Raw genomic sequence first — 57,671 nt, 5'->3', positions numbered from 1 at the left:
TTGAAGGCCTTTAGCGTATCGACCATCTTCCATGGCTCGCCAGAGCCCAGAATTGTGGCCGGGAAGCTGACCGTATGGAAGGCGACATTGTCCTTGCCCATGAATTCGACATAGCGAACATCATCGGCGCCCTGATCCAGACGCCACCATTTCTGCCAGCCGTCGGGGTTGCCTTGCGAGGTGAAATATTCCTTGGTCGAGCCGATATATTCAATCGGCGCATCGAACCAGACATAGAACACCTTATCCTCGAAACCGGGACGCGGCTTGCCATCTTTCGTAACCGGCACGCCCCATTTCAGATCGCGCGTGATACCGCGGTCGATCAGGCCTTCTTCAAGGTGCTTATTAGCGATGGAGAGCGCCAGTTGCGGCCACTCAGATTTACCGGCGATCCAGGCGCGCAATTGCGGCTCGACCTTGGTCTGCAACAGGTAAAGGTGGCGGGTATCACGCACTTCAAGATTACGCGAACCGGAAACCGCCGAATAGGGATTGATCAGGTCGGTCGGGTCAAGCAGACGACCGCAGTTGTCGCACTGGTCACCACGCGCCTTGTCGTAGCCGCAATGGGGACAGGTGCCTTCGACATAGCGATCCGGCAGAAAACGGCCGTCGTCGATCGAGTAGACCATCTTGTCGACGCGTTCTTCGATCAGGCCATTCTTATCCAGCGCCTCGCAAAAAGCTTGCGTAAGCTGGCGATTCTCCGGTGAGGACGAGCGGCCGAACCAGTCATAGCTGAGCCCGAAGGCGTCACCAGCGTTCTTCTGGATCAGGTGCTGCTCATCGCAATAGGTGCGGACATCCTGACCGGCCTTGGCGGCGGCCAGCTCGGCCGGCGTGCCGTGCTCGTCTGTGGCGCAGATGTACAAGACCTCATGCCCCCGTGCCCGCTGGAACCGGGCGAACACATCAGCCGGCAACATGGAACCGGCCAGATTGCCGAGGTGCTTGATGCCATTGATATAGGGAAGCGCGGACGTGATCAGGATGCGGGACATAAGGCTCTTTCAACTCTCTAATGATGAGAAGCCCGTGGTCATAAACCATTTTGGCGGCTGAAATATAGGGATGATCGCTATTTCTGCAAAAAAATCCACTCACAGGATATGGACAAGCCGCTCCGCCATCGGCATAAGGGCGATCCGCTAGTGCCGGCTTAGCTCAGATGGTAGAGCAGTTGTTTTGTAAACATCAGGTCACGAGTTCGATTCTTGTAGCCGGCACCAGCGCCTCTTCCGATAACGTCCGGAATTGATTGATTTTTTCAACAAAATCTGATACTTTGGCGGAATGGCGTCCGAGGAAATCCGACCGCGTCCGACCGCTTCCGGACAGTTTTTGGGTCAATTTGGGGGTCTTTTGACAAACTCCAAATTGGACGAGACCCCAAGAAAAATGAGCCTGACGGATTCAACGATTCGAAACGCCCAGCATCAGTCGAAGCCGAAAAAGCCGTACGACGCTGACGGTCTGTTCATGATTCTGACGCCGGCTGGCGGGAAATTGTGGCGCCTAAAATATCGCTACCTGGGTTGCACCAAGGTCCTCATGTTGGGCTCGTACCCAGAAATCAGCCTCAAAGATGCCCGAGCGAAACGTGATGATGCTCGTAAACTTATAGCCAACAGCGTTGACCCCGGCGCTGAGAAGAAGCGATTGGCCCGGCTGGCGACCTTGACGGCGGCCTGCACGTTCGGGGTCATATGCGAGGAGTTTCTTGAGCTTCAGAAGAGCAATGGCCGCTCGACGACGACCATGGTCAAAAACCGCTGGCTAGCAAAACAGCTCATGCCTGAACTCGGTAAGCGGCCAGTTACAGAGATTGAACCCTTTGAGGTGCTGTCAATCCTGAAGCGGGTTGAGCGTCGCGGTGCCCGCGAGACCGCCAAGAGGCTGTGCGAATTTGCCTGCCGGGTCTTCAATTTAGCTATTATCACCAGTCGAGCGAGGAACAATCCGGCTGCCAATTTGTCCGGCGCGCTCGCCTCACCGAAGGTCAAGCATCACGCGGCGATCACAGAGCCTCTTGCATTTGGTAAGCTGCTTCGCGATATCGAGGCGACCGAGGGCTTCATGACCTCCCGCCTAGCCCTGAAGATCGCCCCACACCTGTTTGTGCGACCTGGCGAGTTGAGAAAGGCGGAGTGGTCTGAATTCGATTTCGAGGCGTGTGTCTGGAAGATACCTGCACCGAAGATGAAGCAACGGGTCGAGCACCACGTTCCCCTCTCCCGCCAGGCCATCGAAATCCTGGCCGAGGTCAGCCAACTGACTGGGACCAGTCGATACGTTTTCCCGTCGATCCGCTCTACGATGTCGGAATACACCATAAACGCCATGCTCCGTCGCATGGGGTATGGCCATGACGTGATGACGGCCTACGGCTTCCGAAGCTCCGCTAGCACCCTTCTCAACGAATCGGGCCTTTGGTCCGCCGACGCCATCGAACATGCCCTGGCGCACAAGGAGACCAACAAGGTGCGTGCCGCCTATTACCGGGGCAAGCACTGGGATGAGCGGGTGAAGATGGCGCAGCGGTGGTCGGACCATCTTGATAAGCTGCGCCATGGGGCCACGGTTATTTCGATAAATGCCGCACTCGCCAAGCCACGAAATCTCGGTGGAATGCGGGCACCAGCAGTGATGGCGCCCAAAAAGCGGCGTATCCGAACCGTTTAGACAACCTATCTACAAGGGCGTCGCCTACACGCTTTTATCGTCACAACGATTGGTGCGCGAAAAGACATTGGCGCCTAGGCACTTCTTAGATAATCAAGTTTTGTCAGCCTTCCTTTCCTCGATTGCCGCCTTTGATCAGCATCCGGCGGGCGGCAGAACGCAGAAGCGCGTAAGAGTACAGTTTGTGGAACGGCAAAAGCATATGAAACCCGACACCTAGATACACCTCGCCGTTGGAATGGATGCGCTCGGGCACGACGGCACTCCCAAAATACAGCCTTGTCACGCCAGTGCAATGTGGCTCGCACATTAGCCAGGACCGCGTCTTTCTCTGGTAGTCGCACATCAATATCTGATTTTCCGTCCGGCCCTCCACCGTCCATGCGGCAAATGCGTCTGTGTCCCCCGCAGCTAGTACTCTCGCCTGTTCATCTGTAGACGGCTTTGCCACAAGCATCGTCAACACCAGACGCTCTGCTTTGAACAACGGCGTCGTGTAGAATGCCAGGATGTATTCCGTTAGGGAGACCACGCGAGGCAAGTCGAGACTGAAGCCATCTGTATACGCGCGCGCGTCCCGATAGGCCTGTAGCAAGCAGTCCGGTGGCAATTGCGATAGAGATGTCACTTTCATGGTAAGCGTCCGGTGGCTGTAAAAAATATCAAAAAGTGGCGAATGATTAGCTCAAACGCATTTGCTCGACTAGGCAATTTATGCTACCTTAACGCGTGAATTTTTAAGGGCGAGAATTATGGACAAGCTCATCCGAGCTTTAGCTGTCGTGTCAGGGGCTGCGTTTATAGCTTACACCGTCATCAGATATCTCGCACCTGAGAAGGCTCCTTTGGATCTCTCGTTCCTGGCATTTCCTATGGTAGTACTGAGTGTTATCTTCAGTCTTCAGAATATCAAGAGGCGTACAAAGGTGAAATGAAGCGGCTATCTAATTGTTCTTTTTAACAGCAGCTCGACAGCGCCGACTCCGTCTTCCAAGTTAATAGGTCGCGCAACTTGCTGCAATGGGCGCTGGCGAGCGCGCCAACGGTTTTCGCCAAATACTGCTTCGGTTCCAAACCACTGAACTTGGCCGTTTCGATTAGCGTCAGGACGTTGGCCGCGCGCTCCCCGCCGGCATCCCGCCCCTAAAAGCGGCCAGTTATTTCGGGAAAGTTCGTATCCCTCCGTAAGAGGCCACATTCCAATTGATCTTTGAATCTGTGATGCTGCGCTGTTAGTGACGTCCTTACGAGTGCAGGCTGCAAATTATGACGCGTGGAATTCTATTAAATGGACCGGAACGGCGGCGGAAATGGCATGATAGTCAGCGTCGCGAGATTGTTTCGCTGGCGTTTTCGCCTGGTTCGAGCGTGACAGCAGTTGCCCGGCAGTTCGACGTCGCGACAAGCCTGATTTACAGATGGCGGGATCAGTTTCTGGCGGCGAGCAGCGGCGTTTCTTTCAGTCCCGCTATACTTGCGGACGGGCCAGCCTGCCCTGGGTTGGAATCAGGTACGGTTTTGATAACAATCGACTTCAAAATCAACTCTCGTTCGCCATCTTAATCGCCTCATCGAACCGTCGGCGTGCGAGGTTCGCTTTGATGACCGGGATATCCTAGCGCTTGATGCTGCGGGACTGCGTGATTTCCGCCGTCATAAGATCAGCATGGTTTTTCAGGGTTTTGGTTTATAGTCGCACCTGAGCGTGCTCGATAATGTCGCCTTTGGCCTGGTCGCACGCGGCGAACCTAAAGCCGAGGCCGCCAAGGCGAGGGACTGGATCAAAACCGTTTCCCTCGACGGCTATGAAATCGCAACTCCCGACACCCTGTCCGGCGGTATGAAGCAGCGCGTCGGCCTTGCGCGGGCCCTGGCCACCGATACGGAGGTCATCCTGATGGACGAGGCCTTCAGTGCGCTCGATCCGCTGATCGGCGCAGATATGCAGGACCTGCTGCTCGACCTGCAAAAACGCATGAGCAAGACCATCGTTTTCGTGACGCACGATCTGGCCGAGGCCAGCCGGCGTGGCGACACCATCGCCATCATGAAAAATGGCGAAATCGTTCAGGTCGGCGCGCCGGCTGACATTCTGGCGCATCCGGCCGATGACTATGTCGCCCGCCTTGTGCAGGTCCAGACGCGTTAATCGGGCTTGTTTAGACCGTCGAGGTCTATTTCGGAAGCGTTGAACCTAGCAGGAAGACCGCAAATTCCGGCGCTTTGCTGATCCAATGCCGTTCAATCCGCAGGCCAGCTTCGGCGGTCAAGGCAGCGAAGCTGGATGGAGTGAACTTGTGGGAGTTCTCCGTGTGGAGGCGCTCACCGGCCTTGAAGGCGAAAGTATGGCCGGCGGCATGGACGATCTGGTCAATGCGGCTGACCAAATGCATTTCCATGCGCGCAAAGTCCAGGTTCCAAACCGCCTGATGGTCGAAGGCGTTGAGATCGAAGGTGCCCGACAGTTCGCGATTGATCCGGCGCAGCAGATTCTTGTTGAACTCAGCCGTCACGCCCGCCGCATCGTCATAGGCGGCGACCAGGGTGGCTGGGTCCTTGACCATGTCGGCGCCGATGATCAGGCGTGCATCAGGCCCAAGCATAGCGCGCATGGTCTTCAGCAACTGTCGTGCTTCAGGTGGGGTGAAATTGCCAATGGTCGAGCCAGGGAAGAAGCCGACCACTGGACGTCCGGCAAGCGCATGCGGTAGATCCACGGCCGTGGTGAAGTCGCCGACAACTGGCGTCACCACCAGCGACGGGTAATCGCGGTTGAGGCGCAGAGTGGCATGACGCAAGGCATCGTCGCTGATATCGATCGGCACATAGGCAGTGATTTGCGCTGCGGCATCGAGGAGCAGACGCGTCTTGACGCTGGCGCCGCTACCGAACTCGACGAGCACGGCATCGGCCGGAATATCGGCAACCAGTTCCGGCGCGATGGCCCTCAGCAGGGCTGTCTCGGTCCGAGTTGGATAATATTCCGGTGTGCGGCAAATGGCTTCGAAGAGGTCTGAGCCGGTGGCATCATAAAAGTATTTCGGCGACAAGGTCTTTTGCCGTGCCGACAGCCCGGCCACGACATCGGCGGCAAAGCCTGAGTCTTCCACAGTCTCGGGAGCCGTCTCCGCGGTGAGGTCTCGCGCCAGCCGGACGCCCGAACGCATCCAGCGCTGTTCCGGCTTGAAGAAGTTGCGATAGGTTGGCCGCGCATGCCCCGCCGGCGTAAAGCTGGCGCCACCGCGCAACACCATCTGGCCACTCATGAACTTGCCATTGTATTCGCCGACGGCGCCAGCGCTCGCATGAAAGCCGGGATACGGTAGATAGGCGCTGGATGTCCATTGCCAGCCGACCGTGTCGGTCTGTTCTAAAGCGCCGTCACTGGCAGCCGCTTCCCATTCGAATTCGGTTGGCAGACGGGCACCGGTCCAGCGCGCAAAGGCATCGGCCTCATAAAAGCTGATATGGGTTACCGGCGCAGCTGTGATGACGGGATCAAGCCCGCGCAAGCTCAGCTCGCTCCAGCCATCCGTTGTCTTGCGCCAGTAAAAAGGTGCCGTCCAATCGTGCGCCTTAACCTGTGCCCAGCCGTCGGACAGCCACAGGTCGGCGCGGGCATAGCCGCCATCCGTCATGAAGCCGAGCCATTCGCCATTGGTCACCAGCCGGTCGCTGATCTCGAACGGTTGCAGCCAGACCTTGTGGCGCGGCCCTTCGTTATCGAAGGCAAAACCGGCACCGGCATGACCGATCTCGACCAGACCGCCCGGCCGCAGCTGGAAATGACCGGGACGGCCCGTCTCGTCGGTCTGCCAACCCGGATCATAGGTCAGGGCCATCGGCGACTGGCTAAACAGGTGCTGGATGTCCATCAGCAGCAGCTCCTGATGCTGTTCTTCATGCGCCAGCCCCAACCGGACCAGATCTGATGTCGCGTCATCGAGGTCATCCTTGAGCAGGGCCTGCATATGGGTGTCGACATGGCGACGATAGGCCAGGATATCGTCAAGCGGCGGCCGGGTCAGAAGGCCCCTTTGCGCACGCGGTTGGCGGGCTCCGAGCGCTTCATAGTAGGAGTTGAACAAGAAGGCATAGTCCGCATCAAAGATGGTATAGTTTGTCCGCCCCGTCAGCAGAAAGGTCTCGAAAAACCACGTGGTATGGGCCAGGTGCCACTTGGCCGGGCTGGCGTCTGGCATGGACTGGACCACCATGTCCTCGGGTGTCAGCGGTCCGATCAGGTCGAGCGTGTGACGGCGCATAGAGGCGTAGCGATCAAGCCATGTCTCGCAGGACGCGTAGCGCAACTGGCAGGTGGCGGTATTCATGGCGAATGGCCTTTCGTGATCTGGCGCTGTGTGGCCTGGACTATAAAGGAGTACGCGGGAGATCGGGTGAGCGTTACTGCTGAGCGATGGAATCGACGCGGTCGGGATAGAAGGCGAGATGTCCGGCGATCTGGCGGACGCTGTCGAAAGGATGTGCGTAGGACCACACGGCGTTGACAGTCTTGTCGCCGCCGGCAGGGATGGTGAAATAGGTACAGTCGCCCTTATACGGGCAATAGGTGGTGTGGTTGGTCGCTTCCAGCAAGGACATGTCGGCGTCTTCGCGCGGAATATAGATCATCGCCGGATAGCTGGCTTCTTTCAAATTAAGGGCGCGATCGCTTTCGACGATCACCTTGCCGGCGACTGTGACGACAACATGGTGGCGGTTCGGCGTGATGGTGATTGGATGATCGGGGCCGGGAATTCTGACGGGCTTGTCGTTCATTGGCTTTGTCTCCTTTGCCAGGCCGTATAACGACAGGCGGGAAATAAAAATTCCAGCCGGGATGTTCATCCCGCATTGTGCCGCTTCTATGAACCTGTAGAGTTCGGTCCGGGCAGGGCGATTTATAGCCGCACAAGCGGCTTTATAGCCGCACAAGCGGTCAGTTTCTGGCAGCGGTGACGCCACCGTCGCTGGCCAGCCTTCTCACAGGGAGTTGCGCACATGAAAACTTTTGATGCCATCATCATTGGCGCAGGCCAGGCCGGCCCGCCCCTGGCCGGTCGGCTCACCGCAACCGGGGAATCGGTCTGCCTGATCGAGCGTAAATATTTCGGAGGCACCTGCGTCAATACCGGATGTATGCCGACCAAGGCCCTCGTCGCCAGCGCCTATGCAGCCCATCTGGCGCGCCGGACAGGCGATTACGGCGTCACCATCGAGGGCAACATCTTCATCAACATGGAAAAGGTCATGGCCCGTTCGCATCAGGTGACGCTCAACGCCCGCAGCGGCGTCGAAGAATGGCTGAAGGGCATGGAAACCTGCACGGTCGTCGAAGGGCATGCCCGTTTTGAGAGCCCGACCACCATCCGAGTCGGTGACGACCGGCTGACCGCGCCAAAGATCTTCCTCAATGTTGGGGCCCGCGCCATCGTGCCGGGGATTCCCGGCCTGAAGGACGTGCCCTATCTGACCAACAGCTCAATCGTGACCCTTGATCGCGTGCCGGAGCACCTGATCATCCTGGGCGGCAGCTATATCGGGCTGGAATTCGCCCAGATGTACCGCCGCTTCGGTGCACAGGTCACCATTATCGAAAAAGGCGAGCGCCTGATCGTACGCGAAGATGCCGATATCTCCGATGCCATCCGTAAAATACTGGAAGAGGAAGACATCGCCATTCATACGGGCGCGGATATACTGAATGTTTCGCAAGAGGCTGGCGGTATCACAGTGCAGACGACCGGCGGCGAGATCACCGGCTCTGATGTGCTGGTGGCTACGGGGCGCACGCCCAACACCGGCGATCTTGGGCTGGAGGACGCGGGCATCGAACTGGACGAGCGCGGCTACGTCAAGGTCGGTGACGATCTCCAGACCAATGTCCCCGGCATATGGGCGATGGGCGATTGCAACGGCAAGGGCGCCTTCACTCATACGGCCTATAACGATTTCGAAATCATCGCCGCCAATTTGCTCGATGGTCAATCACGTAAGGTCAGCGACCGTATTCTCGGCTACGCACTTTATATTGACCCGCCGCTTGGCCGAGTTGGGCTCACTCAAGCGCAGGCGGAGAAAACCGGCCGGCCATTACTTGTCGGTCATCGTCCGATGACGCGCGTGGGGCGGGCCACGGAGAAAGGCGAGACCAAGGGCTTCATGAAGATTGTGGCCGATGCCGAAACGAAAAAAATTCTCGGCGCCGCGATCCTTGGCACCAGTGGCGACGAAGCTATTCACGGTATTCTCGACATCATGAATGCGGACGTGGCGTTTTCCGAACTGCAATGGGCGGTCCCTATCCACCCCACCGTATCCGAACTCCTGCCGACGCTGCTTAACGAGATGACGCCACTCAACCGCTAGGTTTTTAATTGTAACTATCCTGCCGCCAGACGGATTGAGGCCCGCCTTGGCTTCTCAAGCTCGACGCGCGTTCCGGTCGATCGCGTCTATAATCAACGGAAGCAGAGACGCTGGGAGATCGTGCCCCATACCATCGATAAGCATGAACTCAGCTTTTGGGATTACCTTGGCCGTATCCTGACCACACGCCGGGAGAAACAGTGGGGCGTCTGCGCCGTGGATCACGAGGGTCCTAACGGAGATAGTGGCAAGTCTAGAACGCCGATCTCCGGTTACAGCAATGGCCGTAATCTGGCGGGCGGTGCCTGCCGGATCGAAGGCTCGCTTCGCTTCTTCCAGCGCCAGTGCGCGGCTGGCGTCTTCATCGAACGGATAGCCTGTTCCGGCAATGCGTCGGGCGAACGCCAGTCGGTGCATCAAGAACCCAGGCTGATCAGAAACGGGATCGGGCGTGGGCCGGGTCATTAGCGCCATGGCGTCAGACTCAGGTGGCGGCAGCGCGGGATTGCCCGTACTGGACATAATTGAAGTCAGCGACAAGACGCGTGCCGGGTATTCGCTGGCCATGATCTGCGATCATGCCCCCCATCGACCGGCCGACAAGGTGGGCGCTTTGGATACCAAGCGCATCAAGCAACCCAATAGCGTCCGCTGCCATGTCGTAAAGCGTGTAGGGCACATGAGGACGCTGCCCAGTCGTCAGGGCCTGAGCCAGAACGGGCGAAATCAGGCGCCCCGTATTCGCTCAGATGGATAGAGCCTCCGGCGTCCCGATTGTCGAACCGGATACCGTAAAAGCCCTTAACGGCCAGGCCCTCGCAGAACGTTGGCGTCCAGCGTATCATCTGTGTGCCAAGCCCGGCTATCAGAAGCATCGGCGCGTCAGCCGGATTGCCGAAGCTGTCGTACGCCAGGGAAATGCCGTTTAAGTCTATTATGTTCATATTGCGTGGGTCCGAATTCTGGGCAGGTGGGCACTCCTGCCCGTCAAAATATTTGGAGCGGCGACATCACCCATTCGCCAGGCGTAAAACATAGGCTTGAATGTCGGCCGGCCACGTTTCTGTCTTTTGCGCAAGTGCGGTAACGTCACCGGCAAACAGGGCCCTAAGAGCCTCTTCATAACCGGGAAGATCGCCAGCCATATCCGACGAGGGGCGGGACTGGATCATCATCAATCAATGGAAATGGACATGTCCGTCGCATGCGCCAAGCGTCGTTCACCGTGCGCTGTGATACATTGTGTGATACAAATTTAGCAAAAGTGTGATACATGCGAATTTTCCAAAATCATAACTAACTGATTTTATAGGAAAAATTCCCCGAAGTGGGAGGTGGTGCCGCTTAGGTGACTCGAACACCTGACCCCCGCATTACGAATGCGGTGCTCTACCGGCTGAGCTAAAGCGGCCCGGAACTTCCGCGAGGCAGAAACCTCTCGCGATAACAAATGCGCAAGGCTGCGCAAACGTGACCGTTCATTACACACACCTGTTTCAGATGCCAAGCGCAGAATTCTAAAAATACGCGCTTTTTGAGATTTAATCGTGGAAGAGTGTCAGGCGTCGTTCGCCGCCTTCGCCACCCCATCGAGATAACGCTTGGTCTGATCGAGCAGATTATTGTTCAGGCCAGTGCGGCGACCAAGCAGGTCAGGACTGCCGGCGTTATAGTCGCTCATAAGCTGGCGGACGAAAGCGCCGGACTGCACATCTTTCAACACATCCTGCATGGCCAGGCGGCTCGCGCCGTTGATAATACGCGGGCCTGTGAGATAGGCGCCATACTCGGCGGTGTTGCTGATCTTCTCGAAGCCACCGGACATGCCGAGTTCCCAAAGAAGATCGACCACCAGCTTCAATTCATAACAGGTTTCGAACCACGCCACCTCCGGCGGATAACCGGCGTCGACCAGCGTCTGGAAACCGTCGCTCACCAGATTGCGCGCCCCCCCGCAGAGCACGACCTGCTCTCCAAAAAGATCACTTTCGCATTCGTCTTTCATGGTGGTTTCAAGGATCCCCTTGCGCCCGCAACCAAGCGCTGCGGCAAAGGAGAGGCCCAGCGCTTTTGCGTTACCGGTGGCGTCCTGCTGGACGGCGAACAGGCAGAAGACGCCCTCCCCCGCCACATAGATGTCGCGGATACGCGGCCCGATTCCCTTGGGAGATACCAACAACACATCGACATCGGCCGGCGGCGTCACCAGGCCAAAATTGCACGATAGGCCGTGGGCGAAAATGAGCGCCTGCCCCGCACGCAGGTGTGGATTGATTTCGCCATGGAACAGCTTCTGATGTGCCTCATCCGAGGTGAGAATGACCAACACATCGGCCCACGCCACACCCTCGGCCACCGTCATCACCTCGAAGCCGTCACCCTCCGCTTTCGTACGGGTCTTGGAGTCCGCCTTTAAAGCCACCCTGATCTGCGTCACGCCGGAATCGCGGGCATTGAGCGCCTGCGTGCGCCCTTGGCTTCCATAGCCGATCACCAGCACCTTACAGCTTTGGATAACTGACAGGTCGCAGTCACGATCGTGATAAACGGGTAAGGACATGGCGGCGCACCTCGGCTATACTAATTCAGAATCGTCATCTGTATAAAGTAAGCGCCATGTTTGATCACCCCGAATATCAGTATCTCAATCTGGTGCGCGACATCATGGATAATGGCGTGGCCCGTTCGGATCGCACCGGCACGGGGACGCTGGGGCTGTTCGGCCGCCAAATCCGTTTCGATCTGTCGAAGGGCTTTCCGCTCCTGACCACCAAGAAGGTGCATTTCAAGTCGATCGCGATCGAGCTTTTGTGGTTCCTGCGCGGCGATACCAATGTCAGATATCTTCACGATCACGGCGTCACCATCTGGGATGAATGGGCCGATGAGAATGGCGACCTGGGGCCGGTCTATGGCAAACAGTGGCGCTCATGGGCCGCGCCCGATGGCCACGTCATCGACCAGATGAAGAACCTGGTCCAGAACCTCAAGACCAATCCCTATTCGCGCCGCCATGTTATCTCGGCGTGGAACCCGGCCGAGGTCGACGACATGGCCCTGCCGCCGTGTCATTGCCTGTTCCAATTCTTTGTCGCGGAGGGAAAACTGAGCTGCCAGCTTTACCAGCGCTCGGCGGATATCTTTCTGGGCGTGCCATTCAATATCGCCTCCTATGCCCTGCTCACCCTCATGGTTGCGCAGGCCCTGGGGCTGGAACCGGGTGACTTCGTCCATAGCTTTGGCGATGTTCACCTCTATACCAACCATATTGAGCAGGCGAAGACCCAGCTTGAGCGCACACCGTTCGACTTCCCTAAACTGGTTATGGCGCCGAAAGCCGATCTGTTTGGCTTCGATTACGCCGATTTTGCTATCGAAAACTATCAGTCGCATGGCGCGCTGAAGGCCAAGGTGGCCGTCTGATGCCGAAGGTAAGACTGGCCCTTGTGGTCGCCATGAGCGACAACGGCGTGATCGGCAAGGATGGCGTCCTGCCGTGGCACTTGCGCTCCGACCTCAAGCGTTTCAAGGAAATCACCCAGTTCAAGCCGATCATCATGGGCTCGACCACATGGGATTCTTTGCCCAAAAAGCCCCTGCCCGGCCGGCTCAACATCGTGTTGACTCGCGATCCGCGCATGGAGGCTGACGGCGGCATTATCTGCAATACCCTGTTCGAGGCTATGGACATCGCTCGCGAACATGCGGCCGACGAAGGCGCCGATGAGATCTGCGTCATTGGTGGGGCCAATGTCTATGAACAGACCCTGCCGAAGGCCGACCGGATCTATGTCAGTCACGTCCATGCCGATGTCGAGGGCGATGCACACTTCCCAAAAATCGATCCCTCAGTTTGGAAGGTGACCTCGGAAGAGGCATTCGGCAAAACGGAAAACGACGATCACGACTTCACCCTCAGGATTTATGAGCGCGTGAAACCTTAAGCCCGCATCGCCACACCTTACGGCTTCACTCACAAAAATATGACCGTCGTAAATTTGCCGTTTACCAAAACCATTTTGAAACTATTTACCGTTTAACGTAAATTCTTCCGTATAGACGGCGGATTCGCCATCTATTTTTTATTTGCAAAAGCGCAGGACGACCGTTCGCGATTTTGGGAAATATTTACTGGTTTTGTAAGCCTATGACCGCAACGCATGAAAATCCGGCACTTCTGACACGCCGCTCCACACTCGGTTTGATGCTGGCTGCGCTGGCCGGAAATGCCGCCGGCCCTTCCCTGATCAAAACCGCTGAAACCGTCGCCGCGATCGCGCCCAGGAAACTGGCGCCCCCCCTCCTGCAATGGCCCACACTCGATACCCTAGCGCAGACCATGGTCGACAAAAAGCTCACCCCAGGCCTGTCGCTAACAGTCATGAGCGCCGGCATTCTGCTCTATTCCAGAGGCTTCGGCATGGCCAATGTGGAAACCAATGCCACCGTCACACCCCAGACCGAATTCCGCGTCGCCTCGATCACCAAGCAATTCACCGCTGCCGCTATCCTTCTGATGGCAGAGGACGGCCTGTTGAGCGTCGATGACAGTCTGGCGAAATTCATGCCGGACTTCCCGCGCGCCACCGATATCACCCTGCGCCAATTGCTCAGCCATACGTCCGGCATGGGCGATTACATCAATGGGCAGGCGCAAAGTATCCTGACCGAAGCGCAGAGCCGTGACTATACCGCCAATGAACTGATGGCGATCATCAGTGCGCGCCAGCCTCTCTACAAGGCACAACCCGGCGCCACCTGGCTCTATAGCAACAGCGCCTTCACCATTCTGGGCCTGATCGTGGAAAAGCTTTCAGGTCTGGCACTGGCTGATTTCTTTCAGCAGCGTTTGTTCGTCCCGGCCGGTCTGGCGCAAACGAAGATCGACAAGACCTGCACGGCGGCCGCGGTCTGCAACGGCTATCGCCCCAATTTCCGCGCGCCCACCAAGTACGACCTCGCCATGCCGATTTCGCCAAGCTTCGCCGGCGGTGCGGGCGCCATCCGCTCAACGACCGAAGACCTCTGCCTGTGGCACTGCGCCCTGCTCGAAGGCAAGGTTCTGAAACCGGCCAGCCTGCAGGCCATGTTGACCCCGACCCTGCTGAAAAATGGCACGCCCGCCTATGAACGCCGCGGCGTCGAAGCGCTGGAATATGGCCTGGGCCAGGGCCTTGGCACCTTTGACAGCCTGAAGGTGGCCTCACATGGCGGCCGCATCAACGGCTTCACCGGCCACTTGCGCAGTTTCACCGACAACAAGCTGACCGTAGCCATCCTCTACAACAGCGATGGCGGTGGCGCGCCCGGCTTTTCAGCGGCACAAAAGGGTCTGCGCACCGAGGCCAGCCGTCTCGGCATCGCCTATCTTGGCCTGAACAAGGCCTGACGTCCGGCGGACGTCGTAAAAGCTTCAAGCTCTGATCCTATATCTGAATCTGCGCCGTTCTGACGCACGGGTTCATGCGCTATGATGACCGCCTATTATCATGAAGATGGCGCGCTAAAAACCGCCTTGCTGGCGCGAGCCAAGGACAATCGTGCCGCCATATGCCAGGCTTCCGTGTGGATTGATCTGCAAAACCCGCTGCCTGAAGAAGAGCGTTATCTCAAAGAACATCTGGGCATAGCTATACCCACGCGCGGTGAAATCTGGCGCAATCAGGCGCTCAACCGTCTTTACAAGGAAGACGGCACGACCTTCATGACAGCGGCGATCCTGCACAAGATCAATTCGACCCACCCCAAAACGAGTGCGGTTACCTTTATACTGACCGAACGCTGTCTGGTGACCATACGTCACATTGCCCCCACCTCTTTCAGCCATTTCCAGCAACGTTTACTCAACAATCCCGCCGTCTTCATGAATGGACCGGATGTGCTGGAAGGCCTGCTGCAGGAAATGTTCATGCGTGTGGCCTGGCATATGGAACTGCTGGTCGATGGCCTCGATGATTTGTCACGCCGGATTTTCGATGACCATGCTTTCGAAAACAAGCAGGGTAATCCGTCAATCCTGATGCGCCGCGTCCTGCAAAAGCTGGGCTCCCTCGCCGATCTCAATTCCAAGATACATGAAAGCCTGCAAAGCCTTGAGCGTATGCTGATCTTCTCCCGCAAGACGGCGCGGCCGGATCAGATAGAGTTGCAGGAAGATCTCGACATGCTGATCAGCGATGCCGAGGCCTTGCTGTCCCAGACCAACTTCATGGCCGATAAGATCAATTTCCAGCTCGACGCCACGCTTGGCATGATCAATGTCGAGCAAAACCTGATCTCGAAAATCTTCTCGACCGTGGCGGTCTTTTTCCTGCCGCCCACTCTGATTTCCAGCATCTATGGCATGAACTTCGCCCATATGCCCGAACTGCACTGGCAGGTCGGTTATCCTGTGGCGCTTAGTCTCATGGTCGCGGTCTCCACCATAACCTATATCTACTTCAAGCGGCGCGGCTGGCTGTAAATCCGTATCTTCTTTTTATGGCGCGCATGGCAAGTTTAAACCTCACCAAGGAGAAACATCATGACCCCTCGTGCTTATCATCTGATCGACAAGAACACCGGCGAAGAGGTCTTCGCCTCAACGGATTTTCAGTTCGCTGACCGCCCCTTGCCCAATCATCGCATTCAGGATGCCGTACTGCACGAACACTATGGCGCACCGGCCATTGTCGATCGTGTCGAGGATCAGGAAGATGGTTCGGTACATGTGTTTATTGACGGTTCGGAAGAGGTCATGAACGATGATCTCGTTGATCCCGACCAGAGCTATCGTCGCTCCTGATCAACAGACTAAAAATCTAAGGGCGCATCATGGGTTTGATGCGCCCATTTTATATCAACTGGCTGGCGTTACCCGCCAAATGACATTGCCGACATCATCGGCGACCAGCAGCCCGCCCTTACTATCGACGGTCACGCCAACGGGTCGGCCCTGCGCCTTGCCCTCTTTATCGAGGAAGCCCGTAAGGATACTCTCCGGCTTGCCCGACGGCACACCCTTGGCGAAGGGCACGAAAACAACGTCATAACCGCTTGGCGGATTGCGATTCCACGATCCGTGGCGTCCGATAAAGGCGCCACCGGCATAGTGGGCTGGCAAAAGGCTGGCGCTATAGAAGGTCAGACCAAGCGAAGCCGTATGCGGACCCAGCGCATAATCTGGCGCGATCGCGCTGGCGACCTTCGCCGGACTTTGCGGCTTCACACGCACATCGACATGCTGGCCATAATAGCTGTAAGGCCAGCCATAGAAAGCGCCCTCTTTTACAGAGGTCATATAATCAGGCACAAGATCGCTGCCGATTTCATCGCGTTCATTGACCACGGTCCATAGAGCGCCGGTTTGAGGTTGCCAGCTCATCCCGTTTGGATTGCGCAGACCGCCGGCAAAAATGCGTTTCGCGCCGGTCGTCAGATCGATTTCGAGAATATTGGCGCGCTCGGTTTCTGCCACCATGCCGTTTTCGGCCACATTGCTGTTGGAGCCGACCGTTGCATAAAGCTTGGTGCCGTCGGGACTGGCGATGATGTTCTTGGTCCAGTGGTGATTGATCGTGCCCGCCGGCAAATCCGTCACCTTGATACCCGGCGCAATAATGACCGTGTCCCCCGTATAGTAGGGGAAACGCAACACAGCATCGGTATCGGCGACATAGAGTTGATCCCCGATCAGTGCCATGCCGAAGGGCGAATTGAGCCCCTTCAGCAAGACCGTGCGCGTTTCGGCAACACCATCGCCATCGCTGTCACGCAGCAAAGTAATACGGTTAGGGCTTTCGGGGCCGGCACCGGCCTTCTTCATGACCATCTTCATAAAAAAGCCCCTGATCCCCTTCGCGTCGTCGGGCTTGGGCGGCGCATTGGTCTCGGCGACGAGCGTGTCGCCGTTGGGCAGGACATAGAGCCAGCGCGGATGCTCCAGACCACGGGCGTAGGCCACGACCTTGAGCCCGGCCGCCGGCTTTGGCGCTACACCTTCAGGCCAGCCCACAGCATCGGCGATTTTCACCGTTGGGAACAGAGTCTTGTTCGGTTGCGGCAACTTCGGATTGGCGCCCACGCCATCCGTAACCGGTAATTTTGCTGTCTCACCGCAGGCGGTCAGGGCTAGGCTCAAAGCGAGCAGGTGCAAAGGTTTGAGTTTCATTCGGCGGCCAATCCGGGTTTGATGGTTACGGTTGTTGTACGAACCTATTAGCCGTCTTGGACCATGAGGATGCACGGCCTATTGTGTCACCCTTTATAAGGATAGGGTAAGGCGTTTAGGTGATGCGCGTCAAACGCACTGCCTCGCCCGTGTGGGTAAGCCTGAGGGTCGTTAGGGTCGCCAGTATCGTCTTAAGTTGCGTCAATGAGGCCGGCTTGACCATATAGCCGGACGCTCCCAGTTCGCGGGCCCGCGACTGATCCAGATCACAGGTTGAACCGGTACACATGATCACCGCCACCTTGTTCAGGGTTTCATCATCTCGCAGGCAGGCCAGCATCTCGAAACCATCCATGCCCGGCATGTTGATATCCAGCAGCAAAAGATCGACTCTCTCTCCGCGCTCATGCACCTGCTTTAAAGCCTCAAGTGCCTCGCGCGCGCTGTGGGCCACGGACATATTGAACTGTATTTTGTCACGCACCTGCAGAAAAACACGCGTCAGTTCGATATCCGCCCTGCGATCATCGACCAGAAGAACATTGGCCAATATTTCAGGCGCCGCTATTTCCGGAGTCAGGATCTCAGGGGCGGCGCATCGAACAGTCGTATCTGGCAGCATGACTTGATCCATAAGCAGACTAAATTAAACGACTCATATGAACAGATGGCAAGCCAACTCTGGGCGATCATAAACAACCCAAATCGCGGCGACGTCATAAACTCACGCGGTCATTTATTAGCAACATGCCCTCAGGTGGATTACATATTCGCTAAAACACGGGCAAGATTAGCCTTTAAAAGCCCCCCCCCCCTGAGTTCTCCTCCTTCTTCGGAACCTTAAAGCCTGATAAATCCTTATGTTGTAGACTGCCCTCAAGACAGATATGGGCGGGGTTTAGGGCATGATTACAGTTTTCTATATGGTAGGCGGCAAAATCGCCGAGGTTCAACTCGATCCCTCGCATGATGTGCCCGACGAACCCATATGGATCGACCTGATCAATCCGACCGAGGACGAACTTCGCCTCCTGCCGCAAAATCTCAACATCGCCCTGCCTTCGCGTGAGGAAATATGGCGCAACCATGCGCTTAACCGCATGTATACCCGCGATGGCAGTTCCTACATGACCGCCGTCCTGATCGATGACACCGCCAAAGGCAAGGCGGCCACCAGTGCGGTCACCTTCATCCTGACGCCTGATTTTTTGATCACCATTCGCGACATAGATCCGCCTGCGTTTCTGCGCGTACAGGAACTGTTGCTGCTCAATCCAAAACGCTTCACCAGCAGCCTGTCTATACTTGAGGGCCTTCTTGAACTGGTCATTACCGACGTGGCGGTTGATCATGATCGCGTCATCAAGGGGCTCGATGGCCTGTCGGGCCGCATCTTCGATGACCATGCGTTCGATGGTCGCAAAGGCAACCCCTCGCTCATCATGCGTGACGTGCTGAAGTCACTCGGCCATTGCGCTGATCTTAACGGCAAAATCAATGAGAGCGTGCATAGTCTGATCCGCTTGCTGACCTATTTCCGCGATGACCATTCCCCCGACAATCCAGCCGTAAGCCGCGCCGCCGGACGCCTCATTAAGGATGCGCGCTCCCTTTCCGAACAAACCGCCTTCCTAAACGACAAGATCAACTTCCAGCTTGAGACCAGCCTGGGCATGATCAATGTTGAGCAAAACCTGATCGCCAAGATATTTTCGGTGGTGGCGCTCATCTTCCTGCCGCCTACCCTGGTGGTCGGCTTCTACGGTATGAATTTCGACAATATTCCCGAACTGCACTGGACGCACGGCTATCAGTTCGCCATCGCCGTCATGATCATGTTCGCGGTTATGCCATACCTCTTTTTCCGCTATAAACGCTGGCTATAGCTCTCAAAGTGTTGATTTGAGAATAGCCCGTCTGCGTGAGACGCTCGTAGCATGGATATCTATTTTTCACACATTGATACGATTGTCGGCATGGCTGCCGCCGCGGTGGACGACGACGGCGCCCTGCTGGAATTCACCTTTCTCAATGGCGAAATGTCCAATCATCTGGCGCGCGCCGATATGGCTGAACATGCGCCACAAAAGCTAAGACACGTCACACAACAAGTGCATGAATTTTTTGACCGAAAGCGCACTAACTTCAATCTCGACATGGCGCCGGAAGGCACGCTTTTTCAGCAGAAGGTCTGGCAGGCGCTTTGCACTATTCCCTTCGGTGAGACGTGGTCGTATCAGGAACTCGCCAGGTCCATCGGCGATACCAGGGCCACTCAGGCGGTTGGCGCCGCCAACGGCAAAAATCCGATCGCTCTGATCATTCCCTGCCACCGCGTCATCGGTAAAATCGGCGCCCTGACCGGTTATGGCGGTGGTCTGCCTCTCAAACAGAAGCTCCTCGATTTTGAGACGCCGCTTTTGTTCTGAGGTGGTTTTGCCACAGCGGTGCGGCATAAAAGCGCAGAATCAATATTGTCATATGACCTAAGGGCAAGTGTGGATTATGGTGGACTAAAGCCTCTTATATGGAGCCTCCCATGCCCGCTCGCTTTTTGCTGATAGTCCTTGCGTCCTGTATTCTGCTTAGCGCCTGTAATGACGGACCGGGTGATTCCGCTCCCAGCGAAGTACCGGCATCCGCACCGGCCGACAGCAGCGCTTCATCGTAAGGCGGCGACATTTTCGCTGTCGCCAAAACGCTCGGCCTCACTTAAGGGTAAGGTATCGCACGAGGCTGATACATGAAAAAGACGGTTTTCCTTTTACTGGTTACGGCGGCAGCGCTTAGCGCCTGCAACGAGCCGCGTACAGCCGATAATGACGGGGGGCAGGATATCTCCATCGCCGCGCCTCACGATTATACCGAGTCCGAAAAAGCGGCCATTCAGGCCACCTTCCCTGCGCCCTATAGTACCGCCGATCTGGCGGCCGGCGAAAAGCTGTTCAATAAGTGCCGCTCATGCCACACCATTACACCGGACAAGATGAACCTGACCGGCCCCCATCTTTATGGCCTCTTCGGGCGTAAATCCGGCACCGAACCCGGCTATCCTTTCACCGAAGCCATGACCGAGCATAATGTCACCTGGGATTTCGACACGCTGGACGCCTACATCACCGCGCCGCAAGTGGTCGTGAAGGGCACCAAGATGGGCTATCAGGGTGTCAAGGACGAAACCGAGCGCCATAACCTGCTGGCCTATCTCAAGCTGGAAACGACGCCTTATGTGCCGCCAGCGGCGTCTGGCTCAGAGTCGTCAGCGCCCTAGAAGGTCTGCCACAGACTGACGATCACGGCCTTGATTACCGGCACATTGCGACTTGCTACGGTTTCGCGCACGGAGAGTTGTAGGCTTTTGTCACCTTCGGACCGAAGTGGCGCGCCACGCTCACATCGGCATTACCCCATTTCGCCTGCCCCCAGCTTGCCTTGTCGGTCTGACCGGCAAAAACCTGCGCCATCACCATCTATTTTGGCGTCGACGCCCCATTGATCGGCTTCATAAAGGCGTAGGTGGCGCGCGCCCTGCACATCAATAAAGGCGTCGTTACCGAGCCATTTGGAGCTCTTGCCGACATAGGCCCATAAATCAACATTCGCGCCTTGCTGCGTTGGGGCATCGAAATCGCTGCCCCAGCCCTTCCATACTGCCGCCAAAAGCCAGAACGACATCACGCCCCTTGTGCGCAGTCCATCGCCCCCCTACCTCAACCGATCCCAGGCCGGAAAAGTCAGAAAACACCGCATTGTAATTCTGCAGGTTGACCTTGGCTGTGAGGGTAAAACGTTCACTCTCGCCTTGATCGACAAAGAGCGACAGGTTCGTCTGGTCCCAGGTGTTCATCTTGATATTTTTATCGCCGGAAAGATCAAAGGCCCGGTCAGCATGACCCGGTTCGTAGCTGATAATGACCTGCGTATTGCCCGACACCTGTGGCCATGCGCCCGCTTGAGCTACGGAGGGTAAGTCGAGACACAAACATAGTATCGCAGATTTCAAGATGAGTTTCATCGTGGCACCCGACAGCACAACCACTTGCCGGAGCATCAAGACAAATATTCCCGTTTTACGCAAGTCCATCCGGAGAAATAATCGCCAAACTTGCATTTATGACTCAGGCGTCATAGCCCGGCGCTTCGCGATTCAGCTTACGCATAAGACCTGGCCAGACCAGGGCGCCCACAAAACCTATGCCACCAGAGAGCGGCGCCACCTTGTCCTGAACCGCCTGTCCCACCTCCAAAACACCGTCACGCCCCACGCTTAAGGCCATGACCTGTTGCCGGCAGGCCTGTTCGAGAAAATACATGATGGTGAAGGCCTCGGCCGCCGTTGTGCCCCAGGTCAGGGTGCCGTGATTACGCAGCATCAGAATGCGCTTCTGCCCGATGTCGGCGACAATACGTCCGCGTTCCTCCAGTTCCAGCGCCACGCCCTCATAGTCATGGTAGGCCAGTTGCGGACGCAACAATAGAGCGTTTTGCGTCAGGGGCAACAGGCCTTCTTTTTGCGCAGAAACAGCCGTCATGTGGTCGGTATGCAAGTGCAGAACAAAATGGGCATCGGTCAGGGCACCATGAATAGCGCTGTGGATAGTAAAGCCTGCCGGATTAATCATGACCGGCACATCTCTCACCATCTTGCCCGAGATATCGACCTTAACCAGATCGGACGCCTTCATTTCGTTGAAGAAAATACCGTAGGGATTGATCAGGAAGTGATCGGTCTCCGAAGGTAAATAAGCGCCATCCGCTTGCTTCACCCACGAATCCTTCGCCGCGATACGTGCCGAAATGTGGGTGAAGATCAGGTCATCCCAGCCAAAGAGCGCGGCCAGACGATAAAGCGCCGCCAGATCGCAACGCGACTTCCATTCGATATCGGACATATCGGCGCGGATGTGCGCCTGATCATCGTGAGCCATCTGAAGTTTCCTCTGCTTTTGGTGGCATAGGAAACCCGATTTCAGGCGATGGCAAATGAAATTTTTCTACGCAAACCTAAGTGACGTAAGGGAAATTAGACCCGTTTGACGAAAATGCGACCTTCATGAACACGCTCAATCAGGACGCGATCATTGACGGCCAGATGGGCCTCAGAGACCTCATTAAGTACAGCCGGCCACTCAACACCATCGAACACCACGCGCCCGGTGCGCTCGCCCCCTACAACCGGCTCGAAGCCGCTCAGGATCTCGGCCTGTTTGCCCACCATGCGACGATGCGGATCGTTGACGTCCGGACTGTGTGAGGCCACCTTCAAAAACTTAGGAGTCAGCACGCCCATGACAACGCTCAAAATGGCGAAGGTCAGGGCCTGGAAGAAAAGGCCAAACGGCAAGCCGGTCAGGCAGACCACAGCCACAACGCCAGCCGCTGCGGCTGACCACAAGAGCCATTGCGTGCCGATGAAAATTTCCACACCCAGCAGCAGCAGACCGAAGATAAACCATATCCAGAAGGCATTGATGCCAAACGGTCCCATCTGGAAGACAGATGATAAATCCATCACCTCCTCCTATACTTTCTTAGCGGGCGGCGACCTGGGCGCATCCGTGCCGCTGACCGTCTTGATCAGTTCTGATACGCCGCCAACCATGCCCGCCAGCGACGACATATCCGCCGGCATGATCAGAGTCTTCGTATTGTTCGATTCAGCGAACTTGCCGAAGGCCTCGACATATTTCTGCGCCACGAAGTAGTTGATGGCGTTTATATCGCCCTTGGCGATGGCTTGCGACACCATATCGGTGGCCTTGGCTTCGGCCTCGGCGGAGCGCTCTCGCGCCTCGGCGTCACGAAAAGCGGCTTCCTTGCGGCCTTCGGACTGCAAAACCGCGGATTGTTTCTGACCTTCGGCGCGGGCGATGGCGGCCTGCTTTTCACCATCGGCTTCGATGATCAGGGCGCGGCGCTCGCGCTCGGCCTTCATCTGGCGCGCCATCGAATCGGTAATGTCGTGCGGCGGTTTGAGGTCCTTGATCTCGATGCGGTTGACCTTGACGCCCCACGGGCTTGTGGCGTGATCGATGACGCTGAGCAGACGTGAGTTGATGGCGTCGCGCTGCGAAAGGACCTCGTCAAGTTCCATGGCGCCGACGACGGTGCGCAGGTTGGTCATGGCCAATTGCGTGATGGCATTGTCGAGATTGTCGACACGATAGGCCGCAAGGGCAGCGTCCATAACCTGAGTAAAAACAATACCATCCACCTTAACATTCACGTTGTCCTTGGTGATCACATCCTGTTGAGGCACGTCAAAAACGCGTTCCATGACATTGACCTTGCGGCCGATGGCCTCAACAAAAGGCGTGAGGAAGGCTATTCCAGGCTTGAGCGTGCGCGTGTAGCGTCCGAAGTTTTCTATCGTGAATTCATAGCCTTGCGGAACAATCTTGACGATGCTGAACAAAAGCATGATGCCAAGAACCACGACGATTAAGGTCAATGGACCAAAGATGGATATTGATTGCATAACGTGCGTCTCCCCCGATGAAAATACCTTCCGTATATGGGGTATCTTTTCACGCTCACAACTATACAGCCTGTTACGCTCATGCTCTAGGGCAATCGGAAAAGTTTTGTAAAATCAGCGTGAGTTACGCAACTTCAGACTTGGAAGGCGCGCTTTCCTCACCCTTGAGGCGCAAGAGGCGCGCCACTGTATCAACCAGCGTATCCATTATGATCGGCTTGGCGATGTGTGCATCCATGCCGGCGGCATGGCAGGCCTCGATCTGATCATGCATGGCATCGGCCGTCAGGGCGATGATCGGCACATGCTGCCCTTCGCCTTCCTGCGCGCGGAAGATGCGCGTAGCCTCGAGCCCGCCCAGACGCGGCATGTTAAGGTCCATCAGCACCAGGTCATAGCGCGACATATCGAGATCGAGGGCCTCCTGGCCATCGACCGCCTCGGTGATGACGAAGCCAAACGGTTCCAGGAACAGGCGCGCCACCTTGCGATTAACCGGGTGATCATCGACCAGCAGGATCTTCATACCCGGCAGATCGGCGTTATCATCGTGCTTCGATATGGCTTTCACTTCCGAGGCTTCCATTTCGTTCGGCGTGGTGACGACCTCACCGGCTTCAAACGTCATGACAAAACATGAACCAACGCCCTCTTCGCTGGTTACGCTGAGAGAGCCCTCCATAAGTTCAGCCAGACGGCGGCTGATGTTGAGGCCCAGCCCCGTACCACCATATTTGCGGGCGGTGATCGGATCGGCCTGGGTGAAGGCCTCGAACAACTTATCGAGCGTGGTCTTGCTCATGCCAATACCGGTATCGCGTATCTCAACACGCACCTTGTAGCCGCCCTGGGCGTGATGATCTGCCGAGGCAAGGATGCGCACTGTGCCTTTCTCGGTAAACTTCAGAGCATTGGACACGAGGTTTGACAGGCACTGATAGACGCGCAGCACATCAAAAGTCATCGGCGCTGTGGCGCTTTCGGCCAGATCATAACGCAGCACTACGTCCTTGCCATCCAGCATTGTGCCGTAGGTATTTATAACGCGCTCGATCATGTCTTTCATGGTCGAAGGCGTAGGCGCCAGTTCGATCTTACCGGCCTCGATACGCGACATATCCAGCACATCATTGAGCAAGACCATCAAGGTCTTACCGGAGTCGACGAGAATATCGACCTGCTCGCGTTGGGTGTTGTTCAGCTCATCCATTTTCAGCGCCTGCGCCATGCCAAGTACGCCATTAAGCGGCGTGCGCAATTCGTGACTCATGACAGCCAGGAAGCGCGATTTGGCCGCATTGGCCGCTTCGGCATGTTCGTGCGCATCCTTGAGATGCCACTGCATCCGCCGCATTCGCATCACCCAGAGAGCACCGCCGATAACGATAACGATAAGCAAGAAGGCAATCAGCGCAGCGGCGCCGAGCAGCAGGTTGCGCATCTGCACCTGCTTGACCAGCAAACGGCTTTCGGCCGTCTTTGAGTCGAGTTCCTTGCGCAGGGCCTTGTACATGCCTTCGACAGCCCAGACCTTGGCGTACTCATAATAGAGCGACTTCTGTCGCCCCCATTCATCCATTTTCACAAAAGCTTCGGAATGACGACCTTCTGCATGCAATATATAGGCTTCAATATGCTGTTCAAATACAGTGTCACGCGGGCTCATGCTTTCAGGTACGGCCCGTAATTTCGCCAGAAAAAAACGAGCGCGCGATACATCTGGCCCGTCTGCATAGGCACGCGCCAGCAAACGCAATTTCCAGACATCTAGCATGTTCCCCGTCACGCCTTGCATGACATAGGAATCCTTTAGACACTCTTTCACGGCCTGATACTTCTGTGCCTGATCCTCAATGGTAGCGCAGAGATATTCATCCCAGGTTTTCAAATCTTCAACATTGTACTTGCGCACATAATCCGCGTGGAGCTTTTGCAATTGCTCTGCTACCGGCATGTCATTTTCTTTCGCCGCCCAAAGCGTCAGATCGTAGAGCATGTCCATCTTTTGCGAAAAGAAAGCGTTCTTTTGCGACAACTGCGCCATAGACAGCATGTGACCAGCGTAGGCGTCGTAATCGCCAACAGCACTCAAAGAAAAAGCAATGACTTGATGCGCGGCCTCAAGAACGGGCTCAGCTGCCCGCCCCTCGGCCTGCAAGCGCACGATTAACTTGTCGCCTAAGTCAATAGCATCGGCCCACTGCTCGAAATGCTGCAAATGACGCACACGCTCGACCATAACTATACCCTGCAAGGCGCTGTCAGGCGTCGTCAGATAGGTGCTCCATTCACGATCGGTAAAGCCGTTATAGCCATGGCTTTCACTGGCATAGGCCTGAAACATAAACCGCGCTAGAAGATCGAGATTACTGTCATTTTCCTTCTGCGCCAGCCTTAGGATGCGGTCATGCCAGGCGGTGAGCTTATCTTCATTCTGATCGGTCTTGTAGGCATAGAGCACGCGCCATAAGGCGTAGATACGGGCATCCCCCTGCATCGCCATGGCGCTTTCGCCATATTGGTCAATTTCATTTTGCGCATAAATAAAAGGGGTGGCCGAGACAAGATTATAGACAGCGACCAGTTTATCATGGCGCGGAGCCGGTTCGGCCTGGCGCGCCTGTACATCGGCCGAACCTAAAACCCAGGCAATAATGAGCGCGCTCACCAAAGCAAACAAATGCTTTTTGGCCACAGAGATCATAGTCAGACCAGAGCGACCCATGCCGTCTCCCACACCTAAGTTATGGATACTAAAGCCACAAAGACCTTAGTATTCGCTTAAATGTACGATAACGGATGCCTGAAAACAAAAAAACGCCCCGCTTTAAGCGAGGCGTTTGTAGACAATAAGAGCGCAACTTAACGCGCCCAACTTCCTTTAGGTATCGTTTAATGACGGGGCTTAGTTAGCCGCCGCAAACGCAACCGAACCTCGGCGAGCAATTGCAGGTCGGCATTTGGTGCGCGACGGCTTGGCTCACGGCGAAAGCGGCGCTGGCGCTGAGGGCGACGGCGGCGATGGCAATTGCGAACTTCTTCATAGGCTTACTCCTGAAAATACACCAAACCAAAACTGGACACGGTCCGGAGTTCGCCCCTGAATGCTCAGATAAACTCTAGCCTCGCCCGCAACGACTACATAAGGTTCATAACCCTTTATTAGCGTTAACGGAGCATTAATCATATTTTCGCATTTCGCACAAGACGCGAATTCTGTGGCGTGAGTGCTGTCGCGAGTCATTGATCATTTTAACAGCAAATGCGACATCACGATCACAGTCGTTTTGTACAACCCGCAAGTTTTCAATCGAGACGCGACCGCATCAAGACATCGCGTATATCTTCTCTATTTATCAGAGACATAGCCTCATCCAAAGATACAAAACGCGCTTCCGCCGCATCATCGCCGGCGCGGGCTTCGCCGCTTTTCCAATTCGCCACATAGTCGATAAGCACATAGTGAAACTGCGGCTCAATTATCTCGTAAACGGCGAGTAAGGGGCCAATTTCCGCAACAACGCCTGTCTCCTCATAAAGCTCTCTCAGCGCGGCGTCCTGGAGGCTTTCACCACGATTAACCTTGCCACCAGGGATCGACCAGTCTCCCATACGGGGCGCCCTGCCCCGCTTGATAAGCAGCACCTCTTCGCCACGCCAGCACACAACGCCCACCGCAGGCACAGGATATAAGCCATACTGACCTGAAGGATTAGGTTTTGTGTCTTGCACTTGCAGCCTCTCTCGCTTAACGCAATCCGCGTTCCGTTCCTTCGCCTTATGTGCCGAGTCTCAACAGAGGTCACCATGTCCACGTCTGCTTTCGCCGAAGCCCCGCCTGTCGCTCCCGATGTCATCGCCCAGATTAAGGCCGTGGTCGGTGATGCCGGTTACAGTGAAGACGCGATGCGGGTTGATCCGAAGCTGACCGAATGGCGCGGTAAATGGAAGGGCCATACCCCCCTGCTGGTCCTGCCGAAATCGACCGAGGAAGTCGCGGCTGTCGTCAAGATATGCTACGACAACAACGTGGCCATCACCCCCCAGGGCGGCAATACCGGGCTGGTCGGCGGCCAGATTCCATTCGGTGAAATTCTGATCTCGCTGGAGCGCATGAAGGCGGTCCGCGATGTGGCCCCAACGGACGATACCATGGTGCTGGAAGCCGGTCTGACGTTGCTGGACGCGCAACAAATCGCCGAGAAAGCCAATCGCTATTTCCCGCTCTCTCTGGCCGCCGAAGGCACCGCCACAGTCGGCGGCGTCATCTCGACCAATGCCGGCGGCACGGCCGTTCTGCGCTATGGCGTGACGCGTGATCTTGTATCAGGGCTTGAGGTGGTGCTGCCCAATGGTGAAATTTTCAATGGCCTGAAACGCCTGCGCAAGGACAATACCGGTTACGACATCAAGCATATGTTTATCGGCGCCGAGGGCACGCTCGGCATTATTACCGCGGCATCGCTCAAGCTGTTCCCTATTATGAATTCGCGTTCCACCGCCATTGTAGCGTTTGAAAGCTCACAGAAGGCTATCGACCTGCTGGTGCGCGCCAAGCAGGAAACCGGCGGTCAGGTCGAGGCGTTCGAGCTGATGGGGCGTTACGGCCTTTCGCTGGTGCTCAAGAATATTCCCGATACCAGAGAACCGCTGGGCGCCGAATATCCGTGGTACGCCCTGATCGAGGTCGCGTCCGGTGATCCTGAAGGCGCCTCCGCCTCGATGGAACGCCTGCTCGAAGCGGCCTTCGAGGAAAATCTGGTGCTTGATGCCGTTATCGCACAGAACGAAACCCAAGCCGCCGAATTCTGGCGCCTGCGCGAAGATCACTCAGCGGCCGAAAAGGTGGAGGGCGCGGCCTGGAAACACGATATATCCGTGCCGCTGTCTCGCATGGCTGAATATATGGAGGAAGGCGCAAAAGCGATCGAGGCCTTCCTGCCGGGTGCACGCCTGGTAGCCTTTGGCCACGTCGGCGACGGAAATGTCCACTTTAACGTTATCTTGCCGGTCGGGATGGATCCTGCCACCTTCAACGCCATGCGCGACGAAGGCGCCAAGGTCGTCCACGATCTGGTGCATCAGTATGAGGGCTCGATTTCCGCTGAGCATGGCCTGGGCCGTATGAAGACGCAGGAAGCCCTCCTTTATAAAGACCCGGTGGCTGTCGCCGCCATGCAGGCCCTGCGACTAGCGTTGGACCCGAAGCGCATCATGAACCCACACGTTTTGTTTTAGGCTCCACTCACGGAAGTGCACGACAACTTTTGGGTCGGTATAGAGGCGTTTCCAAGTCCCATCAGGACGGGCTGCAATGACAGGAACGTCTTAGCGGTCAGTGGCATGGATCAGCGAGCGAAAATAGCGTCAACGGCGGCTTGCGCCAGGTCTATTTCCGGATCGTCTTCCTTGGCGCGGATCACGCCGTTCATGGTTTTGAGCAGATCGTGCATAGTGAAGGGCTTCGGCAGCAGCGCATCGGCGCCGGCGGCCTTTGCTGCCGCCAGAACATGCACGGCGGTGATCGTGCTGTCAACGCCCTGCGACATGGCAACGACCTTGACGTGACCAAAGTCTGACTTTATCTGCGCCGTGCCCTCAATACCGCCGATGCCGGGAATCAGCACAGCGGTCACCACCACATCGATCATGCCGAGATTGTGGTCGAAGAAGGCGTCTTCCATGTTGGAGGTATAGGACACCTTGTAGCCAACCTGCCTGAGCACAGCGCAGACATCATGACGCAGAAGCTCGTCGTCTTCTATGACCAGAACGTGGTGATCTTTCGCACGCGCCCGGTGGTAAGCGTTGGTATCGGCCAGGAGACCTTTAAGCTTTTCAGGATTGAACGGTTTCTGCAGTACGAAATCGGCGCTGCCGCCCTGCGCTGCATGACCTGAGATATCAATCTTGCCATCGCGCCTGACGCCATTGGTCATGATGGCCAGTGGTGCATCCTGAGCGTCCTGGCGAATTTCACCGACCAGGTCGATCGTGGTGCCGCGTTCGCCGTGGGAATCAAACAACAACAGATGGAAGCGACTGGACTTCAGCATCCGCATGGCCATGCGCTGGTCAAAGCTAAGGACAGTTGTCCATTTTTGATCGTGCAGCATCGTGGCGATGCGCTGCGCCTGATCACGGTTCTGATCCATGACGAGCACACTACCTAAACTCATACGGACACCAGATGCAGACACGATGAAACACAGGCCTTGTTAAGTTAAAAAGCCTTAAAAACACCGTAAGTTTAAAGGTTAGCACGTATTAATCCATCACAGCAAACACCATCCGTCTGATTGCCTTGCATCTCAAACATCCCTATGTTGAGCCTCTCTACGACCCTACAAGCTGACAAAGTTAAAAGAGCGATCATGCTGACCCTCATTTCCCCCGCCAAATCGCTCGACCTGACTCCATTTGACATCGGCCTGGCGCCTACAGAAACACGCTTTCCGGACCAGAGCCAAAAGCTTCTGACCGCCCTTAAACGCCTGAAGCCAAACCACATCGCCGAGCTGATGGATATCTCAAAAGCCTTGAGCGACCTGAACTACGAGCGCTATCAGGGCTTTGAAAATCAGACGCCGGGCGCTTGCGTCTTCATGTTCGATGGTGATGTCTATACCGGCCTTGAAGCGCGCACCCTGGATAAAGAAGGCGCGATGTGGGCGCAAACGCATCTTCGCATCCTCTCCGGTCTTTACGGCATCTTACGTCCACTCGACCTCATCCGCCCCTACCGTCTGGAAATGGGTTCGCACCTGAAAGTCGGTCGAGCCGAGACGCTTTATCAGTTCTGGGGCGATAGCCTCGCCAAAAGCCTCGCGGCGGAATTGCAAGAGCAAGGCAGCGACACCGTCGTCAACCTCGCGAGCCAGGAATATGCACGCGCTGCGCTGACCAAGACGCTGAAAGCCAAGGTTATCAGTCCACGCTTTCTGGAGATCAAAGGCAATCAGGCCAGGATCGTGTCTTTCTTCGCCAAGAAGGCGCGCGGCCTAATGGCGCGCTATATGATCGATCAGCGTGTGGATCGCATCGAAGGAATCAGAGATTTCAAGATCGCCGACTATAGTTTCCGCGCTGATCTCTCGAAGGACGATGACTGGGTGTTCACCCGTCCGCAGCCTGAACTCATAACAAAGAAGAAGGCCGCCTGATTTTTGATGACTGAAATTCTAACAGAGAGATTGTTACTACGTCGGGCGCGACAGGACGATCTGTCCGATTTGCATCGCATCCTGTCAGATCCTGTGGCTACTCGTTACTGGTCAACACCGCCCCATGCGGATCGAGACGTAACCCAGACATGGCTTGATTCCATGATGGACACGACGAAGGGGCGTGATGATTTCGTCGTGGTATACGAAGGCCAGGTGATTGGTAAAATAGGTTGCTATCAACCGCCCGATCTCGGCTTTATTTTTTCTAAGGATGTATGGGGCAAGGGCCTCACACGTGAGGCAGCGCGCGCTTATATCGACCATGCCGCCAAAGGCTCGCTGACCTATCTGACAGCCGATGTCGATCCGCACAACGCCGTCTGTCTTGGCTTTCTGGCGCATCTCAGTTTCAAGACAACGGGCTTCGCTAGCCGGACGTGGCTTGTCGGTGATACATGGTGCGACAGTGTTTACCTGAGACGTGACCTCTAACCGACAAAACCGGCAGCACGGCGAATGCGATCATTGATCGCCTCGCCAACACCGTCTTCGGGTATAGGCGCGATTTCAATAACCGGCGGCGTGAAACGATCGGCCTCGCGCAAAGCCTTGAAGAGATTGGCGGCTGCTTCGTGCAGGTCGCGCGTGGCGCTTAACTGGATGACTAGGCCATCGTGTTCCACTGGGCCAAAAGCGAGATAGGCCGCGCCAACCGAAGGGTTTTCAACATTGATTTTTACCGGCGCATCGGGCGCATAGTGCAGCGCCATCCGACCCGGTGACCTATGCCCCTCGGCTTCATCCTGCGCCAATGCCCCGACAACGGCCTCAATCTGCGCTCGCGTCACGGCACCAGCGCGGAGGTAGCGCACGTCTCCTAGCAAACTGACAACGGTTGATTCCACGCCAACCTGACAATCGCCACCATCGGGCGATGCCTGCACAAAGGCGCCGGTTTCTTCAAAGGCATCACGTTGCGTGGTCGGACTCGGACGGCCGGAGCGGTTGGCCGAGGGCGCCACCACACCCGCGCCTAAACCGCGCAGGATATCCAGCGCCATCTTATGATCCGGCATCCGCAGGGCCACGCTGTCCAGGCCAGCGCGCGCCAGATCGCAGACCAACCCAGTATCGCGCACCGGCACGACAAGGGTCAGCGATCCCGGCCAGAAGGCCGCCGCAAGGGCGCGGGCGCGGTCATCAAAGATGCCAATGCGCTCAGCCAGCGCCATACCCCCCACATGGACGATAAGCGGATTGAAACGCGGCCGGCCCTTGGCCTCAAAAACCTTGATCACCGCTTCCGGATCGGATGCCGAAGCGCCCAGTCCATAAACCGTCTCCGTCGGCAGATGGATCAGGCCGCCCTCACGCAGGGCACGGACAGCCGCGTCTACAACACTCATTTAGACGCTTTAGCTTTCAGGCTGATGGCGACCGACACCTTGGCCGGGATGGAATCCGTGGCCGCCCATTCGCCAGACCCGACGCCGAACGCCGTGCGATCGAGATCAACATTGCCAGACATAGTCGCGATATCGTTCTTGATGGTCAGGGTGAAGGGCAGGCTCAGAGGCTGCGTTTTGCCGTGAAGGGTCAGCTTGCCCTTGGCGACAAAATGCGTCGCATCTTTTTTGGTAAAGCTTGCCGCTTCAAAGACAGCCTTTGGCGTGCTGGCGATATTGAAGAAGGACGCGCTCTTCAGCGTGCCGTCTCGGTCATTATCCCCGGAAGTAACCGAGGCGAGATCAATCGTCACCTTGACGCGGGACTTATCGAGTTGCTCCGGATCAAAGGCGATATTGGCGCTATAGGCGCTGAATCCACCGTTGATCGCTTCGCCCGAAAACGTCGTTGAGAAGGCGATCCTGGTGGCGGACTTGTCAACGCTCCAGGTCGTGATCGCCGCCGCTTCCGGTGAGGCCGATGCCGATTGAGAGTCCGAAGCGGACTGCGAGGCCGCAGCTTCCGCGGACGCGCTGGCATCTGTCACTTCTGCAGGCGGCGCAGCGGGTTCGCCGGTTTCCAGTGGCGTGCCGCGCATGATGCCGAAACCGAGGGCTACGGCCAGCCCCACAACGCCGATTGGCAGCAGCCAGCGATAATTCAGGATCGGGCGAGGTTTCAGGCCAGGCACCATATGCTCAACCACCGTATCCTTGTCGACGAACTGGTGCTTGAGTGCGGCCAGAACATGCAGCGGGATCATGGCATAGAACAGCAGCTTGGCGATCAGACCGTGCGCCGCCTCGAAGGTTTCATGCGCATCGTGCGTCTGGGGCACCGGCAGATGCGGCCACGCTATGCCGAAGAAAGGAATTTCACGTGCCGATGTGGAGACCATCAGCCAACCCGACAGCGGCAAGGCGATCATGACAACGTAGAACGCGACGTGCAGGGCTTGCGCCGCCAGGGCCTGCCATTTTGGCATCGGCGGTTCGGGCGGCGCTTTGTAGGCGAAACGCAAACCGATGCGAAGAAAGGTCAGCAGGAAAATCAGGATACCGATCGACTTGTGCAGGTTGGCGCGATTGAACAGCAACGTGTCCTTGTCTTCGAAACGCCAGCCCAGGAACACCATGAACAGGATCATAAAGGCCATCAGCCAATGGATATAGCGGCTGTAGCGATTATAGCTGGTCGGGGTCAGGTCACTCATGTGGGCACTCTCCTCAGATAAAGCCTGCATACACCAAGGGCACTAGGACGTCATGCGAAAATATATGTAACAGACCCACGTACAATTCAAGCGCTCGCCGCAATTTAAAAGTTGACGTTCACGTAAATTAAACTTGCGACACTTCCCTTACCGTCATAAACTAGGCGAAAATACAGGGACTCGCCATGACCTACCGCCCGAGCATCAAAGACATCACCTTCTGCCTCGATCATGTGATCGGCATGTCGGACAGCTACAACACCTCCGCCTTCCCGGATTTCGACGAATCCCTGCGCGACGCCGTGCTGGACGCCGCCGGTCAATTGGCCGGTGATGTGCTGGCGCCGCTGAATCGGGTCGGTGACCTGAATGGTACAAATCTTGATGGTGATCGCGTGGTGGTCGCGCCGGGCTTCCTCGACGCCATCAAGGCCTATGCCGAAGGCGGCTGGTATGGCCTGGCGGCCGATCCGGCCTTTGGCGGACAAGGCCTGCCCAAAATGCTCGAACAGGCCTGTTTCGACATGTTCCACGGCGCCAACATGGCCTTCACCCTGCTGCCGACGCTTAGTCAGGGCTCGATCGAAGCCATCCACGCCCACGGATCGCAAGCGCAGAAGGATCTCTTCCTGCCCAAACTGATCTCAGGCGTTTGGTGCGGCACCATGAACCTGACCGAGCCCAGCGCCGGTTCCGATTTGGCGGCGCTCACCACGAAAGCTGAACCCAATGGCGACGGCACCTATGCCATCACTGGCCAGAAGATCTTTATCACGTGGGGCGAGCACGACGGCGCCGCCAATATCATCCATTTGGTGCTGGCGCGCCTGCCCGACGCCCCCAAAGGCACGCGTGGCATCTCGCTTTTCCTCTGCCCTAAATACCTGCTCGATTCAGAAGGCAATAAGGGCGCGCGCAACACGGTCAAGTGCGTCGGGCTGGAGCACAAACTCGGTATCCATGCCTCGCCGACCTGCGTTATGTCGTTTGAAGGCGCGCAAGCTGAACTGATCGGCCCGCCCAATGGTGGCCTCGCCGCCATGTTCACGATGATGAACGCCGCGCGCCTCGCCGTCGGTTTTGAGGGTGTCGGTCTGGCGGATGCGGCCTGGCAAAAAGCGCAGGCCTATGCGCTTGATCGCCGTCAGGGCAAGTCGCTAATCACCGGTCAGGACTATGCGCCGATCTATGATCATCCCGATGTCCGCCTGATGCTGGCCCTGATGAAGGCCAAGCTAGAGGCCGCCCGCGCCATCTGCATGGCCACGGCCGCGGCCATCGACGCCGCCAAGGTGGATGAAGACAACGCCCGCCACAAACGCCGTGAGGATTTCCTCGTCCCCATCGCCAAGGCGTGGAGCACGGATCGCGCTGTCGAGGTCGCTTCCCTCGGCGTTCAAGTCCATGGCGGCATGGGCTTCATCGAAGAGACCGGCGCGGCGCAATATTACCGTGACGCCCGCATAGCCCCGATCTACGAAGGCACCAACGGTATTCAGGCCGCCGATCTGGTCGGGCGCAAGCTCGGCAGCGATGGCGTGGCGGCGCGCGAACTCGAAGCCGATATTCGTTCCTTCCTGGAAATCAATGCCCTGAAAGCCGATTTTAAAGCGGAATTCGAGCTTCTACATGCTGCCGTCACCGCCTTCTCGGTGGCCTCAGATCATCTGCTGACGCAAAAGACCAACGCACCGCTCGATGTTGCGACCGGCGCCACCACCTATCTCCAGCTCAGCGGCGATCTGATCGGCGGCTGGCTTCTGCTCAAAGGGGCCCTGGTGGCGCAAAGCCAGTTGGCGACGGGCGATGCCGCGTGGCTGAATGACCGCATCAAGCTTGCACGCCTGTTCTGCGCTCATACGCTCAGCCACGCACCGGCGCACCTCGCCGCCATCAAGTCCGGGTATGGCGCCCTTGACGGTCTGACGCTCAGCCTCGATTAAGTTTCGATTAATTTGAGGGCGTTTCGCCGATCGGACCGCCCTCGCCTTCGGACGGCCGGGCATTGGTGCGGCGGGTCATGTCCTGCGTATCCGTGGTCGGGCCGCCCGGCGTGCGCATCGGCGCCGGCGCAGTCGGCAGCAGGTTAACCGAAGGATGCGCGCCTGTGGCTTGCGCCTTCAGCATGATATTGATGGTCTCGCGCACAAAGATGGCGTCGGTCACCACACCCAGTTCCAGGCGCTGATTGTCGTCCTCGACCTGCTTGATCAGCACGCCGGCGATAAAGGTGTGGCCCTTGCCGCCCTGGCTGGTCATGAAGACCGGACCACCGGAATTGCCCGGCACGGCCGTCAGGTCGATAAGGAAGGTCGGATAGGTGCTAGAAGGCGAGATTGGATAGGAGGCCAGGCGTCCTGCGCGCAGGATCGGGAAGCCTGCCACATTGGCCGAAAGCCCATGCGGATAGCCCAGCGTCACCATCTCATCGCCGGCCACCACGCGCTCGTTAATAAAGGTGGTGTCGTCAGCCAGCCAACTGGCGGGAATGGCAGAATCACGCAACGATTCCGGCACATTGACCGGAATGACGGCGATATCTTGCGCCGGATGCTGATACCAGACCGGCCCCGTGGCCGAGCGAATGGTCATGTTGGACGGGACATAGCTCCAGTTGCCCTTGGCGCCCTGAACGCGCCAACCGATACGCACATCGGCCGCCGGCATTTTCTCAAAAACATGGGCGGCTGTGACCAGCACGATCTGCGTCGTGCCATCGGCCTTTGGCACCGAAATCAGGAAGCCCGTGCCGACCATGCGCTTGGCCTCGCTGATCGGCTGATCGATCTGGACGGTGGCCTTGATCAGCGCCACGGTCAGGTCAACATCCATCATCACCCATATCCCCCATTTTCGGCTCTCGAAACCCTAAAGCCATTTGACGGCATTTCCGGATTGGGTCAATCCTCTACCCCAATCTCGCGCGGCAAAGGCCCTTTCCAATCTGTCAGGCGAAGTCAGCCATGAAAAGCCGTCCCGACCGCAGAACTTTCATTTTGACCTCGCTTGGTGCCAGTTTTATGACCCAGGCTGGTTTTGCCGCCACACCTTCCGAGACGCTCAAGGAGCCTCCATTGCCCGCACCCGCAAAAGCCGCCGCCCAGCCTGTCGCGCCCTCCCCCGCCCGCAAGCCGTTTGAAATCGACCAACTGGGCCACAAGCGCATCGATCCTTACCACTGGATAAAGGACGATAACTGGCAGGCCGTGCTGCGCGATCCCGGCTTGATCCGTGCCGACATCAAGGCCGCCCTGATCGAGGAAAACGCCTACAGCGCTGCCATGCTGGAAAGCACAAAGGGCTTGCAGGACGAGATTTTCAACGAGATGAAGGGACGCATCAAGGAAGACGACGCCTCGGTGCCGACCGCGGATGGCCCGTGGGAATATTATTCGCGCTTCGAAAAAGGTGCCCAGCACCCGATTATCGCCCGCCGTCCACGCACCAAGGGCGCCTTCGAGGCTGCTATTCCATCTACCGAAGACACCCGAGAGCAAGAGCAGATCCTGCTCAATGAGGACGAACGCGCCAAGACAAGCGACTTTTACGAAACCTCCGACGCCCAGCACAGCCCCGACCATACGCTTTTCGCCTGGGGCGAGGACACGCAAGGCTCGGAATATTACAAGGTTTACGTCAGGGATCTGGCCACCGGCGACATCCTGCCCAACCCGATTGAGAACTGCGACGGCGGTTTCACCTTCTCGCCCGATTCCAAGTACATCTTCTGGACCTGGCGCGATGAAAACTCTCGCCCAGCCAAGGTTTATCGCCGACTGGCCAGAGGTGGCAAGGATGTGCTCGTTTATGATGAAAAGGACGACGGCTTCTTCCTGAGCATCGGCACGCTCAGTTCCGACGCCTTCATCAGCATCGGCGCCGGTAATCACGAGACCTCGGAAACCTGGCTCATCCCCGCCGCCACGCCCGAAGCCTGGCCTTTCGTGGTCGAACCGCGTCATGAAGGCATCCAGTACGATATCGACCACTGGGATGACCGCTTTATCATTCGCACCAATGCCGACGACGCTATTGATTTCAAGCTGATGGTTTCGACCGCCGACAAACCTGCCCGCGCCACCTGGAGCGATCTGGTACCGCACCATCCGGGCATCTATGTCACCGGTTCCGGCGTCTACAAGCGCCACATGATCCGTGTTGAACGCGAAAACGCCAATACGCGCATCGTTATCACGCGTAAGGCCGATATGACCGAGCACTTCATCAACGTTGCTGAGGAGGCTTATGCCCTCGGCGCTTCGGGTGGTTATGAGTACGACACCGACATTATCCGCTACACCTACACCTCGCCGACCACACCGGCCCAGACGCTCGATTACAATATGGAGACGCGCGACAAGGTGCTGCGCAAGACGCAGATCATCCCGTCCGGTCACAATCCAAAGGACTATATCGCCCGCCGGCTCTATGCCACCGCGCCCGATGGCCAGCAGGTGCCAATCACCGCCCTTATGAGGGCAGACACCAAGCTCGATGGCTCCGCCCCGTTGTTACTGTATGGCTATGGCTCCTATGGTATGCCAATGGACCCCGGCTTCTCGATCCGTAGTCTGAGCCTCGTCAATCGCGGCTGGGTCTACGCCATCGCCCATATCCGCGGCGGCTCGGAAAAGGGCTACGGCTGGTTCCTCGATGGCCGCAAATATAAGAAAATGAACACCTTTACCGATTTCATCGCCTGCGCCGAAAGCCTGTGTGACGCCGGTTACGGCACACGAGGCAAGATTGTCGCCTATGGCGGATCGGCCGGCGGCATGCTGATGGGCGCGGTCACCAACCTGCGTCCCGATCTTTGGGCCGGCGTTATCGGGGCCGTACCGTTTGTCGACGTGCTCAACACTATGAGTGACACCTCCCTGCCCCTCACCCCGCCGGAATGGCCGGAATGGGGCAACCCGCTGGAAGACGAAGAGGCCTATAACTACATTGCCTCCTATTCGCCTTACGACAACATCAGCGCCCTGGCCTATCCGCCGGTGCTGGCCACGGGGGGCTTGAGCGATACGCGCGTCACCTATTGGGAGCCGATGAAGTGGATCGCCGCCCTGCGCGAAAAATCCACCTCTGGCGCACCGATGCTGCTCAAGATCAATATGGAGGCCGGTCATGGTGGCGCCTCCGGCCGCTTCGATTTCCTTAAAGAAATTGCCTTCGACTATGCCTTCGCTATTTGGGCGCAGGAACAACAGGCTTAGACATGATCGATATACGTCCGGCGACGGAAGACGACTTCACCGCCATCACCACGATCTATGCCTGGAACGTCGATAACGGCACCGGTACCTTCGCGCTCGAAGCCCCGTCGCGCGAGGAGATGTTCGCCAGTTTTCATCACGTCACGGGCTTGCGCCTGCCTTACCTTGTGGCGGTCGAAGGGGAGGAAGTGCTGGGCTATGCCTATGCCGCTCCCTTCCGCACACGACCAGCCTATAAGTATGGTGTCGAGGACAGCATCTATCTTGCGCCGCAAGCTACCGGCCGCGGCCTTGGCAAGGCGCTGCTGCAAAGACTGATGGACCTTTGCACCGAACGCGGTCTCTACAGCATGATCGCGGTGATTGGTGACAGCGACAATCTCGCCTCCATCGCCGTTCATCGTTCGCTCGGTTTCGAACCTACCGGCCATCTGCCGCGCGCTGGCTTCAAGTTCGGGCGCTGGCTCGATGTCGTCTTCATGACCCGCGACCTCCTGCCTTTCACACTGACACCGGAAGGGGATGGTTGGGACGACTTACCGCCCCAATCGAGATAACGCCGTTCACTTTATAGTAGTGCTTTTGTGGAATAATATCAGGGAAAGTAACAGCTTACCTGAGTTTGTGCATGTCCGTTCTACACCCCCACCGCAAGTCTTCCTCCATCGGTTTTATCGGTTTCGTCGGTCTGCTCGTTCTGGGGGCGGTCGTGACCACCAAGGCCCGCGCCGACAGTTTCGAGACCGGCGCCGTCCTGACGACGGAAGTCAATTCTGTCGTCAAGGGCGGCCTCAATGTCGGCAGCAGTTCGCTCAGCAACCTCGACCTGACGGCCCATTGGCAGGGCGATAACGGATGGGAAGCCTTCGGCTACGTGCTGGGCGATTTCGGCGATGACTTTTCGGCCAATCGCGTCGGCGACGTGCAGGTGACGTCCAATATCGATTGTCCGGATGGCTGGCGACTGTTCGAGGCCTACGGCAAAAAGAACTTTGGCGACGACCGCGGTTATGTCATGGCCGGCCTCATCAATCTCAACGGCATTTTCGATGTCCAGGACAATGCGAGCGCTTTTCTCAATGCCTCGCACGGCATCGGCATAGACTATTCGCAAACCGGTCCGTCCATCTTCCCGACCACCGGTCTTGGTCTTGTCGGCGAATGGCATTTAAGTGCGCATCAGTCGGTGCGCGCCGGGGTGTTCGATGGCGTGCCGGGCGATCCCTACGACACTACGAAGTTCGTCTATATCAAGCTGTCCGCCGAAGAAGGCAGCCATCTGATCGGCGAATACCAGTATGATTTCAAGGGCGGTTTCGTGAAACTGGGTGCCTGGAAAAACACAGCGACGCTCGATCGCCTGGACGGCACCAACACCTCCAAGGATAATAGCGGGGCGTACGTCCAGCTCGGCTTTACGCTTACACAAGAAGCGTCTGAAAGCGATCAGGGCCTGAAAGGTTGGGTCCGTGCCGGCACCGCCAATGACGAACTCATGGCCATAGCCGACTATATCGGCGGCGGTCTGGTCTATACCGGCCCGCTCAAAGACCATGATACCGACCAACTGGGCTTCGCTATCGCGGCCGCACATTTCGGCGCGCCCTATCAGGCGTCTGTCGGCGAATCCCTGAAGCGCGAAGTCACTTATGAACTGACCTATCGCTGGGAAATCCACGGCGACCTGTCGATCCAGCCCGACGTCCAATATGTTCAGAATCCGTTCGGTCGCAGCGATATAGATGACGCCCTGGTCGTCGGCGTCCGGATGAAAGCCGAGCTTCGGTGACGCCTTAAGGGAGCGCTATTGCACCGCTGGCGACGCGTTAAGCGGCGGAAATAAGTTGATCGGCACCACGTTTGATCGCCAGATTTAGAGCCACAGTGGCTAAAGACGAGCCATTCGTCTGAAAAACGTCTCGCTCACCAGGGCGGTTACGCGACAGACGTGTGGCTATAAAGACGATTAAATCAAAATATTATCCCGCACATACATTTTGCCTCAATTTTATAACATTTTGCTTTCCTTTTGGTGAAATTTGCTTTCTGTTGGAAGGGTATGCGTAAGTAAAGAACATCATTCACACATCTGATGGAGCCGAGACATGCTTAAACCCCACACCCGGGTTCTGATGGCGATTGTCGCCTGCTTAGCTGCCAGTTTTATAGGAACGCTCACAGCACAGGCAAGGCCCACCGGCTATAAACATTATGAACTGGGCGATTTGAAAACGCCGACTCCGGATCCGGTATCGGGCGGCCTGCTACTCATGGGTGGTGGCGATCGAAACATCGATGCCATGAAGTGGTTTTTCGCCAAGGCCGGACATGGTCATATCGTTATCCTGAGCGCGGCTTACGGTCCCGAAATCGGCAAGGAATTCAAGCGCGAGGTCGGTGGCATCCTTTCCGCGGAAACCTTCGTGTTCAAGACTCGCGACGCGGCCTACGATCCGAAAGTCATTGACGCCCTGAAGCGCGCGGATGGCATCTTCATCTCAGGCGGTGACCAGTCGGACTATGTCAAAATGTGGCGCGGTACGCCGGTCGCTGACATTATGGACGCACATGTCTTGGCCGGAAAGCCGCTCGCCGGCACCAGCGCGGGTCTCGCGATGTTGGGGGAAATGCTCTATGGCTGCATGGACAGCACCAGCCTGACCTCACCTGAAGGTCTGGCGGATCCTTTTAGCGCCCGTAACACGATCGAAGGCGATTTCCTCCATCTCACCCTGCTCAAGGGTGTGCTGACCGACACCCATTTCAAGGAACGCGACCGACTGGGCCGACTGTTTGCGTTTCTGGCCAAGGCGCAACTCGGTCGACCGGCCAACGCCCCCCCGTTATTGGGCCTTGGCGTCGACGAAAGTGCGGCCCTCGCCGTCGAACCGGACGGTACAGCACGCATCTATGCCACTGAGGCAGACGGCGGCGCCTGGCTGGTGGATGGCGCCTCATTGCGCGTACCCAACAAGCCCGGTCCGCTGGAAGTGCCCCGCATCCATGTTATCGGCATTGGTCACCAATCCCTGCTTCATCTGCCCGAGGGCAAGGTCGAGCGTCCGTCTTTTGATCGCTACTACTCTGTCAGCGGCGGAAAGATGGTTCTTTCGAGCGATGAGGCCGTAGCACCATGATGGCCCTGCCTTTGCACGTCTTTTCGCGTTCCGCCATGCTGAGAGGGTCCGGGCTCGCCGCCGCGGCATTTCTTCTGTTAGGCGCCCCCGCAGGAGCCTCTACCCTGATTACAGGCGCCATGGTCTATGACGGTTCCGGCGCCCCTGCCAGGCAGGAATCTGTGAGGGTTGAGAATGATCGCATAGTCGCCATCGGCAAACTGCGCCCCCACAAAGGGGAAACCGTGATCGAGGCGAAGGGGCTGGCACTGGCGCCTGGCTTCATCGACAGCCACAGCCATCATGATCGCGGCGATTACGCGGACCGCGCCATGCCGCAGTTATTGGCGGAGGGCGTAACGACGATTGTTGTCGGTCAGGACGGCGAGAGTTCGGGCGCTTTTGCCGACATTTCGAAGCAATTCACGACGCGCCCCGCAGCGGTGAACGTGGCGGCCTATACCGGCCATGGATATCTGCGGTCTCAGGTGATGGGCCAGAATTACAAAAGGGTGGCCACCGTGTCGGAGATACAGGCAATGCAAAGCCTGCTCGACCTGGACATGAAGGCCGGATCTCTCGGGCTCTCGACGGGCCTGGAATATGATCCCGGCATCTACTCAAACCACGACGAAGTGGTGGCACTGGCCCAAACGGCGGCCGACGACGGTGGCCGCTACATCAGCCATATGCGTAGCGAAGACACGGCTTTCGATGCGGCGCTTGATGAGTTGCTCGACATAGGGGCAAAGACCGGCATCCCGGTCCAGATTTCCCATCTCAAGCTGGGAATCGTCGATCGCTGGGGCGACGCCAAGGCTGTGCTGGCCAAACTCGACGCCGCGCGTGCGCGCGGCATCAAGGTCACGGCCGACGTCTACCCCTACGAATATTGGCAGTCGACCCTGACGGTCTTGTTTCCCAAGCGCGATTTCACCGATCTTTCGGCAGCGCGCTTCGCCCTGACCCACCTCACAACGCCTGAGGGCATGCGGCTTGGCGTCTACGCGCCCGCCCCGTCATTGGTGGGGCATACCATCGCCGAGATCTCGGTGCAGCGACACGAGGAGCCGGCCGCCACCTACCTCTGGCTGATCCAGACCGCTGAGGCCTGGAGATCGGCCCACCCCGGCATAGAACCTGTCGAAGCGGTGATCGGCACGGCGATGGCTCCGGAAGATGTCGCTGACTTCATTGCCTGGCCTTACAGCAATCTCTGTTCGGACGGGATGATCGTTTCGCGCCATCCGCGCGGCGCCGGCGCCTTTGCCAAGATGCTGCGGGTTTACGTTCGAGAGCAGCACCGGCTCACCTTGCCCGAGGCGATCCGCAAGATGACCTCGCTGGCGGCGGAGAATGTCGGCCTGAAGGGACGTGGCCTGATCCGTCCGGGCTACAAGGCCGATCTGGTGTTGTTTGATCCCGATCAGATCGCAGACCGCGCCACGGTGGAGGCTCCGGGCGCCCTGGCCGTCGGTGTTTCCGATGTGATGGTGAATGGCGTGCTGGTGTATCGCAAGGCTCAGACGACCGGCAACTATCCCGGAGAGTTTCTGAAGCGGGAGGGGCAATAATGCAGAGACGATCCTTTCTGGCGGGGGTGACGGGGCTCACTGCGCTAACGGCGGTGCGCGCCGCTGCCGCGCCGGTTCTCTCCGCCAACAATTCTGGCCTGACCCTGGAACAGGCCAGACGCCGCAACGGCTGGATTGAAATCGACGCCGATGCGTTCGAGGCCAATATCGACACTGTTAATGGCTTGCTCGGTCATGTGCGCCTTTGCGCCGTCATGAAGGCGGATGCCTATGGCAACGGTATCGCGCTTTTGATGCCATCCATCATTAAGAAGCGCATCAGCGATGTCGCCATCACGTCCAATGATGAAGCCCGGGTCGCCCGCGAACTCGGCTATCAGGGCCGTCTGATCCGGGTGCGCACGGCAACACCTGACGAGATGCAGGATGGACTGCCCTTCGCCATAGAAGAGTTGATCGGCAATCCTGATTCCGCCGCCTTCCTTCAGGCCCTGGCAAAAAGGCAGACTAGGCCAGCCAGCCTGCCCGTACATCTGGCGCTCAACAGCGGTGGTATGTCACGAAACGGCGTGGAGCTTTCCACGGACTATGGCCAAAGTGATGCACGGAGTGTCATCTCATGTGACAAACTTCGGATAGCGGGCGCCATGACCCACTATCCCAGTGAGGACGCTGCCGACATTCTTGGTCAGTTGCAACATTATCATGCTGATCTGGCCTGGCTGAACGCTCAGGGCGTGAAGTCCGGCAAGCTGACGCGCCACACGGCGAACAGCTTTGCGACCCTGGAGCACCGGGACACATGGCTGGACATGGTGCGCGTCGGCGGGCTTCTCTACGGCGATCCTGGTTCTGTAAAGACAAATGCCTATCTCCCCACCATGACGATCAAGTCCCGGGTTGCCGCGATCAACCATTATCCGGCAGGCCAGACAGTCAACTATGACCGCACCTATCGGCTGGCACGGGAAAGCTGGCTCGCCAATATTCCGCTCGGTTATTCGGACGGCTACCGGCGCGGTTTCAGCCATGCCAACAGAGCCGAATTTCCTGCCGAAGGCCGGAACCATACCGAGGTACTGATCGGCGGCCGGCGGTTCCCCGTCGTTGGACGGGTGACAATGAACACCATGATGGTCGATGTGACCGACCGAACGAATGCGCTGCATCTGGACGATGAGGTCGTGCTCTTCGGCGCGCAAGGCAACGAGCGCATCACCCAGGCTGAATTCGAAGCCAACGGTTCGGCCTATGGCCCTGAGATGCTCGGCATATTGGGTGCCGCCTTGCCCCGTGTGCTTAAACCAAGTGCGCTTGCCAAAGACGACACACGACCTGCCACTTGATCAACTGAGATTTAGCCTTGGCCATGCGGGCTTGGCGCTGCGTTTGCTATGACGCGTCACATAGCTGTAACAGGCGCGGCCTAAAGCTTCCATTTTCTATCCAAGGAAGTCCATGTCCCGTTTGATGATCGCGCTGGTGGGCGCTTCCCTGATGGCCATGACGGCCCACGCTGAAGAGCGCCAGTGGCTGGCCGGCGATCACCATGTCCACAGCCGCTATTCCGGCCGCTACAAAGACGGCGTCTACACACTGGGCACAGATGGCATCTATCCCATGGCCAGGAATGCCGAGATGGCGCGCACCTATGGCCTGTCATGGATGGCGGCGATCGATCACGGCGGCCTTAACTTGTCAAAGCAGCGCTTCGAACAGACCTGGCCGGAACTGGTGGCGGCGCGGGTCTCCGTGCCTGAGGTCATTCAGTTCTACGGCATGGAACTAGACACACCCGGCGGTGACCACGCCAGCCTGATCATGCCGCTGGACAGCCGGGAGCGCGAGACCTTGCGCCATCTGGAGAGCGCCTACGCCAAGGACGAGGTCGATGATCCCGCGCGCGACACCACGGCGAAGATGCTCAACATGCTGCACGAGATGCGCACACTGACACCCGAAGCGCTGGTGATCGCCAACCATCCGTCGCGTTCCGCCAATGGCCTGACCGACTATAACGGCCATACGCCAGCCGAACTGCGCGCCTGGAATGATACTGCGCCGGAAATCGCCGTCGGCATGGAAGGCGCGCCCGGCCATCAGGGCACATCGCTCAAACCGGGCATCACACCGGAAACCCTGCGCAAACGCGGTTACTACGTCAAATCACCAACCTTCGGCGGCTTCGATGCCATGACCGCCACAGTCGGTGGCGTCTGGGACGGTCTGCTGAGCGAAGGCCGGCGCTTCTGGATCACAGCGTCGTCGGATTCGCACCGCAATATCGCCGATGGCGGCGAAGATTTCTGGCCCGGTCAATACGCCAAGACCTGGGTTCTGGCACGCCGCACGCCCCAGGATATTCTGGACGGTCTGCGCCATGGCCGGGTTTTCGTCACCACCGGCGATCTGGTCAGCGAACTGAATATGAATGCCTCCGGTGCCGATATCGGCGGCACGGCCAAGGTCAAGCCTGGCCAGACAGTAACGGTGAAGGTCCGCCTGCGCGATCCGGCCGGTAGCAACGCCCATGGTGATAAGCCGGCCCTGAAGCGCGTCGACCTGATCATGGGCGATATCACCGGGAAGCCCGCTGACAGCCATCCGACCACCCGCGTGGTCAGGTGTTTTACGTCTGCCGACTGGCAACAGAACGGCGAGATCATCACGCTTAGCTACAGCTTCACGGCCCGCAGAAGCGTTTATATCCGCCTGCGCGGCACATCGACCGACGAACAGGAACCAAAGGAAGATCCGATCGGCGAAAACCCTTGGCCCGACCTGTGGGTCTACGCCAATCCGGTGTTTATAGAGGTGAAATAGGCCGTCAGACGGCGGATCGCCTCTTCGATCTCCGGCGTCGAGACCGCGAAGCTGAAGCGGATGAAGTGGCGGCCCTCGTCCGGATCGAAATCGACGCCGGGCGCGGTGGCCACGCCCGTTTCCAGCAGCAAGCGCTTGCAGAATTCCAGACTGTCGTCTGTCAGGTGGATGATGCTGGCATAGACGTAAAATGCGCCATCGGGCGGCGCGATGGTGGTCAGGCCCATCGCCGGCAGAGCCGCCAACAACAGCTCGCGGTTACGGGTATAGACAGCGACATGGCCCTGTAATTCGTCATGGCTGTCAAGTGCCGCCACACCGGCGTGCTGGCTGAGCGAAGGCGCGGTGAGGAACAGGTTGCCGACAAAGGCGCGGGCACGATGCACATGGTGTTTCGGCACCAGCAGCCAGCCCAACCGCCAGCCCACCATGCTGAAATATTTGGAGAAACTGTTGACCACCAGTGCTTCGGGCGCGAATTCGAGCATGGAATGCGCCGGTCCGACATAGCTCAGACCATGGTAAATCTCATCGGAAATGATGCGGATGCCGCGCGCACGGCAGACTTCGGCGATCGCCGCCAGTTCATCCGCCGGCAGGATGGTGCCCGTCGGATTGGCCGGACTGGCTATGATCACACCATCCGGCGCCGGATCGAGCGCGGCCAGGCTTTCGGCGGTAAGCTGGAAGCGCATGGCAGCGTCGCACGGGATTTCGACCGGCTGCAGATGCAGCGCCTTGAGTGAATTGCGATAGGCGACATAGCCGGGACGCGCCAAGGCGACGCGCTGACCGGGCGAAAAGCTGGAGATCAGCGCCAGCACCAGCGCCGGCGAGGCGCCGCAGGTCAGGATAAACTGTTCGGGCTCGACGTTGACGCCGTAGGTATCAAGATAGTGCCGCGCCAGACGCTGCTTTAGCTCCGGGCTCTCCCAGTAGCCAAGACCATCGCTATCGAGCACCTCATGTGCCACCTTGATGGCGGCCTGCGGCGCGCCGGTCGAGGGCTGGCCGAATTCCATATGAATGATCGAGCGGCCTTCGGCCTTCAGGCTGTGCGCCAGACGGCTGATCTCGATGGCGCGGAACGGGTCGATGTCACTTTGCATCCTGACTGATTAGGCCAAGTGTTCACGCATCTCCAGACAAAAAAACTCCTCCTGTCACCAGGAGGAGTTTCTTTCAGTCAGGTTTTGAATCTTAGAACTGCAGGTTCGCTCCGACGAAGACGGTGCGGCCGCTGGTGGTGGAATTCCACAGGCGACGGGCGCCGGCTTCGCCATAACCGTTGTTGAAGCTGTTGTACTGTTCTTCGCGCTCGTCCGTCAGGTTGATCGCATCGATGGTCAGGCGGATCTTCGGCGTGACCTGATAGAAGGCCGCGGCGTCGATATACTGGGTCGAGTTGAAACCTCCGCTGTCGATCGTGTAGTCCGAGCGGAAGTTCGACGATACGCGCGCGCCCCATGTCGAAGTTTCATAATAAAGCGTCACGTTATGGTTGACGTCCGACATGCCATAGATCGGGCTCTTGCTTGGGCCACTACCCGTCTCCGAGTCGATAAAGGTGGCGTTGGCCACCACGCCCATATTGTTGAACGGCGCCGGCAGGAAGAAGAAGTCGGTCTGGGCGCTGACTTCCAGACCGTTCAGTTTGGCGCTGGTCAGGTTGATCGGACGGGTATACTCGTTGACATTTGTCGTCTGAACCACACCCGATGCCAGATTATCAGCCAGTCCCGTAACCGAATAAGGCACATTTTTCAGGGTTTGAGTGACGATAAAGCCATCGATTTTTTTGTGGAATACACCGGCGGTGATCATGCCGACGCGCCCGAAGTACCATTCTCCCGACAGGTCGAACTCATCCGAAGTATAGGGGGTCAGGTTAGGATTGCCGGTCGTGACCTTGACGAAACCGTTGTCGTCGCTGACCGAGCCATTCAGAGCATATGACCCAAGGGACGGACGGTTGATGTTTTGTGCCGCGGCGGCCCGGATCTGGAAGTTGTCGGAGATTTCCAGCACAGCGTTAAACGCTGGCAAGGTGCCGGAATAGGTTTGCTGAGAAACGGCAGGCACGCTCTTGGTCTTGCCCGGATTAGCCTTATCGGGCACGTTCATGAAGCCCGATGTGGTCAGTTCTGTCTCATAACCGCGCACGCCGGCATTTCCGCGCAAGGTCTTGCCAAAGAGGCTCGTACGCCAGTCGAGTTGCAGGTAGGCGGCGCTGGTGTCTTCTTTGACCTCATAAGCCGAAGAGTTGACTCGGTTCACCGTGCGCGTGACGTCGTAATAGTCGAGCGCCTTGTCCCAGTCGACGATCAGCCACGACTGGTCTTTATGCTGGTCGAAAATCTTATAATAGGCATTGACCTTGTCGTCGGGCCCGGTGCCCCAGGTGCCGTTTTCCCATTCGGCCTTTTTCACGTCGTCGTTGGTGTACTGAACACCGGAATTGGTAAAGCCGCGATAAGAAGCGCCGGCCTTCAGGGTCAGGTTGTCACTAAAGGCGTAGGCGCCATTGAGTTCAGCGTTTTCCAGTTCAGTGGTCTGGTAGGTGGATGAGAAGTCAATTTCGTGGGCGCGGTAGTTGTTCGGGTCGGTCGTATCCCACTTGTAGGTGTTGTGCGCCTCGTAGGAACTGACGCGGTAGTCGGTGATCAGGCCTCCAAACGCTTCGGTGTAGAACTTGTCCGAGATGGGGATATCGTAGTCGGAGGTTTCCTTGCCGATGTGACCATCGATGGTCAGCTTGTCGGTCGGCTTCCACTCACCGGTCAGCACCACCTGGTTAAAGGTGCTTTCAGTTTCCTGACGACGGGTCTCAGTGGCAAAAACAGTGTTGTTAACGTCAGCATAGATAACCGAATTGTACTTGTCATACTGGATCGACACCAGGCTGGGCGCGGCAAAAGCCGAGGCCGGCTTACCGGAATGCGCCATCGACGTGCCGAGGATGGTCGAGCCGACCGAACCGCGTGTCGCCAGATGGTTTTCGCTGCGGTCGTTGGTGAACTTACCATAGAGGCCATCAAGCGTCAGGGTCAGGGTCTCGACGGGGCGCCATTGCAGGGCCGTGGTCAGGCCGAGGCGCTCCTGATCGGAACCCCAGACCGACAGACGGTTGCCGCGCTGGAAGATCAGTTCGCCGTTCATCGCCTTGGCCCGATCGGCCGCGCTCAGATTGGCGACGTTGGCGGCCGTGGCTTTCTGGGTGCCGGCGCCATAGGTGTTGTAACCCTGCTCTTCGGTCTTGCGTTTACCATAGGCCAGCGAGACGAGGATACCGAACTTGTCATTCCAGTTATAAGAATACATACCGGCGACGCGCGGCTGGAAATCCTTAGTCGACGAGTTGGTGCCGCCCTGCAGCGAAAAGGCCGCCTTCTGGCCCCTGTAGTTGAAAGGCTTCGACGTATAGAGGCCGACCGTGCCGGCCATGCCGCCTTCGTCCTGCTCAGCCGAGAACGACTTATTGACATCAACGCGGCTGAAAAGATCGGAAGCAAAGATATTGAAGTCAAAGGCGCGGTCGCGCGAGGTCTGGCCACGGCTGTCCATCGGCGAGTCGACATTGCCAAGCACTTCCATGCCGTTCAGTTGCACGCGGGTGAAATCAGGACCGAGACCGCGCAAGCTTACGCGGCGGCCTTCGCCACCTTCGCGGTTGATCGCCACGCCCGGCAGGCGCTGCAGCGATTCCGCCAGGTTGAGATCGGGGAACTTGGCCATGTCTTCCGCCACGATGCTGTCGGCGGTGATATTGGACTCTTTTTTGAGTTTGCGCGCCATGCCGAGCGACTTGCGGAAGCCACGCACCACGACCTCCTGGATGGCCTCATCGGCGGGTGCCGAGACGGCGGCGTCAGCCTCCTGCGCCTGGGTGGCGGTGGACAGCATGGACAGCATGGACAGGCTCATGGCGCCGAGGGCTACGCCCGTCAGAAGCCATTTGTTATGATTTGACATAGATTGAACTCCAAAAAGCCGCCAAGGGGAGGTTTGGCGGGATGGAGCGCGGTTAGGTGTCGTTTGTGAAACCTGCTTGGCAGTTTTGTAACGGTTTTGCAGCCGCAAGGGTTTTTATAACCAGCGGCACAACTTTGAATTTATAAGTCGACATAACGGCCACAGGTTACCGCTCATATCGCCTTTGTCATAACGTCACGATCAGGTGCTATGGCGGACCATCACTGTTCCGGAGACTCTCATGCGCCTGCCCCTTTTCCTGATTCTTGGTCTCATGGCTCAGTCTGCCGTGGCGCAGCCGCTGGAGCCCACAGCTCCCAAGGGCCTGCATGTGAACGACCTGCAAGTGGTCGGCACGCACAACAGCTACAAGGTGGCTATCCCCGGACTCGAGCTGGCGATGATCCGCGCCAAGTCGGAAGATGGTGCGAAATCGCTCGATTACGGCCACGCGCCACTGGCGCAACAGCTTGATCTCGGCATGCGCCAGCTCGAAATCGACTTCCTTTACGATCCCGAAGGCGGTCGCTACGCCCACCCGCTTCTGCCGCAAAAGAGCGGCGTAGCCTATGATGCCACCGGCATGGATAAGCCGGGCTTCAAGGTTCTGCATATGCCCGATGTCGATGTGCGCAGCCATTGCGCCACCTTCATCCTCTGCCTGACGCAAATCCGCGCCTGGTCGGATGCCCACCCAGATCATGTGCCAATCCTGATCATGATGAACGCGAAGGACGGCAAGGCCAGCACGGACGGCGGCGTCACGCCCCTGCCCTATGATGCCGCCGCCTTCGATGCGCTCGACGCAGAAATCCGTTCGGTCTTCGGCCCGGACAAGCTGATTACGCCCGATGATGTGCGTGGCACGGCCAAAACCTTGCGCGCCGGCGTTCTGGCCGGCGGCTGGCCCACGCTGGAAGCAGCGCGCGGCAAGGTCTTCTTTGCGCTCGATGAAGGGCCGGCCAAGGTGGCGGTCTATATGCGGGGCCATGCCTCGCTCGAAGGCCTGCCGATCTTCGTCAACGCCATCAGCGAGGACGCCGACCACGCCGCTTACCTCACGCTCAATGACCCGGTGAAACAGTTCGACCGCATCCAGGCCGACGTGAGGGCCGGCTTTATCGTCCGCACGCGCGCTGACGATTCCACCACCGAGGCCCGCAGCAACGACCATACCCGCTTTGAAATGGCGCTGGCCTCGGGTGCGCAATATATCTCAACCGACTACCCGACACCGCGCACTGACTTCAGCCCTTATGTCGTAGCCTTGCCGACCGATGCCCCCGCCAGGCGCAATCCGCTGCGCTGAGTTCACGCGGTTACGCTTGCTTTTTAAAAGCCGCTCCACGTAAAACAGGGCATGGCCTCCAAAACCACGCTCAATGCCAAAAACCTCGAAACGCTTGGCGCCGCACACCTCGCCGAGCTTTTGATGGATATCAGCGAAGGCAATGCCAACGCCAAACGGCGGCTGCGCCTTGAACTGGCTGGCAACGAGAGCCCTGGCAAGCTGACCAACGAGATCCGCAAACGTTTGATGGCCATAGGCGCTGCCACCGCGAATGTCGGCTGGCGCAGCCTGAAAGGCTTTCGCGGTGATCTGAACACGCAGCGCCGGTTGATTGCCGAGCAGGTGCTGACCGCCTCGCCCCAGGACGCCGCCGAGTTAATATGGCAGTTCATCGCTCTGGGCGATGCGGTGATCGAGCGCACCAGCGACGCTTCCGGCGGCGTGGTCGAGGTATTCCAAGAGGCCTGCCAGAATGCGAGCGCCATCGTCCAGGCGGGTAAACCCGATATCGAACGCCTGCTGTATCAGATCACGTTATCCCAGATAAACAACACCTACGGCCAGAATGATCAGATCATCGCCCTGCTGACGCCGAACCTTGACCGGGACCAACTCACGCAGTTGCGCGGTAGAATCATGGCGGCGGCAAAGGAGCCCGTAGCGACGTCCACGGCAAAACCAAGAACGGCCAAGCGCTGGCGCAAGCGTGTGCTGGCCGCGTCGGAAAGCCTGCGCAAACGGACCCGCGCCGAATCCGTGCGTGTTGCCCTGCTGGCTATCGCCGACGCGGCGGGCGATGTCGACGCCTTCATCGCCCTCATGAGCGATGCCTATGTACCGGCTACAGCCGCGCAGATCGCTAACCGCCTGCTAAAAGCCGAACGCCCTCACGACGCGCTCAAGGCATTAGATGGCGCTCGACAAGGTCGCGGTCTGCCGCCGGCCGAATGGGCGGACGCGCGCCTGCAAACCCTGGAGGCGCTGGACCGCAAAGATGAGGCGCAAGTCTTGCGGCTGGAACGATTCCGCCAGACGCTTGACGGCGGCTACCTGCGCGCCTACCTGAAACGCCTGCCCGATTTCGATGATATCGAAGCTGAGGACGAGGCACTAGACGGATCCAAAGACTTCCCGGATGCCAATGCCGCGCTTGATCTGCTGGTCCGCTGGCCCTCGCTGGAACGCGCGGCGCAACTCGTGATCAATCGCCTGTCCGAGATGGACGGTAACAGCGCCGAAGCCATGACCTTTGCCGCCGACCGGCTGTCGTCACGCTATCCGATGGCCGCCCTGCTGCTGCACCGGCAGATCGTTGAAGCCAGCCTGATATCGTTCAGCGAACCGTCCCACACCGCCGCCGGCCTCACCTATCTGGAGGCTGAAAGCCTGGCGCGCCATATCGATGATTTCGGACGTTTTGATACACATGAGGCATGGTTCAAAAAGCTCGGCAACCTCTATGGCCGCCGCACCGCGTTCTGGAAAGCACTGCCCTGACAATCCTCGAAGAGCGAGTTGGGTAAAAAAACAAGTCAACCAGGTGCGTATCCGCCTGAAGCCCGCTGCCGCTTCCAGGATGCAACTTATTTCAAGAGCTTTCCACCAGCATCTCGTCGGCTTTCGACACGAACATCCAGCCGAGGACATCCTGATCGAGCATGTTTCGCTTCGTGCACTCGGTCACGCATGTACCGCGCCGGCGCCTAGGCTCAGCCATTCCCTTGCCAGCGAGCGCTCGAATTGCTTTTACGGCCGGACGGGAGATCCATTTATATTGCTTCTCTCTGCATTTGGCATTGGCGGGCGATATTGGGCTTTTAGGTTTTGAAATAGCGCATAAACCCGACACCACCAATCCACGGCAATACGCAAGACAGTGATAATGGGCGATCGTGCAAATGAACTGCAAAAGCTTTGCCCCGCCCAATACGTCAGACTTTATAGTTACAGTTAAGACGGACAAATTTGTCAAATTCCTAAGCCAAGCCGGACACCCCTCAAGGAAAGCCGCCGCCCGCACCAGGCACATGACACAGCGTCAAAAGGCATAGATGCAATTTCAATAAATTGATATTATTAATTTATCTTCCAAACTCACCGACCCCACACCCGCCAGAATGCGGTACAATATGACCATAACCTGCTTTCGTGGCAAATTTGGCACGACCATTTGATTTTTATATGTCAGCTATAACCCGGGTTGTGAATTTTATTTTACGGCCTTATAGTCTGACATAACACTCGGCCGATTTCAGATTCACCGGGTGCAAAAAGGCCCTCAGAGCCTGACCAACAGGAAATTCGCCTAAACAAAATTGCCGAATGGCAAGGGAAGAGGATACCAGGATGAAATTGGGAAATTTGCTCAGCACTTCCGCGTTCGAAATGCCGGGAATGCCAACACATTATTTTAAGCGCTCACTGCAATTTGGCTCGGCGTCAATCTTGGCGCTTGTATTGGCTACGGGCGGTGCCTATGCCCAGCAGGCTGCTCCCACAGACGTGGCCAATACGGACGAAACTGTCGTCGTGGTTACGGGGTCACGCCTGATCAGAACGAATGAAAAATCACCGACGCCGATCACGGCGATAACCACGGATCAGTTGTCTCAGACGACACCCAGCGACATTCCCGATGCGCTGACCAAGCTACCGCAAATCATCGGCGGTCGCACGCCGCGCAACCAGGGTAATGGCGCCAACAATAACGGCGGCAACGTCCTTGCCCTGCGCAACTTCGGGCCATCGCGCACACTCGTTCTTTTCAACGGCCACCGCGTCGCGCCCAACAACCAGGACGGAACGGTCAATGTCGACGTTCTTCCGCAAATCCTGATGAAGCGTGTTGATATCGTCACCGGTGGCGCCTCGGCCGTCTATGGATCGGATGCCGTGTCGGGGGTGATCAACTTTGTCATCGACGAAAACTTTAATGGCTTCAAATATAAAGTCGATACCGGCATTTCCGGCTATGGTGATGGCCGTCAAAATTCTGTCGCAGCGGCTTGGGGTAAGGAACTTTTTGACGGGCGGGGGCATTTTGAAACCTCCTTCCGCTACCGCAACCAAGACAAGATCCTCAATACGGATCGTCCTTATGCCAGGGATGGACAGGTTTGGTTTCTGACAGGTAATGGATCGGTCTCGAATCCCTTTACCAATACGCCCTATGCCCGCGTTAACAACCAGCCAATGACCGGCGTTGTAAACTGCGGCTCAGCCTGTGCGCTCAATGGCTACACCGTCACCTCGCCCGGAAATTTTGGCCCGCTGACGCGCGGTATACCTACGGGAAGCGGCACAATTGATAGCGGCGGCAACGGCGGTTACGTGAAATTCGGCACCTTCCGCTCAGGTCTTGAGATGAAAGAATCCTTTAGCCGGTTTGACTATGATTTTTCTGATAATGTGCATGGTTATGCTCAGATCAGCGTTGCTGAAGCCGACATCTCGTCGGATTGGGTCAATACGGTTGTGAGCTCGTCCGGGGCGGGACGTCCAAGCACGATCTTTGCCAACAATCCGTATCTGTCAACCACATCTCAAGCGGCCTTGGGTGCCGGCATAACCTGCGGCACGCCTGCGGCAGCCGGCTATCGCTGCTTGCCGGGAACCCCGCTGACAGCCCAAAACAGGTTTAGCTATGATGGCACGCTCATGCCAGGTGCGACCACGCCACCGCCGCCAGGCGTACCTTACCTTTCTGTCCCTTCCTATATCTGGAACAAGATCGATGGTCAGGATGCCGGTCCACAAGGCCGCGTCTATAAGACCCTATCGAACCAAAAAAGCTTGAACTTTGAAACCGGTCTCAGGGGAAAGCTGGGTAATTTTGACTGGGATGTCTACTATAGCAACAGCTCAAGCGAACTGACGGTCTCGAACCCAAACAACCAACGCAATGACAGGTTCTTGGCTTCGCTTGATGCGGTTATCGCGCCTCCGGGCACGATGGTAAATGGTGTAAATGTCAGCGGCACAATCGTCTGCTGGGTTTCGACCCAGGCTGCGTATGCCTCGCGCTATCCAGGCTGCGTCCCGACCAATATCGTCGATCCGAACGGCCCATCGGCGGCGTCATATGATTATCTTGTTCAGGAAACTCACTGGACCCTGAAACAGACCATGCAAAACTTCGGGGGCTCCATCGGCGGCGGTCTGGGTTTCGGACTTCCGGCGGGTGAGATCAGAGGCGCGGCTTCGGCAGATATCCGTTACCAGACCTACGAGATGACCACCAATGCGCTGGCGACGGATTTCGTCGATTGTACCGGTCTTCGTTTGTGCTTGGCTACCGGGAGTTCTGCAGGCGTGGGTGCAGCACCGGCATTGTGGATTCAAAACGTCAACAACCCGGTTGATGCGAAGAACAACGTTTACGAAGCCGCCCTTGAGTTCACCATTCCTTTGTTGAAGGACTTGCCCCTTGTTGAGGACCTGACCTTGGCAACCGCTGGCCGTTATACCAAGTATTCAACCTTTGATGCCGTTCATTCCTGGAAGTTGGGTCTTGATTGGCATCTGAATAAGACCTTCCACGTTCGTGGCACACAGTCGGTCGACATTCGGGCGCCCAACCTGAACGATCTTTACCAACCGGCTGGTATTTCGGCGTCCACTTTCTCGGATTTCTTGACGGGCCTGAACCAAAATACACAGTTTCAAGTCTCGGGTAATCCAAACCTGACACCTGAAATTGCACGCACGACAACTCTTGGTGTCGTCTTTACGCCAAGCTTTATCCGTAACTTTAACCTGTCGTTTGATTACTACAAAACGGATATGAAAGACGCCATCACGAATATCAGCTACAATAGTGCGGCGATCCAAAACCTGTGTCTCGCTAGCGCGCCGACCTATACGTCAAACTTCTGTTCCCTGGCTGTGCGCCCCATTACCGATCCATCGGATCCGAACTACAAGACTGCGGCGAACTTCCCGACAAAAATCTTCAGTTCCCCTCTTAATGCGGCAAGCTCAACGATCAGTGGTTATGATGTCGAGGCAAACTATACCTGGAGCATGCAAGATGTCGTGTCTTGGTTGCCAGGTCGCTTTACTGCGCGAACCTTGATAAGCGTCCAACCCACCAATACAACAATCAATATTCCTGGAACCGCCGAGCAATGGGCATTCCAACCTGAATACAGGCAGACGACCTTCTTGTCCTATGTCAACGGCGACTGGACAGTGGCCATTCAGGATCAATATTTAGGTAAGGCAAGAATGGCGACCAGCGACCCCGCAGTGGTCAGCAATAATCAAAACTATGTCATTCCTTACCTGCCTTCGATGAATGTCGTCGATCTAACGATCAGCAAGTCGTTCGACTTCCTGTCAGGCAAGAGCGAAGCCTATATCAACATCAGCAATCTTGGCGATACACGCGCACCACTACTGCCAGGCGCTGGTGTCCCAGGTCTAACCTACCCAACGGCGGGCTTCCATGACGATATGGGTCGCTACATTACGGTCGGCCTGAAAGGCAAATTCTAACAAATATTACCAGACCGAAGGTCACAACAACTACCCCCGTCTCCCAAGCAACTCAGTTCGCCCCGCAGTCTTGCGGGGCGACGCTTTTTGCTGTCCTTCGAAGAAAGACAAAAGGGCGATACAATCTCGTGAAGTCGTCAATCCCTGCTATCATTGTAACGACGTAAAGCCGATGCGCCCGGAAAAGCCCCTGTTTCAACACTTCACTGGCTATTTGAGAAACTACGGCTTGATGACACTACCTATGGGCCTGTCTTGAGAGCCCCGCCGTCGAGGCCGAATGAGCACGCCCAGGCATAGCGCTTCTGACCGGCGAGATAGCCTGCTGGTCGCACCGCCAGGATGCTGCCTATGTCGATAAGCTGGACCCGTACATGGAGGATGGCATCGCCTTGCTTCGTCTGGCCCGTGATGCCCGCCAAATCTTTGAGAACTTAGGTGGACCCCGTCAGTTGGACAGAAAGTGGGCTGACTTAAGATAGAGAGTCTTGCCGGTTAATTGTCGCTGGCGATTTTGCCAGAATGTCGGTGTTTCAGGCTACCATCTTTCCTTGATCGATTGAATCCCTTTCTTGCTGTTGAGGCTGTGGGGATGTGTGTAACGCGCTTGCGTTATGCACATATCCACAGGCGCGGCCCGCTTCAAAAATTTGCCTCGGGGTCTTGTAGTCGAGAGCCTGGTGCTTTCTCTGGTCGTTATAAAACGTCAGCCACAT

General features: G+C 57.3%; 53 protein-coding genes and 2 tRNA genes (1 of these 55 running past the window's edge). 28 read left to right on the top strand and 27 right to left on the bottom strand.

Annotated features, from left to right (window positions below):
* Positions 1–1,004, bottom strand: partial view of a methionine--tRNA ligase gene (gene metG / locus B060_RS0117470; protein ID WP_018083095.1) — the 5' portion only. It extends 712 nt beyond the left edge of the window; only the first 1,004 of its 1,716 coding nucleotides appear in the window; it begins with the start codon at positions 1,002–1,004; its stop codon lies off the left edge, out of view.
* Between the two features lie 152 nt (positions 1,005–1,156).
* On the opposite strand from metG, the gene B060_RS0117465 reads away from it, so the two are divergent.
* Both B060_RS0117465 and B060_RS0117460 read left to right on the top strand, forming a co-directional pair.
* Positions 1,157–1,232: transfer RNA gene (locus B060_RS0117465), tRNA-Thr, on the top strand.
* 169 nt (positions 1,233–1,401) lie between these two features.
* Positions 1,402–2,685, top strand: a complete 1,284-nt coding sequence (locus B060_RS0117460) for a tyrosine-type recombinase/integrase (RefSeq protein WP_155847826.1) — start codon at positions 1,402–1,404, stop codon at positions 2,683–2,685.
* Positions 2,686–2,788: 103 nt separating this feature from the next.
* Here the strand turns inward: B060_RS0117460 and B060_RS0117455 are convergent, their stop codons facing one another.
* Together B060_RS0117455 and B060_RS28490 are read right to left on the bottom strand one after the other, a co-directional pair.
* Positions 2,789–3,319: a hypothetical protein gene (locus B060_RS0117455; protein WP_026172939.1), complete on the bottom strand. Its 531-nt coding sequence runs from the start codon at positions 3,317–3,319 to the stop codon at positions 2,789–2,791.
* 323 nt (positions 3,320–3,642) lie between these two features.
* Positions 3,643–3,783: a transposase domain-containing protein gene (locus B060_RS28490; RefSeq protein WP_413783248.1), complete on the bottom strand. Its 141-nt coding sequence runs from the start codon at positions 3,781–3,783 to the stop codon at positions 3,643–3,645.
* A 168-nt stretch (positions 3,784–3,951) separates the two neighbouring features.
* On the opposite strand from B060_RS28490, the gene B060_RS28485 reads away from it, so the two are divergent.
* A complete protein-coding gene (locus tag B060_RS28485) occupies positions 3,952–4,248 on the top strand; it encodes a transposase (protein WP_081606910.1) in 297 nt (98 codons plus the stop codon).
* Positions 4,249–4,390: 142 nt separating this feature from the next.
* Positions 4,391–4,834, top strand: coding sequence for an ATP-binding cassette domain-containing protein (locus tag B060_RS25040; RefSeq protein ID WP_018083091.1), 444 nt, complete (start codon positions 4,391–4,393; stop codon positions 4,832–4,834).
* A 25-nt stretch (positions 4,835–4,859) separates the two neighbouring features.
* Here B060_RS25040 and egtB read toward each other — a convergent pair whose 3' ends face one another.
* On the bottom strand, positions 4,860–7,016 hold the full coding sequence (egtB, locus tag B060_RS0117440) for an ergothioneine biosynthesis protein EgtB (RefSeq protein ID WP_018083090.1): 2,157 nt from the start codon (positions 7,014–7,016) through the stop codon (positions 4,860–4,862).
* A gap of 73 nt (positions 7,017–7,089) precedes the next feature.
* Positions 7,090–7,464: a DUF427 domain-containing protein gene (locus B060_RS0117435; RefSeq protein ID WP_018083089.1), complete on the bottom strand. Its 375-nt coding sequence runs from the start codon at positions 7,462–7,464 to the stop codon at positions 7,090–7,092.
* 222 nt (positions 7,465–7,686) lie between these two features.
* On the opposite strand from B060_RS0117435, the gene B060_RS0117430 reads away from it, so the two are divergent.
* Together B060_RS0117430 and B060_RS27780 are read left to right on the top strand one after the other, a co-directional pair.
* Positions 7,687–9,054 carry an FAD-containing oxidoreductase gene (locus tag B060_RS0117430; RefSeq protein WP_018083088.1) on the top strand — a complete coding sequence of 456 codons (1,368 nt, stop codon included), beginning with the start codon at positions 7,687–7,689 and terminating at the stop codon, positions 9,052–9,054.
* A gap of 120 nt (positions 9,055–9,174) precedes the next feature.
* A complete protein-coding gene (locus B060_RS27780) occupies positions 9,175–9,522 on the top strand; it encodes a hypothetical protein (protein WP_201768113.1) in 348 nt (115 codons plus the stop codon).
* Positions 9,523–9,538: 16 nt separating this feature from the next.
* Here B060_RS27780 and B060_RS27775 read toward each other — a convergent pair whose 3' ends face one another.
* The 4 genes from B060_RS27775 to ilvC all read right to left on the bottom strand — a co-directional run bounded on the left by B060_RS27775 (position 9,539) and on the right by ilvC (position 11,614).
* On the bottom strand, positions 9,539–9,733 hold the full coding sequence (locus B060_RS27775; RefSeq protein WP_023447376.1) for an alpha/beta fold hydrolase: 195 nt from the start codon (positions 9,731–9,733) through the stop codon (positions 9,539–9,541).
* Between the two features lie 331 nt (positions 9,734–10,064).
* Positions 10,065–10,199, bottom strand: coding sequence for a DUF2239 family protein (locus tag B060_RS26690; protein ID WP_236621640.1), 135 nt, complete (start codon positions 10,197–10,199; stop codon positions 10,065–10,067).
* Between the two features lie 190 nt (positions 10,200–10,389).
* Positions 10,390–10,465: transfer RNA gene (locus B060_RS0117415), tRNA-Thr, on the bottom strand.
* Between the two features lie 147 nt (positions 10,466–10,612).
* Positions 10,613–11,614, bottom strand: coding sequence for a ketol-acid reductoisomerase (ilvC, locus tag B060_RS0117410; RefSeq protein WP_026172937.1), 1,002 nt, complete (start codon positions 11,612–11,614; stop codon positions 10,613–10,615).
* Positions 11,615–11,670: 56 nt separating this feature from the next.
* Between ilvC and B060_RS0117405 the strand changes: the two genes are divergently transcribed.
* The 5 genes from B060_RS0117405 to B060_RS0117385 all read left to right on the top strand — a co-directional run bounded on the left by B060_RS0117405 (position 11,671) and on the right by B060_RS0117385 (position 15,838).
* Positions 11,671–12,477: a thymidylate synthase gene (locus B060_RS0117405; RefSeq protein WP_018083084.1), complete on the top strand. Its 807-nt coding sequence runs from the start codon at positions 11,671–11,673 to the stop codon at positions 12,475–12,477.
* On the top strand, positions 12,477–12,998 hold the full coding sequence (locus tag B060_RS0117400) for a dihydrofolate reductase (protein ID WP_018083083.1): 522 nt from the start codon (positions 12,477–12,479) through the stop codon (positions 12,996–12,998). The genes B060_RS0117405 and B060_RS0117400 overlap by 1 nt, the downstream gene beginning before the upstream one ends.
* Before the next feature lie 203 nt (positions 12,999–13,201).
* On the top strand, positions 13,202–14,443 hold the full coding sequence (locus B060_RS0117395) for a serine hydrolase domain-containing protein (protein WP_018083082.1): 1,242 nt from the start codon (positions 13,202–13,204) through the stop codon (positions 14,441–14,443).
* Between the two features lie 81 nt (positions 14,444–14,524).
* A complete protein-coding gene (locus tag B060_RS0117390; RefSeq protein ID WP_018083081.1) occupies positions 14,525–15,517 on the top strand; it encodes a magnesium transporter CorA family protein in 993 nt (330 codons plus the stop codon).
* A gap of 60 nt (positions 15,518–15,577) precedes the next feature.
* Positions 15,578–15,838, top strand: coding sequence for a hypothetical protein (locus B060_RS0117385; protein ID WP_018083080.1), 261 nt, complete (start codon positions 15,578–15,580; stop codon positions 15,836–15,838).
* 54 nt (positions 15,839–15,892) lie between these two features.
* Here B060_RS0117385 and B060_RS0117380 read toward each other — a convergent pair whose 3' ends face one another.
* Together B060_RS0117380 and B060_RS0117375 are read right to left on the bottom strand one after the other, a co-directional pair.
* Positions 15,893–17,203: a PQQ-dependent sugar dehydrogenase gene (locus B060_RS0117380; RefSeq protein ID WP_018083079.1), complete on the bottom strand. Its 1,311-nt coding sequence runs from the start codon at positions 17,201–17,203 to the stop codon at positions 15,893–15,895.
* A gap of 115 nt (positions 17,204–17,318) precedes the next feature.
* Entirely contained in the window at positions 17,319–17,825 is a 507-nt protein-coding gene (locus B060_RS0117375; protein ID WP_157405665.1) for a response regulator, read from the bottom strand.
* 283 nt (positions 17,826–18,108) lie between these two features.
* Between B060_RS0117375 and B060_RS0117370 the strand changes: the two genes are divergently transcribed.
* From B060_RS0117370 to B060_RS0117360, 3 genes are all read left to right on the top strand, one after another.
* Positions 18,109–19,089 carry a magnesium transporter CorA family protein gene (locus B060_RS0117370; protein WP_018083077.1) on the top strand — a complete coding sequence of 327 codons (981 nt, stop codon included), beginning with the start codon at positions 18,109–18,111 and terminating at the stop codon, positions 19,087–19,089.
* Positions 19,090–19,140: 51 nt separating this feature from the next.
* The gene (locus B060_RS0117365; protein WP_018083076.1) at positions 19,141–19,632 is read left to right on the top strand and encodes a methylated-DNA--[protein]-cysteine S-methyltransferase; all 492 of its coding nucleotides are present in this window, start codon (positions 19,141–19,143) and stop codon (positions 19,630–19,632) included.
* A gap of 314 nt (positions 19,633–19,946) precedes the next feature.
* Positions 19,947–20,474 carry a c-type cytochrome gene (locus B060_RS0117360; RefSeq protein WP_018083075.1) on the top strand — a complete coding sequence of 176 codons (528 nt, stop codon included), beginning with the start codon at positions 19,947–19,949 and terminating at the stop codon, positions 20,472–20,474.
* A gap of 55 nt (positions 20,475–20,529) precedes the next feature.
* Here B060_RS0117360 and B060_RS27325 read toward each other — a convergent pair whose 3' ends face one another.
* From B060_RS27325 to B060_RS0117320, 8 genes are all read right to left on the bottom strand, one after another.
* Positions 20,530–20,667, bottom strand: coding sequence for a hypothetical protein (locus B060_RS27325; protein ID WP_155847825.1), 138 nt, complete (start codon positions 20,665–20,667; stop codon positions 20,530–20,532).
* Positions 20,668–20,795: 128 nt separating this feature from the next.
* Positions 20,796–21,218 (bottom strand): hypothetical protein, encoded by a 423-nt coding sequence (locus B060_RS0117350; protein ID WP_155847824.1) that lies wholly within the window; start codon positions 21,216–21,218, stop codon positions 20,796–20,798.
* Positions 21,219–21,321: 103 nt separating this feature from the next.
* A complete protein-coding gene (locus B060_RS0117345) occupies positions 21,322–22,131 on the bottom strand; it encodes a class II aldolase/adducin family protein (protein ID WP_018083072.1) in 810 nt (269 codons plus the stop codon).
* A gap of 95 nt (positions 22,132–22,226) precedes the next feature.
* On the bottom strand, positions 22,227–22,715 hold the full coding sequence (locus tag B060_RS0117340) for an NfeD family protein (protein WP_018083071.1): 489 nt from the start codon (positions 22,713–22,715) through the stop codon (positions 22,227–22,229).
* Positions 22,716–22,724: 9 nt separating this feature from the next.
* Positions 22,725–23,624 carry an SPFH domain-containing protein gene (locus B060_RS0117335; protein ID WP_085931833.1) on the bottom strand — a complete coding sequence of 300 codons (900 nt, stop codon included), beginning with the start codon at positions 23,622–23,624 and terminating at the stop codon, positions 22,725–22,727.
* A gap of 181 nt (positions 23,625–23,805) precedes the next feature.
* Positions 23,806–26,406 (bottom strand): ATP-binding protein, encoded by a 2,601-nt coding sequence (locus B060_RS0117330; RefSeq protein ID WP_236621638.1) that lies wholly within the window; start codon positions 26,404–26,406, stop codon positions 23,806–23,808.
* Between the two features lie 184 nt (positions 26,407–26,590).
* Positions 26,591–26,725, bottom strand: a complete 135-nt coding sequence (locus tag B060_RS28260) for a hypothetical protein (protein WP_018083068.1) — start codon at positions 26,723–26,725, stop codon at positions 26,591–26,593.
* A 262-nt stretch (positions 26,726–26,987) separates the two neighbouring features.
* Positions 26,988–27,356, bottom strand: coding sequence for an NUDIX hydrolase (locus B060_RS0117320; RefSeq protein WP_330217084.1), 369 nt, complete (start codon positions 27,354–27,356; stop codon positions 26,988–26,990).
* A gap of 132 nt (positions 27,357–27,488) precedes the next feature.
* Between B060_RS0117320 and B060_RS0117315 the strand changes: the two genes are divergently transcribed.
* Entirely contained in the window at positions 27,489–28,919 is a 1,431-nt protein-coding gene (locus B060_RS0117315; RefSeq protein ID WP_018083066.1) for an FAD-binding oxidoreductase, read from the top strand.
* Between the two features lie 110 nt (positions 28,920–29,029).
* Here the strand turns inward: B060_RS0117315 and B060_RS0117310 are convergent, their stop codons facing one another.
* Positions 29,030–29,860, bottom strand: coding sequence for a response regulator (locus tag B060_RS0117310; protein WP_155847822.1), 831 nt, complete (start codon positions 29,858–29,860; stop codon positions 29,030–29,032).
* Positions 29,861–30,055: 195 nt separating this feature from the next.
* Between B060_RS0117310 and yaaA the strand changes: the two genes are divergently transcribed.
* Both yaaA and B060_RS0117300 read left to right on the top strand, forming a co-directional pair.
* Positions 30,056–30,844: a peroxide stress protein YaaA gene (gene yaaA, locus B060_RS0117305; RefSeq protein WP_018083064.1), complete on the top strand. Its 789-nt coding sequence runs from the start codon at positions 30,056–30,058 to the stop codon at positions 30,842–30,844.
* Positions 30,845–30,850: 6 nt separating this feature from the next.
* Positions 30,851–31,339, top strand: coding sequence for a GNAT family N-acetyltransferase (locus tag B060_RS0117300; protein WP_026172932.1), 489 nt, complete (start codon positions 30,851–30,853; stop codon positions 31,337–31,339).
* Here B060_RS0117300 and B060_RS0117295 read toward each other — a convergent pair.
* Together B060_RS0117295 and B060_RS0117290 are read right to left on the bottom strand one after the other, a co-directional pair.
* Positions 31,336–32,253 (bottom strand): L-threonylcarbamoyladenylate synthase, encoded by a 918-nt coding sequence (locus B060_RS0117295; RefSeq protein ID WP_018083062.1) that lies wholly within the window; start codon positions 32,251–32,253, stop codon positions 31,336–31,338. The genes B060_RS0117300 and B060_RS0117295 overlap by 4 nt on opposite strands.
* A complete protein-coding gene (locus B060_RS0117290) occupies positions 32,250–33,506 on the bottom strand; it encodes a YceI family protein (RefSeq protein WP_018083061.1) in 1,257 nt (418 codons plus the stop codon). Before B060_RS0117290 ends, B060_RS0117295 begins: the two co-directional genes overlap by 4 nt.
* 185 nt (positions 33,507–33,691) lie before the next feature.
* Between B060_RS0117290 and B060_RS0117285 the strand changes: the two genes are divergently transcribed.
* A complete protein-coding gene (locus B060_RS0117285) occupies positions 33,692–35,449 on the top strand; it encodes an acyl-CoA dehydrogenase family protein (RefSeq protein WP_018083060.1) in 1,758 nt (585 codons plus the stop codon).
* Positions 35,450–35,456: 7 nt separating this feature from the next.
* Here B060_RS0117285 and B060_RS25030 read toward each other — a convergent pair whose 3' ends face one another.
* Positions 35,457–36,341 carry a S1 family peptidase gene (locus B060_RS25030; protein ID WP_018083059.1) on the bottom strand — a complete coding sequence of 295 codons (885 nt, stop codon included), beginning with the start codon at positions 36,339–36,341 and terminating at the stop codon, positions 35,457–35,459.
* Positions 36,342–36,469: 128 nt separating this feature from the next.
* Here B060_RS25030 and B060_RS0117275 point away from each other — a divergent pair, with 128 nt between their 5' ends.
* From B060_RS0117275 to B060_RS0117245, 7 genes are all read left to right on the top strand, one after another.
* Positions 36,470–38,722 carry a S9 family peptidase gene (locus tag B060_RS0117275; RefSeq protein ID WP_018083058.1) on the top strand — a complete coding sequence of 751 codons (2,253 nt, stop codon included), beginning with the start codon at positions 36,470–36,472 and terminating at the stop codon, positions 38,720–38,722.
* A gap of 2 nt (positions 38,723–38,724) precedes the next feature.
* The gene (locus B060_RS0117270; protein WP_018083057.1) at positions 38,725–39,279 is read left to right on the top strand and encodes a GNAT family N-acetyltransferase; all 555 of its coding nucleotides are present in this window, start codon (positions 38,725–38,727) and stop codon (positions 39,277–39,279) included.
* A gap of 71 nt (positions 39,280–39,350) precedes the next feature.
* The gene (locus B060_RS0117265; protein ID WP_018083056.1) at positions 39,351–40,511 is read left to right on the top strand and encodes a carbohydrate porin; all 1,161 of its coding nucleotides are present in this window, start codon (positions 39,351–39,353) and stop codon (positions 40,509–40,511) included.
* Positions 40,512–40,827: 316 nt separating this feature from the next.
* Positions 40,828–41,859: a cyanophycinase gene (locus tag B060_RS0117260; RefSeq protein ID WP_018083055.1), complete on the top strand. Its 1,032-nt coding sequence runs from the start codon at positions 40,828–40,830 to the stop codon at positions 41,857–41,859.
* Positions 41,856–43,412, top strand: a complete 1,557-nt coding sequence (locus B060_RS0117255) for an N-acyl-D-amino-acid deacylase family protein (protein WP_018083054.1) — start codon at positions 41,856–41,858, stop codon at positions 43,410–43,412. The genes B060_RS0117260 and B060_RS0117255 overlap by 4 nt, the downstream gene beginning before the upstream one ends.
* On the top strand, positions 43,412–44,719 hold the full coding sequence (gene alr, locus B060_RS25025; RefSeq protein WP_018083053.1) for an alanine racemase: 1,308 nt from the start codon (positions 43,412–43,414) through the stop codon (positions 44,717–44,719). The genes B060_RS0117255 and alr overlap by 1 nt, the downstream gene beginning before the upstream one ends.
* A 112-nt stretch (positions 44,720–44,831) precedes the next feature.
* Positions 44,832–46,196 (top strand): CehA/McbA family metallohydrolase domain-containing protein, encoded by a 1,365-nt coding sequence (locus B060_RS0117245; RefSeq protein ID WP_018083052.1) that lies wholly within the window; start codon positions 44,832–44,834, stop codon positions 46,194–46,196.
* Here B060_RS0117245 and B060_RS0117240 read toward each other — a convergent pair.
* Both B060_RS0117240 and B060_RS0117235 read right to left on the bottom strand, forming a co-directional pair.
* The gene (locus tag B060_RS0117240) at positions 46,163–47,305 is read right to left on the bottom strand and encodes an aminotransferase class I/II-fold pyridoxal phosphate-dependent enzyme (protein WP_018083051.1); all 1,143 of its coding nucleotides are present in this window, start codon (positions 47,303–47,305) and stop codon (positions 46,163–46,165) included. The genes B060_RS0117245 and B060_RS0117240 overlap by 34 nt on opposite strands.
* Positions 47,306–47,396: 91 nt before the next feature.
* Entirely contained in the window at positions 47,397–50,168 is a 2,772-nt protein-coding gene (locus B060_RS0117235) for a TonB-dependent receptor (RefSeq protein ID WP_018083050.1), read from the bottom strand.
* 241 nt (positions 50,169–50,409) lie between these two features.
* Between B060_RS0117235 and B060_RS0117230 the strand changes: the two genes are divergently transcribed.
* The 3 genes from B060_RS0117230 (at position 50,410) to B060_RS0117215 (ending at position 56,955) form a co-directional block, all read left to right on the top strand.
* A complete protein-coding gene (locus B060_RS0117230) occupies positions 50,410–51,477 on the top strand; it encodes a phosphatidylinositol-specific phospholipase C1-like protein (RefSeq protein WP_018083049.1) in 1,068 nt (355 codons plus the stop codon).
* A gap of 51 nt (positions 51,478–51,528) precedes the next feature.
* Positions 51,529–52,956: a DUF6880 family protein gene (locus B060_RS0117225; protein WP_018083048.1), complete on the top strand. Its 1,428-nt coding sequence runs from the start codon at positions 51,529–51,531 to the stop codon at positions 52,954–52,956.
* 849 nt (positions 52,957–53,805) lie between these two features.
* On the top strand, positions 53,806–56,955 hold the full coding sequence (locus B060_RS0117215) for a TonB-dependent receptor domain-containing protein (protein ID WP_236621637.1): 3,150 nt from the start codon (positions 53,806–53,808) through the stop codon (positions 56,953–56,955).
* 242 nt (positions 56,956–57,197) lie between these two features.
* Here B060_RS0117215 and B060_RS0117210 read toward each other — a convergent pair whose 3' ends face one another.
* Together B060_RS0117210 and B060_RS27770 are read right to left on the bottom strand one after the other, a co-directional pair.
* Entirely contained in the window at positions 57,198–57,377 is a 180-nt protein-coding gene (locus B060_RS0117210) for a hypothetical protein (protein ID WP_018083045.1), read from the bottom strand.
* Between the two features lie 111 nt (positions 57,378–57,488).
* Positions 57,489–57,671 (bottom strand): hypothetical protein (locus tag B060_RS27770; protein WP_040401859.1); only part of this gene is annotated, 183 nt, incomplete at its 5' end.

The sequence above is a fragment of the Asticcacaulis benevestitus DSM 16100 = ATCC BAA-896 genome (genome assembly GCF_000376105.1).
Taxonomy (GTDB): domain Bacteria; phylum Pseudomonadota; class Alphaproteobacteria; order Caulobacterales; family Caulobacteraceae; genus Asticcacaulis; species Asticcacaulis benevestitus.
The sequence above is the reverse complement of the archived record's forward strand: the minus strand, read 5'-3'. Positions and strand labels throughout refer to the sequence as shown.

Bases quoted from the DNA above. Each gene is read 5' to 3' on its own strand.
- B060_RS0117460 (WP_155847826.1), top strand. From the start codon at position 1,402: ATGAGCCTGACGGATTCAACGATTCGAAACGCCCAGCATCAGTCGAAG.
- B060_RS0117455 (WP_026172939.1), bottom strand. From the start codon at position 3,319: ATGAAAGTGACATCTCTATCGCAATTGCCACCGGACTGCTTGCTACAG.
- B060_RS28485 (WP_081606910.1), top strand. From the start codon at position 3,952: ATGACGCGTGGAATTCTATTAAATGGACCGGAACGGCGGCGGAAATGG.
- egtB (WP_018083090.1), bottom strand. From the start codon at position 7,016: ATGAATACCGCCACCTGCCAGTTGCGCTACGCGTCCTGCGAGACATGG.
- B060_RS0117435 (WP_018083089.1), bottom strand. From the start codon at position 7,464: ATGAACGACAAGCCCGTCAGAATTCCCGGCCCCGATCATCCAATCACC.
- B060_RS0117430 (WP_018083088.1), top strand. From the start codon at position 7,687: ATGAAAACTTTTGATGCCATCATCATTGGCGCAGGCCAGGCCGGCCCG.
- B060_RS26690 (WP_236621640.1), bottom strand. From the start codon at position 10,199: ATGGCTGGCGATCTTCCCGGTTATGAAGAGGCTCTTAGGGCCCTGTTT.
- ilvC (WP_026172937.1), bottom strand. From the start codon at position 11,614: ATGTCCTTACCCGTTTATCACGATCGTGACTGCGACCTGTCAGTTATC.
- B060_RS0117405 (WP_018083084.1), top strand. From the start codon at position 11,671: ATGTTTGATCACCCCGAATATCAGTATCTCAATCTGGTGCGCGACATC.
- B060_RS0117400 (WP_018083083.1), top strand. From the start codon at position 12,477: ATGCCGAAGGTAAGACTGGCCCTTGTGGTCGCCATGAGCGACAACGGC.
- B060_RS0117395 (WP_018083082.1), top strand. From the start codon at position 13,202: ATGACCGCAACGCATGAAAATCCGGCACTTCTGACACGCCGCTCCACA.
- B060_RS0117390 (WP_018083081.1), top strand. From the start codon at position 14,525: ATGATGACCGCCTATTATCATGAAGATGGCGCGCTAAAAACCGCCTTG.
- B060_RS0117385 (WP_018083080.1), top strand. From the start codon at position 15,578: ATGACCCCTCGTGCTTATCATCTGATCGACAAGAACACCGGCGAAGAG.
- B060_RS0117380 (WP_018083079.1), bottom strand. From the start codon at position 17,203: ATGAAACTCAAACCTTTGCACCTGCTCGCTTTGAGCCTAGCCCTGACC.
- B060_RS0117375 (WP_157405665.1), bottom strand. From the start codon at position 17,825: ATGCTGCCAGATACGACTGTTCGATGCGCCGCCCCTGAGATCCTGACT.
- B060_RS0117370 (WP_018083077.1), top strand. From the start codon at position 18,109: ATGATTACAGTTTTCTATATGGTAGGCGGCAAAATCGCCGAGGTTCAA.
- B060_RS0117365 (WP_018083076.1), top strand. From the start codon at position 19,141: ATGGATATCTATTTTTCACACATTGATACGATTGTCGGCATGGCTGCC.
- B060_RS0117360 (WP_018083075.1), top strand. From the start codon at position 19,947: ATGAAAAAGACGGTTTTCCTTTTACTGGTTACGGCGGCAGCGCTTAGC.
- B060_RS27325 (WP_155847825.1), bottom strand. From the start codon at position 20,667: ATGGCGCAGGTTTTTGCCGGTCAGACCGACAAGGCAAGCTGGGGGCAG.
- B060_RS0117350 (WP_155847824.1), bottom strand. From the start codon at position 21,218: ATGAAACTCATCTTGAAATCTGCGATACTATGTTTGTGTCTCGACTTA.
- B060_RS0117345 (WP_018083072.1), bottom strand. From the start codon at position 22,131: ATGGCTCACGATGATCAGGCGCACATCCGCGCCGATATGTCCGATATC.
- B060_RS0117340 (WP_018083071.1), bottom strand. From the start codon at position 22,715: ATGGATTTATCATCTGTCTTCCAGATGGGACCGTTTGGCATCAATGCC.
- B060_RS0117335 (WP_085931833.1), bottom strand. From the start codon at position 23,624: ATGCTTTTGTTCAGCATCGTCAAGATTGTTCCGCAAGGCTATGAATTC.
- B060_RS0117330 (WP_236621638.1), bottom strand. From the start codon at position 26,406: ATGGGTCGCTCTGGTCTGACTATGATCTCTGTGGCCAAAAAGCATTTG.
- B060_RS28260 (WP_018083068.1), bottom strand. From the start codon at position 26,725: ATGAAGAAGTTCGCAATTGCCATCGCCGCCGTCGCCCTCAGCGCCAGC.
- B060_RS0117315 (WP_018083066.1), top strand. From the start codon at position 27,489: ATGTCCACGTCTGCTTTCGCCGAAGCCCCGCCTGTCGCTCCCGATGTC.
- B060_RS0117310 (WP_155847822.1), bottom strand. From the start codon at position 29,860: ATGAGTTTAGGTAGTGTGCTCGTCATGGATCAGAACCGTGATCAGGCG.
- yaaA (WP_018083064.1), top strand. From the start codon at position 30,056: ATGCTGACCCTCATTTCCCCCGCCAAATCGCTCGACCTGACTCCATTT.
- B060_RS0117300 (WP_026172932.1), top strand. From the start codon at position 30,851: ATGACTGAAATTCTAACAGAGAGATTGTTACTACGTCGGGCGCGACAG.
- B060_RS0117295 (WP_018083062.1), bottom strand. From the start codon at position 32,253: ATGAGTGTTGTAGACGCGGCTGTCCGTGCCCTGCGTGAGGGCGGCCTG.
- B060_RS0117290 (WP_018083061.1), bottom strand. From the start codon at position 33,506: ATGAGTGACCTGACCCCGACCAGCTATAATCGCTACAGCCGCTATATC.
- B060_RS0117285 (WP_018083060.1), top strand. From the start codon at position 33,692: ATGACCTACCGCCCGAGCATCAAAGACATCACCTTCTGCCTCGATCAT.
- B060_RS25030 (WP_018083059.1), bottom strand. From the start codon at position 36,341: ATGATGGATGTTGACCTGACCGTGGCGCTGATCAAGGCCACCGTCCAG.
- B060_RS0117275 (WP_018083058.1), top strand. From the start codon at position 36,470: ATGAAAAGCCGTCCCGACCGCAGAACTTTCATTTTGACCTCGCTTGGT.
- B060_RS0117270 (WP_018083057.1), top strand. From the start codon at position 38,725: ATGATCGATATACGTCCGGCGACGGAAGACGACTTCACCGCCATCACC.
- B060_RS0117265 (WP_018083056.1), top strand. From the start codon at position 39,351: ATGTCCGTTCTACACCCCCACCGCAAGTCTTCCTCCATCGGTTTTATC.
- B060_RS0117260 (WP_018083055.1), top strand. From the start codon at position 40,828: ATGCTTAAACCCCACACCCGGGTTCTGATGGCGATTGTCGCCTGCTTA.
- B060_RS0117255 (WP_018083054.1), top strand. From the start codon at position 41,856: ATGATGGCCCTGCCTTTGCACGTCTTTTCGCGTTCCGCCATGCTGAGA.
- alr (WP_018083053.1), top strand. From the start codon at position 43,412: ATGCAGAGACGATCCTTTCTGGCGGGGGTGACGGGGCTCACTGCGCTA.
- B060_RS0117245 (WP_018083052.1), top strand. From the start codon at position 44,832: ATGTCCCGTTTGATGATCGCGCTGGTGGGCGCTTCCCTGATGGCCATG.
- B060_RS0117240 (WP_018083051.1), bottom strand. From the start codon at position 47,305: ATGCAAAGTGACATCGACCCGTTCCGCGCCATCGAGATCAGCCGTCTG.
- B060_RS0117235 (WP_018083050.1), bottom strand. From the start codon at position 50,168: ATGTCAAATCATAACAAATGGCTTCTGACGGGCGTAGCCCTCGGCGCC.
- B060_RS0117230 (WP_018083049.1), top strand. From the start codon at position 50,410: ATGCGCCTGCCCCTTTTCCTGATTCTTGGTCTCATGGCTCAGTCTGCC.
- B060_RS0117225 (WP_018083048.1), top strand. From the start codon at position 51,529: ATGGCCTCCAAAACCACGCTCAATGCCAAAAACCTCGAAACGCTTGGC.
- B060_RS0117215 (WP_236621637.1), top strand. From the start codon at position 53,806: ATGAAATTGGGAAATTTGCTCAGCACTTCCGCGTTCGAAATGCCGGGA.